This window comes from Streptomyces sp. AK08-02 (genome assembly GCF_033795085.1).
In the GTDB taxonomy this organism is placed as follows: Bacteria; Actinomycetota; Actinomycetes; order Streptomycetales; family Streptomycetaceae; genus Streptomyces; species Streptomyces echiniscabiei.
On the sequence record NZ_JARAZV010000028.1, the window covers coordinates 1 to 57,671 of the forward strand.

Here is a 57,671-nt window from a genome sequence, read left to right on the forward strand (position 1 = left end):
AGTGGCCCGACGAACTCCCACTCGGCATCGGACAGTTCATGGCGACGTATCACCCCACCATGATCCACTACTCAAGATCTTTTGAAGACACCGCCTAGGGGCGCGAGGAACTGCGCGACAAGCCCCCACGGACCGGCAGCCGAAGAACCCGCCGGGGCCTGCTGGGGGCGCGAGGAACTGCGCGACAAGCCCCCACGGACCGGCAGCCGAGGAACCCGCCGGGGCCTGCTGGGGGCGCGAGGAACTGCGCGACAAGCCCCCACGGACCGGCAGCCGAAGAACCCGCCCAACCAGCGGAGCTCACCGCACGGGATGCCCCACCAGCATCGCCGGCGCCCCCGCCACCCGAGTGAGAAAAACCGTCGCGGAGTTGGCCCCCCGAGGCTTCACCATCCTGCGGAGCTCCTCGGGCTCGACCGCCGACCCCCGCTTCTTCACGGTCAGCGCCCCGACCTCCCGCTCCCGCAGCAGAGCCTTCAACTTCTTCACTCCGAAAGGCAGTTGATCGGTGATCTCATAGGCGGAGGCGTACGGAGTGTCCCGCAGCTCATCCGCCGTCACATAGGCGATCGTCTCGTCGACGAGCCCTCCGCCGACCTCCTCGGCCACCTCCGCCACCAGATGCGACCGGATGACGGCACCGTCGGGTTCGTACAAGTACCGCCCCACCGGGCGTACTTGAGGATCCGGCAGCCCCCGCCCGACCAGAACGCGCGGCCCGGGCAGCAGAGTTGCCCGGACGGCCCCGGGCTCGGTCCCGAACCACAGCACCGCTTCCTTCACATCACCGCCGTCCGAGATCCACTCGGCCCCGGCGTCGGCGGGAATCGCCTCGTGCGGCACACCGGGAGCGATCTTCAGCGCGGCCAGCGGAGCCTTCCTGGCCGCTCCCACGGCCCACGAGAGCGGCGGTGAGTACGCCTCGGGGTCGAAGATCCTCCCGCGCCCCCCGCGCCGAGCGGGATCGACGAACACCGCGTCGTACGCCGTCGTGTCGACATCGGTGACATCCGCCTCCCGTACCTCCACGAGATCCCCGATGCCCAGCGCGTCGACGTTCGCGCGCGCGACGGCGGCCGTGAGCGGATCCCGGTCCACGGCGAGGACCCGGATGCCGGCCCGGGCGAGCGCGAGCGCGTCGCCGCCGATCCCGCAGCACAGGTCGGCGACCGAGGTCATGCCCAACTCCGCGAACCGCCCCGCCCGGTAGGCGGCCACGCTCGCCCGGGTCGACTGCTCGACCCCGTTGGGCGTGAAGAACATCCGCCCGGCGTCCTCGGCGCCGAACTTCGCCACCGCCCGCTGCCGCAGGCGCTCCTGTCCGAGCGCCGCCGAGACCAGCTCGGCGGGGTGCTCGCGGCGCAGCCGGGTGGCGACGGCCAGCTCACGGGCCGGCTCGGTACCGCGCACCTCGTCGAGGAGGGCGCGGCCCACCGGGGTGAGCAGGGCGGCGAAGGCGGAGAGGGGTGCGGCGAGGTCGTTCACCGGGTCATTGTGGGCCAGCCGGTGGACGACGTGCCTCCGGCGGCGGTGTCGGCCGCGATCCGGGGTCCCGCGCTGGGAAGATCCGGCACCATGCGAACGGTAGGACAAAATGACAAAAAGCGGTCAGTGGCCCGTGCCGGGATCGTCGCGCTCGCCATGGCCGCACTCGCCTCGGGCTGCGCGGAAGGAGCCGCCCCGCCGAAGAGCAGCCGCCCCGCCCCGGGCCAGGAACTGCGCCTGAACGCACCCCCGGCGCGCGCCCTCGACGCGTATGCCCGGAACCTGGGCCGCTCCCACGCGGCCCGGGTCGCCGCAGCGAAGCGGTGGGGCCTGAGCGCGCCCCCGCTGACCGCCCCCGCGCCCCCCACCCGCAGGGCGAGGCCCACGACCCGCAAGGGCTTCGAGGTCGACGACCACGAGAAGCGCGGCCTGCCGCCTGTCTTCACCACGATCCCCACCCGCGACAAGGTCGTCTTCCTCACCATCGACGACGGCGCCGAGAAGGACCCGGCGTTCCTGCGGATGATGAGCGAACTGAAGATCCCGTACACCGCCTTCCTCAGCGACTACCTGGTCAAGGAGGACTACGGCTACTTCAGGAAGATGCGCGACCGGGGTGTCGTACTCAACAACCACACCCTCCGTCACCGCTATCTGCCCGCTCTCTCCTACGAGAGCCAGAAGGCCGAGATCTGCGGCATGCAGGACGTGATCACCAAGCGCTACGGCACCCGCCCCGCCCTCTTCCGCCCGCCGTACGGCAACTACGACGAGGACAGTCTGCGCGCGGCGAAGTCGTGCGGCGTGAAGTACGTCCCGCTGTGGAACGAGGAGGTCTTCGCCGACCACTGGGAGTACCGGGAAGGGGACCGGGACCTCCACCCCGGGGACATCGTCCTCAGCCACTTCCGCGGCGAGGACGACGGGAAGGGCACGATGCCCGACATGGTCCGCCGCTTCATGAAGCTCGTCACCGCCAAGGGATACGCGGTGGCCCGTCTGGAGGACTACCTGTGACCGCGCGCCCACTGGCCGCCGCACTCGCCGCCGCGCTCCTGGCGGCGACGGCCACCGGCTGCGCCCAGTCCGTGGACCCCATCGAACGCCTGGGCAGAAGAGCGGCCCAGGCGGCCCACCACAGCCGCACACACTCCTCCTCGACCACCGACGCGCAGGCATACCGCCGCTGGGGCCTGTCGTCCCCCGTGCGCCTGGCCCCGCCCCCGTCCACGCACCCTCGCAGGATCCGCGCGGCCGGCCCCGGCCTCCCCCCGGTCGTCGACCGGGTCCCGACCCACGACAAGGTCGTCTTCCTCACCTACGACGACGGCGCCGAACGCGACCCCCGCTTCGTCGACCTGGTCCGCGAACTGCGCCTCCCGGTCAGCATGTTCCTCACGGCGCGTGTCGTGGGCCCGGGCTACGCCCACTTCGCCCGCCTGCGAGAGGTCGGCGCGAGCGTCCAGAACCACACCGTGGACCACCAGTCCCTACGGGGCCTGCCGTACGCCGGCCAGCGCGCCGAGATCTGCGGCCAGCAGGACAGACTCCGCGAACGGTTCGGCCTCCGCCCCCGCCTCTTCCGCCCGCCCTACGGCACCTACGACACGACCACTCTGAGAGCGGCCTCGGACTGCGGGGCCTCGGCGGTGGTGCGGTGGACCCCGGGGGAGGAGCCGCTCGGCCCGGGCACCATCGCCCTGGTGGGCCCGGACGACGACCTGAACGGCCCGCCCCTGGTCGAACGGACGGTGCGACTCCTCCAGGAGATGGAGCGGAAAGGCCTGAGCGTGGGCCGCCTGGAGGACTATCTCTGACCAGACTCCTCAGCCCGTCCGGCGTCTGAGGACGAGCGCGTCCGGCGCGACCACGGGGGCCTGGGGCCGGAGCCCCCGGAAACCGGCGCCCACACCCACCAACAGCACCTCACCGGAACCCACGATCACCGACCCCCCGCCCGCCGAACCGTCGGCGACATTGGCACTCCGCTTGACCGAGTGCTAATCGCAGTCATAGTCTCAGTTCTGGCACTCCCCCCTGGAGAGTGCCAACAGCGACGGGCAGGTCCGGCACCCGCGACGACGGATCGACCTGGTCGCCACCTCAGACAGTTAACCCCGTGAGATCTCCGAAGGGGGAGGTCGGATCGTGACGACCACCAGCTCCAAGGTTGCCATCAAGCCGCTCGAGGACCGCATTGTGGTCCAGCCGCTCGAAGCCGAGCAGACCACGGCCTCTGGCCTGGTCATCCCGGACACCGCCAAGGAGAAGCCCCAGGAGGGCGTCGTCCTGGCAGTGGGCCCGGGCCGCTTCGAGAACGGCGAGCGCCTGCCGCTCGACGTGAAGACCGGCGACATCGTGCTGTACAGCAAGTACGGCGGCACCGAAGTGAAGTACAACGGCGAGGAGTACCTCGTCCTCTCGGCTCGCGACGTGCTCGCGATCGTCGAGAAGTAATTCACCCGGATTCATCAGCATTACCAGCACTGCAGTGAACTGCGCCCCTGGCCCCCGCGACTCTCAACAAGCCGGGTGCTGGGGGCGCAGTTCGTTTCACCCACATTTCCGAGAGGGCTGAACCGCTCCCATGGCGAAGATCCTGAAGTTCGACGAGGACGCCCGTCGCGCCCTTGAGCGCGGCGTCAACAAGCTTGCCGACACGGTGAAGGTGACGATCGGCCCCAAGGGCCGCAACGTCGTCATCGACAAGAAGTTCGGCGCTCCCACCATCACCAACGACGGCGTCACCATCGCCCGCGAGGTCGAGCTCGACGACCCGTTCGAGAACCTCGGCGCCCAGCTGGTGAAGGAGGTGGCGACCAAGACCAACGACATCGCGGGTGACGGTACGACCACCGCCACCGTGCTGGCCCAGGCGCTCGTCCGCGAGGGCCTGAAGAACGTCGCCGCCGGCGCCTCCCCGGCCGCCCTGAAGAAGGGCATCGACGCGGCGGTCAAGGCTGTGTCCGAGGAACTCCTCGCGACCGCCCGCCCGATCGAGGAGAAGTCCGACATCGCCGCCGTGGCCGCGCTCTCCGCGCAGGACACGCAGGTCGGCGAGCTCATCGCCGAGGCGATGGACAAGGTCGGCAAGGACGGTGTCATCACCGTCGAGGAGTCCAACACCTTCGGTCTGGAGCTCGACTTCACCGAGGGCATGGCCTTCGACAAGGGCTACCTGTCCCCGTACATGGTGTCCGACCAGGAGCGTATGGAGGCCGTCCTCGACGACCCGTACATCCTGATCCACCAGGGCAAGATCGCCTCCATCCAGGACCTGCTGCCGCTGCTGGAGAAGGTCATCCAGACCAACTCCTCCAAGCCGCTGCTGATCATCGCCGAGGACGTCGAGGGCGAGGCCCTGTCGACCCTGGTCGTGAACAAGATCCGCGGCACCTTCAACGCGGTCGCGGTCAAGGCCCCCGGCTTCGGTGACCGTCGCAAGGCGATGCTCGGCGACATGGCCGCGCTCACCGGCGCCGAGGTCATCGCCGAGGAGGTCGGCCTCAAGCTCGACCAGGTCGGCCTCGACGTGCTGGGCACCGCCCGCCGCGTCACCATCTCGAAGGACGACACGGTCATCGTCGACGGTGGCGGCGACAAGGGCGCTGTGGCCGGTCGCGTCAACCAGATCAAGGCCGAGATCGAGAACACGGACTCCGACTGGGACCGCGAGAAGCTCCAGGAGCGCCTCGCGAAGCTGGCCGGCGGCGTGTGCGTGATCAAGGTCGGCGCCGCCACCGAGGTGGAGCTGAAGGAGAAGAAGCACCGTCTCGAGGACGCGATCTCCGCGACCCGCGCCGCGGTCGAGGAGGGCATCGTCTCCGGCGGTGGCTCCGCGCTCGTCCACGCCGTGAAGATCCTCGAAGGCAACCTCGGCAAGACCGGCGACGAGGCGACGGGTGTCGCGGTAGTCCGCAAGGCCGCCGTCGAGCCGCTGCGCTGGATCGCCGAGAACGCCGGCCTGGAGGGTTACGTCATCACCTCCAAGGTCGCCGAGCTCGACAAGGGCCAGGGCTTCAACGCCGCCACCGGCGAGTACGGCGACCTGGTCAAGTCCGGTGTCATCGACCCGGTCAAGGTCACCCGCTCCGCCCTGGAGAACGCGGCCTCGATCGCCTCCCTCCTCCTCACGACCGAGACCCTGGTCGTCGAGAAGAAGGAAGAGGAAGAGGCCGCCGCGGCCGGCGGCCACGGCCACTCCCACTGAGCCAACAGCTCACGCGGCACGAAGAAACCCCCCGTTCCTGGCTGGAACGGGGGGTTTCTCCCTTCGCGGGCGGTCCGATGCCCCCTACTGCTCCATGGAGTCCAGCACTCCGAGCTGCCCCATCAGCCCCAGCCGGTCGTACTCCCACCAGCCCTCGACGATCTTCCCGTCAGTGTCGAACCGGTGAATGGTCGTGCCGGTCATCGAGACATGTCTGCCACTGCTGGGAATCCCGAGGAAGTCGCCGCGCTGGGTCCCGTTCCACGTCCAGCGGGTGCAGACCCGGTCGCCCTGGGCGATCTGGTCGTGCACGGTGAACGCGAAGTCGAATCCCTCACGCCACATCTGCATCTCGCGCCGGGCCGCGTCCAGCCCGATGACATCCTGCTCGTTGGACGGGTCGTGGTCGTGGTAGCTCTCCACGAACAGGTCGTTGAGCGAAGGCAGTTCACCCCTGGTGGCGATCACCTCGAAGAACCGCCGCGAGGAGTCCGCGCACAACTGCTCGTCCCGCACCACGTCCAGATCCGTGAACGTCGGCATCTCGTCGCACAGGGCGACCATCTCCCGGAAGATCCGGTCCGTCTCCGGAAGATTCGAGTTCCGCATCGCCTCCTCGTACGACGGGAACTCCACGATCTCGACGAAGTGCGACGAGTCCGAGAGATCCTTGCCGAGCATCGTGTGCGTCGCGGACCTCTTCCCCTTGGTCTGCTCGACCCAGGTGTCCATCAGCCGGTTCATCTCGTCGAACCGACTGGTCTTGCAGTCAATCAGCTGTACGAACGTCATGGCGCCGCCTCCGGCCCCCCTGGGTCCGGTACCTCACTCCATACTCCCACCGGAGCCGCGGCGCCACCTCTCGCACCAGGACCCGTAAAGAGATCACTGAGATCACTGAGGCCCGTACTTCCGTCCCGTCTTCGACGAGATCCCGCCGAGCAGTGCCCGCGGCGTCACCTTCACCACGCCCATCAGCGCCTTGTAGCGCGGGTCCGGGATCGACAGCGACTTACCCCGGGCCAGATCGGCGAGCGCCGCCGCGACCAGCTTGTCCGCGTCCAGCCACATCCAGTTCGGGATGTTGTCCGTCCCCATCCCGGCCCGCTCGTGGAACTCCGTACGCACGAAACCGGGAGCCAGCGCCATCAGCCGCACCCCGCTCCCCGCCAGATCCTTCGCCGCCCCCTGCGTGAACTGCACGACCCACGCCTTCGACGCCCCGTACGTACCGCGCGGCACGAACGCGGCGACGGACGCCACATTGACGACACCCCCGCGCCTCCGCTCCCGCATGGCCTCGGCCGCGGCACTGGTCAGCCGCAGCACCGCCTCGCAGTGCACCTTGAGCATCCGCAGCTCGTCCGCCATCGAGACGTCGAGATAGCGGCCCTTGTTGCCGAAGCCGGCGTTGTTGACCAACAGGTCGACGGGGTTCTTGCGGTCCCCGAGACGTGCGGCCACCGCCTCGATGCCGGCGTCCGTCGCGAGGTCGGCGCTCAGCACCTCCGCCTCGATGCCGTGCCGGTCGTGCAGTTCGGTCGCCTGCTCGCCGAGCCGCTTGGCGTCGCGCGCCACCAGGACGAGGTTGTGGCCGTCGGCCGCCAGTCGTCGCGCGAACGCGGCGCCGATACCCGCGGTGGATCCCGTAATCAAAGCCGTTGTCATGGCGCAAGATTAGTGACCCGGGCTGTGCCCGTCCGCCCCCTGCACGCTCCCTCCCGATCGTGAAGTCCCCGCCAGGACACTCCGGGTAATCCCTTGTCAGCGGCCGTGCCCCACCTGCGAGTCAGCCGTACTTCCTCACATACGAGGCGGCTGCCGTCGCCGCCTCCGAATGCAGCGCCGCACCGGCCGTGAGCAGCCGTGGCAGCAGAGTCCGCTCGGTCGTCAGGGCCCGGAAGTACAGGGCGACCGTCACCTCGTGATCCGGCCGGTGCACGATGTCGACCGGGTCGCCCGCCCGTATCTCGCCCGGCTCGATCACCCGTAGATAGGCGCCCGGCGCACCCCGCTCCGTGAACCGCCGCACCCACCTTTTCTCACCCAGATGGCCCTGAAAGGTCGCACAGGGGATGCGTCCGCTGGTGACCTCCAGGACCAGCTCGGACCCGATCCGCCAGCGCTCGCCGATCAGCGCGCCGGACACGTCCAGGCCCCGCGTGGTGAGGTTCTCGCCGAACATCCCGTCGCGCAGCGGGCGGCCCAGCTCGCGTTCCCATGCGTCGAGATCCTCGCGCGCGACCGCGTACACCGCCTGTTCGTCGCCGCCGTGGTGCTGCTTCGAGCACACCGCGTCTCCGGCCAGACCGCTGCCGCCGATCCCCTTGGGCCCGGGCGCCGCCACCCGCACCGGCCCGTCCACCGGCCGTTTGTCGATGCCGGTGCCCTGCGGATGGTCCGTGTACGGCACGGACTGCGCACGACCCACGTTCACGGACAACACCTTCATCACCACTCTCGCCCCCGCACTCGCCGTTTCACCCATCGCATTCATGACCACGACCACACGCTAAGTCACTCATCCCCAAAGTGTCGACGCATTATTCTCCACAGAATCAAAGGATCACTTATGATCGAGAAATGATCGAAGCCCGTCATCTCCGTGTCCTGCGCGCCGTGGCCGCCACCGGCTCCTTCTCGGCGGCGGGCCGCGAACTGGGCTGCACCCAGCCCGCCGTGAGCCAGCAGATGAAGGCACTGGAAGCCTCGGTCGGTACCCCACTGCTCATCCGCAGCGGGCGCGAGATGCGCCTGACCCAGGCGGGCGAGGCCCTCGTGCGACACGCGGCGGGCATCCTCTCGGGCCTCACGGCGGCGGAGGAGGAGGTCGCGGCGATCGCCGGACTGCGGGCGGGCCGGGTCCGGCTGGTCTCCTTCCCCAGCGGCAGCTCCACCCTCGTCCCGACGGCCCTCGCCGCCCTGCGCGCCGCTCACCCCGGCACCCGGGTCTCCCTGGAGGAGGCCGAACCCCCGCACTCGGTCGAACTGCTGCGCGAGGGCGACTGCGACGTGGCGCTCGCTTTCCGTTACGAGGGAGCGGCCGGCGCCGGTGAGTGGGACGACCTGGTGGTCCGCCCCCTTCTCACCGACCGGCTCGTCGGCCTCGTACCCGAAGGGCACCGGTTGTCCCGCGCCGAGTCCGTCGCCCTGACCGAACTCGCCGCCGAGTCCTGGATCGCCGGCTGCCCGCGCTGCCGGGGCCAGCTGGTCGAGGCATGCGAGGGCGCGGGTTTCACCCCGCGCATCGACTTCGCGACCGACGACTACCCCGCGGTGGTCGGTCTGGTGGGCGCGGGTCTGGGCGTGGCGGTCCTGCCCCGGCTCGCCGTCGAGTCCGTACGGCCGCGGGGTGCGCGCATCGTGACGCTGGAACCGGCGGTCCGGCGGGAGATCGTCGCGCTGACCCTGCCCGATCTGGCACAGGTGCCGGCGGTCGCGGCGACGCTGGACCAACTCGCGCGGGCGGCGGACCGGGTCTGAGCGGGTGGGCACGCGTGCGCGTGCTCATGCGGGCCGCACCGAGAGAAACGTTCCTTCAGTTGTTCGAGTCGAGGTCCCCGCCACCGGCCGACGCCGACACCAGCCGGTTGCGGGCCCGTCCCATCAGCTCTTCGCGCTCGTCCTCGGTCAAACCGCCCCACACGCCGTACGGCTCGCGCACCGCCAGCGCGTGTGCCGCGCACTGCGCGCGGACCGGGCATCGCATGCAGACCTCCTTGGCCGAGTTCTCGCGAGCGCTCCGTGCCGCACCGCGCTCTCCCTCCGGGTGGAAGAAGAGCGAGCTGTCGACCCCACGGCAGGCCGCGAGGAGCTGCCAGTCCCAGAGGTCCGCGTTCGGACCGGGAAGGCGGGAGAAATCTGCCATTGTTTGTCCCCTTGTTGCCGTTCTGGGCTGAGTTGGTGCCCCTGACCGTACAACTACGATCTAAGGAGATGAAAATATGACTCATTGCGAATCTAGCCTCAGACACCAATAAAAGGGAAGAAAAACGGCTGAATGGGGCATAGGTTGTGATGAAACGTTGAGGGTCTGCTGTGCATGTCTGCACCGTGTCCACGCCCTCACGTAGAGTGCCGAAGACGACACACAGCCCCGTAACTCTTTCGAGTGACCGTCGTTGAGAGTGCGGAGGCGGTTGGAGGAACAAGCGCTCGGACGGGCGGCAGTACCCACTGCCGAGAAAATCGGTCGAGTGTCAACCGCACAGGTGACAATTCTGTACCAGCCTGGAGGCTCAAGGTGACGCGCATCAGCTGCGGAGGGCGGCCATGACATCCGTCCTCGTCTGCGACGACTCCCCGCTTGCCCGAGAGGCGCTCCGCCGCGCGGTCGCGACCGTGCCCGGTGTCGAGCGCGTGACCACGGCGGCCAACGGCGAGGAAGTCCTCCGCCGCTGGGGTGCCGACCGTTCGGACCTGATTTTGATGGACGTACGCATGCCCGGTCTGGGCGGCGTCGAGACGGTCCGGCGGCTGCTGTCCGCCGACCCCGGAGCGCGCATCATCATGCTCACCGTCGCCGAGGACCTGGACGGCGTGGCGCTCGCCGTCGCCGCCGGTGCCCGCGGCTATCTGCACAAGGACGCCTCGCGCGCCGAACTGCGGGCCACGGTGACGCAGGCGCTGGCCGACCCGACCTGGCGGCTCGCGCCGCGCCGACTGCGCTCGGCCGAGATGGGCGCCGCGCCCACCCTCACCGCGCGTGAGATCCAGGTCCTGGAAGGCATGAGCCACGGCCGGTCGAACGCGGAGATCGGACGCGAACTGTTCCTCTCCGAAGACACGGTGAAGACGCACGCCAGGCGCCTTTTCAAGAAGCTCGGCGCCTCCGACCGTGCGCACGCGGTGGCGCTCGGTTTCCGCTGGGGTCTGGTCCGTTAGATGGACCTCGCCGGGGGTGAGGAAGTCCCCGTCTACCGCATGGTGGGCGGGGGTCGCAAAACAGCCCGCCGGACAACCGCTGCTCGTTTCGCCGCGGATGCCGCATCCTTGAGGTGTGGAGTTCCTCGGGGACGAGTCGGTCGAGCGGAAGGGGAGGGCGCAGGATATGAGTTCCGGCGCACCTGCTCATAACGCTTCGGTGCACAACAACGGACGCGGTGCCACGGAGAGAGCGGCGCCAAGGCACCATGGTCCGATGCGTGACGACGAGGCGGCTTATGCCCATGGGGTGATTGGTTCCCTCGTCCATCGCGCCGTCGACGGGGACGAGCAGGCCACGCACGACCTGCTCGCCCATGTCCACCCCCTCGCCCTGCGCTACTGCCGTACCCGGCTGTCCCGACTGCCGGGCGACGCGCGGCATTTCGTGGAGGACCTGGCGCAGGAGGTCTGCGTCGCCGTACTCCTCGCCCTGCCGCGCTACCGCGACACCGGACGCCCGTTCGAGGCGTTCGTCTTCGCGATCGCAGCGCACAAGGTCGCCGATCTCCAGCGTGCCGCGATGCGCCACCCGGGTTCGACCGCGGTCCCCTCGGACGAGATGCCGGAACGCCCCGACGACTCCCTGGGTCCGGAGGAACGGGCCCTCCTCAGCAGCGACGCCGAATGGGCCAAGAAACTCATGGCCAACCTCCCCGAGAACCAGCGTGAACTGCTCCTGCTGCGCATCGCGGTGGGCCTCACGGCGGAGGAGACGGGCCAGATGTTGGGAATGTCACCCGGCGCGGTGCGCGTGGCCCAGCATCGCGCGTTGAGCCGGCTGCGAGCACTGGCGGAGCAGTAGGGGCCGCAGTACGGGCCCCGTTTCCCCTGCCCCGTATGAACGGCCGGGGCGCCGACTCCGTACGAACAGTCGATTCCGTACGAACATACGAAGCCTCGGGGCACCCCGCACCGTGGAATTCGGGACCCGTGCTTCCCGTTAGCATGGACATCCGCACCGAGCAAGGCCATTTGGGGAAGGTGTCATGACTGCAAACGTCGACGGAGTGCCCGCCAAGTTCGCGACACTCGGGCTTACCTACGACGACGTGCTGCTGCTGCCGGGCGCATCGGAAGTGCTGCCCAACGCGGTCGACACCTCGTCCCGCATCTCCCGCAACGTCCGCGTCAACATCCCGCTGCTGTCCGCGGCGATGGACAAGGTGACCGAGTCGCGCATGGCGATCGCCATGGCCCGCCAGGGTGGCGTCGGCGTGTTGCACCGCAACCTCTCCATCGAGGACCAGGTCAACCAGGTCGACCTCGTGAAGCGCTCCGAGTCCGGCATGGTCACCGACCCGATCACGGTGAACCCGGACGCGACGCTGGGCGAGGCCGACGCGCTGTGTGCCAAGTTCCGTATCAGCGGCGTGCCGGTGACCGACGGCAACGGCAAGCTGCTCGGCATCGTCACCAACCGCGACATGGCCTTCGAGACCGACCGCTCGCGTCAGGTCCGTGAGGTCATGACGCCGATGCCACTGGTCACGGGTAAGGTCGGCATCTCCGGCACCGAGGCCATGGAGCTGCTGCGCCGCCACAAGATCGAGAAGCTTCCCCTGGTCGACGACTCCGGTCTCCTCAAGGGCCTGATCACGGTCAAGGACTTCGTCAAGGCCGAGAAGTACCCGAGTGCCGCCAAGGACTCCGAGGGCCGGCTGCTCGTCGGCGCGGCCGTCGGTGCCAGCCCCGAGGCGCTGGAGCGCGCCCAGGCGCTCGCCGAGGCGGGCGTGGACTTCCTGGTCGTCGACACCTCGCACGGGCACAACAGCAACGCCCTGAGCTGGATGTCGAAGATCAAGTCGAGCGTCCACGTAGACGTGATCGGCGGCAACGTGGCCACGCGCGACGGCGCGCAGGCCCTGATCGACGCCGGCGTCGACGGCATCAAGGTGGGTGTGGGCCCCGGCTCCATCTGCACCACCCGCGTGGTCGCCGGCATCGGCGTACCCCAGGTGACGGCCATCTACGAAGCGGCCCTCGCGGCCCGCGTCGCCGGTATCCCGGTGATCGGTGACGGCGGCCTGCAGTACTCCGGCGACATCGGCAAGGCGCTGGCCGCCGGTGCCGACTCCGTCATGCTGGGCAGCCTGCTGGCGGGCTGCGAGGAGTCCCCGGGCGAGCTGCAGTTCATCAACGGCAAGCAGTTCAAGTCGTACCGCGGCATGGGCTCGCTGGGCGCCATGCAGTCGCGCGGTCAGGGGAAGTCGTACTCCAAGGACCGCTACTTCCAGGCCGACGTCGGCTCGGACGACAAGCTGGTCCCCGAGGGCATCGAGGGTCAGGTGCCCTACCGCGGTCCCCTGGCGAACGTGCTGCACCAGCTGGTCGGCGGCCTGCGCCAGACCATGGGATACGTCGGTGCGGCCACTGTCGGCGAGATGGAGACCAAGGGCCGTTTCGTCCGCATCACGTCGGCGGGTCTCAAGGAGAGCCACCCGCACGACATCCAGATGACGGTCGAGGCGCCCAACTACAGCCGTAAGTAGGCGCGAGCGGTAACCGGACGTGCGAGAGGCGGTCCCGGAGGCACTCCGGGGCCGCCTTTGTCGTACCCGTCGGGGATACTGGGAGGCGCAGAACCAAGGATGGAAAGGCCACACACGTGACTGAGATCGAGATCGGGCGCGGCAAGCGCGGCCGCAGGGCATATGCCTTCGACGACATCGCCGTCGTACCGAGCCGTCGTACGCGCGACCCGAAGGAGGTCTCGATCGCCTGGCAGATCGACGCCTACCGCTTCGAGCTGCCCTTCCTGGCGGCCCCCATGGACTCGGTCGTCTCCCCGGCCACCGCGATCCGCATCGGCGAGCTGGGCGGCCTCGGCGTCCTCAACCTCGAAGGTCTCTGGACCCGGTACGAGGACCCGCAGCCGCTGCTCGACGAGATCGCCGAGCTGGACGTGGACACCGCGACCCGCCGCCTCCAGGAGATCTACGCGGCTCCCATCAAGGAGGAGCTGATCGGCGCGCGCATCAAGGAGGTGCGCGACTCGGGTGTGGTCACCGCCGCCGCGCTCTCCCCGCAGCGCACGGCCCAGTTCTCCAAGGCCGTCGTCGACGCGGGCGTGGACATCTTCGTCATCCGCGGTACGACCGTCTCCGCGGAGCACGTCTCCGGAGCGGCCGAACCGCTGAACCTGAAGCAGTTCATCTACGAGCTGGACGTCCCGGTGATCGTCGGTGGCTGCGCCACCTACACCGCGGCCCTGCACCTGATGCGCACCGGCGCGGCCGGCGTCCTGGTCGGCTTCGGCGGCGGCGCCGCGCACACCACGCGCAACGTGCTGGGCATCCGTGTCCCGATGGCCACCTCGGTCGCCGATGTGGCCGCCGCCCGCCGCGACTACATGGACGAGTCCGGCGGCCGGTACGTGCACGTGATCGCGGACGGCGGCGTCGGCTGGTCCGGCGACCTCCCCAAGGCGATCGCCTGTGGCGCCGACGCGGTCATGATGGGCTCCCCGCTGGCCCGCGCCACGGACGCGCCCGGCAAGGGCCACCACTGGGGCATGGAGGCCGTCAACGAGGAGCTGCCGCGCGGCAAGAAGGTCGACCTCGGCACGGTCGGCACGATCGAGGAGGTCCTCATGGGCCCCTCGCACACGCCCGACGGCTCGATGAACTTCTTCGGCGCCCTGCGCCGCGCCATGTCCACCACGGGCTACAGCGACCTCAAGGAGTTCCAGCGCGTCGAGGTGACGGTGGCGGACTCGCAGCACATGCGATGAGGTGCCGCCGCGCTTGGCTTGGGCGGCGTGAGTGAGTAAGTGAGCAGACGAAGGGGGCCCGGTTACCCGTGAGGGTGGCCGGGCCCCCTTTTGTGTGTCCAAGTGGCGCTGGTGGGGCGCGTTTCGCGGGTGGGGGCGCACGGTTGCGTTCGGGGTGAATACGCGCCGGTCAAGGGTGGCGAGGCCGCTAGCGTGTGTATCGGCGCCCCAGTTCTCTGGAGCGCCCCCTTCCAGGGACATGGTTCCGGACCCCCGCCCATCGGGGCCCGGCCCGAGTTCCAGCAAGCTGCCTACCGGGTCTATGGGCGGTGTCGCGGAAGGGGGCGCCCATGGGTCGCCACCGCAAGCCCACCCGCTGGGATCGGATCCGTCTTCGGGCGGTCAAGTTCCGGAGGAGGTGCATCTTGTGGACATACGGATGGTGAGCGGCCGCCCCCATGAGAAGTAGGGGCGGACACCCGTGAACCATCCCGGAGCCTGCCGCAGTCAGACCCTGCGGTGGGCTCCACCTGCCTTGTACGGTACCGACGCGAGAGCCCACGCGCCACTGACCCCCGAGGCTCAGCTGCCCCCACGCGCCCCCCTTCACAACCGATGCGCCGCCCCCGTAGGAGTCGCACCCCGCGTGTCCAGCAGCAGCTGAGCCTTCACCGACAGGCCCTGGAGGTCGTACGTGCGGTGCTGCTGGAGGAGGATCGTCAGGTCGGCGTCGGCCGCCGCCTCGTAGAGGGAGTCCGCGCGCGGGAGGGGGCGGTCCAGGACGCTCCAGGACGGGATGTGGGGGTCGTGGTAGCTGACCGAGGCGCCCAGTTCCATCAGGCGGATCGCGATCTCCTGGGCGGGGGAGCCCTGTTGGTCGGCGAGGTCGGGCTTGTAGGTGACGCCCAGCAGCAGCACGCGTGCGCCCCGGGCCGATTTGCCGTGCTCGTTCAGGAGTGTGGCCGCGCGTTGGATGACGTACTGGGGCATGTGGTTGTTGACCTGCTGGGCCAGTTCCACCATGCGCAGGGCGCGGCCCGTGCGTCCGGTGTGGCCCGTGTGGTTGTGCAGGTCCTGGGGTACGGCATGGCCGCCTACGCCCGGGCCCGGGCGGAATGCCTGGAAGCCGAACGGCTTGGTCTCCGCGCAGCGGATGACGTCCCACAGGTCGACGCCGAGGTCGTGGCAGAGGACGGCCATCTCGTTGACGAGGGCGATGTTGACGTGCCGGAAGTTGGTCTCCAGGAGCTGCACCGTTTCCGCTTCCCGGGGTCCACGCGCGCGTACGACCTTGTCGGTGAGCCTGCTGTAGAAGGCGGCGGCCGACTCGGTGCAGGCGGGGGTGAGGCCGCCGATGACCTTCGGGATGTTGGCGGGGGTGAAGTCGCGGTTGCCCGGGTCGACGCGGCTGGGGGAGTAGGCGAGGTGGAAGTCGCGGCCCGCCTTCAGCCCGGAGCCCTCTTCGAGGAGCGGGCGCAGGAACTCCTCCGTCGTTCCCGGGTGAACGGGCGACTCCAGGATCACCGTGGTGTGCGGGCGCAGGCGCGCGGCGAGGGTGCGGGCGGCGGCCTCCACCTGGCTCAGGTCGAGCGCTCCGTCAGCGCCTCGTGGGGTGGGCGCGCAGATGACGGCGGTGCGTACACGGCCGAGTTCGGCGGGGCCGGCGGCGGTCCGGAAGCCTCTGGAGAGCATCCGGCGCAGTTCGGCGGCGGTGAGGGAACCGGCCTCGGGGCCGGTCTTGTAGCCGAGTGTGGGGATGCCGGCGGCGACCGCCGCCTGGGCCAGTGGCAGGCCGAGATGTCCGAGTCCGATGACGGCGAGGTCTGCGGGCATGCGTGGGCCGTCCTTCCCAGTAGCCGAAGCGGGACAGGTGCGCAAGCCCTGTGGACAGAACGAGCGAGCGCAATGTCAGACTAGGAGTAAATATGACCGATATGCGTGATTGGGTGGGCGAGTTTCCACAGGTGTTTCTGTGTGGGTTGTCCACAGGCTGAGGGCGGGTGGTGGCCGAAGTCGGGCGACCCGGTCAGAATTCGGGCAGAGGGATTCGGGCAGGCGCAGTCGTACGGCGTGAACCACAGTCGGCCGGTCGTGCGGAGACGGCCGGTGCGACCGACAGCGGGAGGCAGCGATGAGGACAGCGGCACTGGGACCGGCACAGCGTGCCGAGTCACTGGCAGCAATGGCCGAGCGTGAGCTGGATGTGCTGGTCGTGGGCGCCGGCGTGGTCGGAGCGGGCACCGCGCTCGACTCCGTGACCCGCGGTCTGTCCACGGGACTGGTGGAGGCCCGTGACTGGGCGTCGGGCACGTCGAGCAGGTCCAGCAAGCTCATCCACGGCGGCCTGCGCTATCTGGAGATGCTCGACTTCGCCCTCGTCCGGGAGGCGCTGAAGGAACGCGGGCTTTTGCTGGAGCGGCTCGCTCCGCACCTGGTCAAGCCGGTGGCGTTCCTGTATCCGCTGCAGCATCAGGGCTGGGAGCGGCTGTACGCCGGGGCGGGCGTCGCGCTCTACGATGCGATGTCGATGGCCCGCGGACACGGGCGGGGTCTGCCGGCACACCGTCACCTGAGCCGCCGTCACGCCCTGCGTGTCGCACCCGCCTTGAAGAAGGACGCGCTGGTCGGAGCGTTGCAGTACTACGACGCACAGATGGACGACGCCCGCTTCGTGGCCACTCTGGTGCGCACGGCGGCGGCGTACGGCGCGAAGGTCGCCAACGGCGCTCGGGTGACCGGCTTCCTGCGGGAGGGGGAGCGGGTCGTCGGTGCCCGGGTGCGGGATGTCGAGGGCGGCGGGGAGTACGAGATCCGCGCCCGGCAGATCGTCAACGCCACCGGGGTGTGGACCGATGACACCCAGGCGATGGTCGGCGAGCGCGGACAGTTCCATGTCCGGGCGTCCAAGGGCATCCATCTGGTCGTACCCAAGGACCGGATCCACTCGACGACCGGGCTGATCCTGCGCACCGAGAAGTCCGTGCTGTTCGTCATCCCGTGGGGCCGGCACTGGATCGTCGGGACGACGGACACCGACTGGGACCTGGACAAGGCCCACCCGGCGGCCTCCAGCGCCGACATCGACTATCTGCTGGAGCACGTGAACTCGGTACTCGCGGTGCCGCTGACGAGGGACGACGTCCAGGGCGTGTACGCGGGCCTACGACCCCTGCTCGCCGGGGAGTCCGACGCCACCAGCAAACTGTCGCGCGAGCACACCGTGGCGCACCCGGTGCCGGGCCTGGTGGTCGTGGCGGGCGGCAAGTACACGACGTACCGGGTGATGGCGAAGGACGCGGTCGACGCGGCCGTGCACGGTCTCGACCAGCGGGTCGCCGAGTGCGTGACGGAGGACGTGCCGCTGCTGGGTGCCGAGGGCTACCGCGCGCTGTGGAACGCCAGGGCACGCACGGCCGCGCGCACCGGTCTCCATGTGGTGCGTGTGGAGCACCTGCTGAACCGGTACGGCTCGCTGGCGCAGGAGGTCCTCGATCTGATCGCCGCGGACTCCTCGCTCGGCGAGCCGCTGCAGGCCGCCGAGGACTATCTGCGGGCGGAGATCGTGTACGCGGCCTCGCACGAGGGCGCGCGGCATCTGGACGACGTGCTGACCCGGCGGACCCGGATCTCGATCGAGACGTTCGACCGGGGGACGCGCAGTTCGCGTGAGGCGGCGGAGTTGATGGCGCCCGTCCTCGGCTGGGACAAGGACCAGATCGAGCGTGAGGTCGAGCACTACGACAAGCGCGTGGAGGCGGAGCGCGAGTCGCAGCGGCAGCCCGACGACCTGACGGCGGACGCGGCGCGGCTGGGTGCGCCGGACATCGTGCCGCGCTGACGTCTCCGCGACTTCCGGTCCCGAACCGCGGGTTTCGGCCTTTCGGTAACCTCCCGGCCGCCCTTCTCGAACTCCTGACCGTCACTCGAACGAGCATCGTGAGCTGGGATCTTTGCCCGGCACCCGTCCGTTCTACGGGGTGCGGGGGCAGAAGTCGGCGGCGAGCGGGGCCGGTTCGGGACCGGGGCCCGCGCTCGCGACGGGGTCCATTCGAGAGGGGGGATGGCAGTGACAGCAGGTGGGGCGGGGGGTGTGTTGCTCCACGCGGCCTTCCTTCCCACGGGCCGCCGTCCGTCCCGAGGGGCACCCGGGGCATCGGCCGGTTGTCGGGTGAGGGACAATGGAGGCTCTGTCAGGGCGGGTTGGTTGAGGGGACGCATGTCGGAGGCGGAGCGGGCGGGAGCATCCCGTCAGGACAGGAGTGAGCGTCTCCTCGCCGGGCGGTACCGGCTGGGAGGAGTCCTCGGCCGCGGCGGCATGGGCACCGTCTGGCGTGCGGAGGACGAGACCCTCGGCCGGACGGTCGCCGTCAAGGAGCTGAGATTCCCGGGGAGTATCGACGAGGACGAGAAGCGGCGGCTGATCACGCGGACGCTGCGCGAGGCCAAGGCGATCGCGCGGATCCGCAACAACAGCGCGGTGACCGTCTTCGACGTGGTCGAGGAGGACGACCGGCCGTGGATCGTGATGGAGCTCGTCGAGGGCAAGTCGCTCGCCGAGGTCATCCGTGAGGACGGGCTGCTGGAGCCCCGGCGCGCGGCCGAGGTGGGCCTCGCGATCCTCGACGTCCTCAGGTCCGCGCACCGTGAGGGCATCCTGCACCGCGATGTGAAACCGTCGAACGTGCTGATGTCCGAGGACGGCCGGGTCGTCCTCACCGACTTCGGTATCGCGCAGGTCGAGGGCGACCCGTCGATCACCTCGACCGGCATGCTCGTCGGCGCGCCCTCCTACATCTCGCCGGAGCGGGCCCGAGGCCACAAGCCCGGCCCCGCTGCCGACCTCTGGTCGCTCGGCGGCCTGCTGTACGCGTCGGTCGAGGGTGTGCCGCCGTACGACAAGGGGTCCGCGATCGCGACGCTGACCGCGGTGATGACGGAGCAACTGGAGGAGCCGAAGAACGCGGGCCCGCTGAAGGACGTGATCTACGGGCTGCTCAACAAGGATCCCGCCAAGCGGCTCGACGACGCCGGTGCGCGCAGGATGCTCAACGCGGTGATCCACGCTCCCGAGCCCAAGCCGGCCGCGCCGGAACCGATGGACGCCACGAAGGTCGTGCCGTTGCCGGTTCTGCCGGGCAAGGGCAAGGGAGCCGGTAGGAGCGCGGAGAGCGGGAGCCAGGCCGAGTCGGGTTCCGGGAGCAAGCGGGTCGAAGAGGCCGGCGAGCGGTTCCGGGGGGCGTTCCGGTCCGTGAAGAAGGCGGCCGTCGCGGCGAGCGCCGGGGCGGGAGCCGCGGTCCGTACGAAGTCCGCGGGCTCCGCCGGCACGGCCGCCGCTTCCGAGCCCGCAGGAGCGGCCGGGGCCGTCGCGGCCTCGGGGAGTGTGCCTTCCGCCGGTGTGGCGGACGAGGCCGCGAAGACCGACGACGCGCCGGAGACCGGGACGCGGACCGACGGTACGGCGCGGGGGACTGTCGTTCCCGGTGCTCGGGACGGCCAGGCTCGGGACCGGGGAGCGCAGGGCGGCAACGCCGCTACCGGGGGGCGTAGTTCGGGGTGGCCCGTGGTGCCGCCGCCGGATCTGCCGCCGCGGTCCGTGCCCAGGGCGCCGCTCACCGACGTGGTGCCGAAGCGCACGCTGGTGCTCATCGCGGTGGTCGTCGCCGTCATCGTGCTCGGCGTGGTGCTGGCCCTCGTGCTCGGGGGCGACGACTCCACCGACAGTTCCGCCGGCGGGGCGAAGAACGGCGGGGACAAGGTGACTTCCACGTCCTCCGACTCCGCCGAGACCAAGGAGGACAAGGACGACGGCACCCGTACGGACGGTGGGCAGAGCGCCGACCCCACGACCGGCAAGGAGACGGGAACCGGGACGGGTACGGGAGCGGGGAGTTCGCCCAGTGCGTCCGTGAGCGCGTCCGGTGAGTCCGGCCGCCCCGCGGGAGTGTCCACGTACACCGCTGGACAGGGGTTCTCCATCGGACTGCCCGCCGGGTGGAAGTACCAGTCCACGGGAGCCGCGGGGGCCCGCTTCGCAGGGCCCGACGGACAGAGGCTGCTCGTGGGATGGACCACCACGCCCAAGAGCGACCCCGTGGCGGACTGGAAGAACCAAGAGCAGTACATGACGCGTTCCCAGTACGACCGGATCCGAATAGCGAAGGTGAGCTACCGCGGCTGGAACACGGCCGACTGGGAGTTCACCTACGCGGAGGGCGGGACGAAGTACCGGTCGGTGGACCGGGGGTTCGTCGTCGACGGCCAACTCGGGTATGGGCTCATGTTCACGGCGAAAGCGTCGAATTGGGACAGTGAGCTGCGCAAGGAGACATGGCGGACCTTCACGGAGACGTTCGAGCCGAAATCGTGATGCCCGCGCTTCCGAGTTGAGGCCGTGAGATCTCGAATCCCCTCTTTGTGAGTTGCCTCCGGCACGTATCGTGAGTGGTTGCGGACCGTACGCATGCAGAACGGGACGTATGGCGAACGGAATTGAGCAGCCGGACGGTCGGGGGAGGCATCGTGGAGGAATATGCGGGGCGGGTACTCGCCGACCGCTACCGCCTGCCGGTGCCGCCGTCCGATGAGTTCGAACAGCGCGAGACCCGAGCCTTTGACACCTACAGCGGGCAGGAAGTCCTGGTCAGGCAGGTGCCGTTGCCCGAAGTCGTCGAGGCTGAAGTGCTTGACGCGGACGGGTTGCCGGACGGGTTCGTGGCGCGGGACGGGCGTCGGGTGCGAGGCGCTGCCGTGCGGTCCACGGCCACCCGCCGACCCAGCGACCCGACCGTACTGCGCGCCATAGAGGCCGCGCAGGCCGCCGCGTCCATCCCCGATCATCCACGGCTCGACCAGGTCTTCGACGTGTTCGCGCAGGGCGGTTCACTGTGGATAGTGAGTGAACTGGTGCCGGCCAGGCCCCTGGAGTCGCTGCTCGCGGAGAAGCCGCTGACGCCGTATCGCGCGGCCGAGGTCGCCGCCGACGTCCTCATGGCCCTGCGGGTGCTGCACGCCCACGGCTGGGTGCACCGCAACATCACCGAGCGCACGGTGCTCGTCTGCGACGACGGACGCGTGATGCTCACGGGGCTGGCGGCCGGCGCGGCGGAAGAGGCGCTGTGCGGCTACGACCCGGTACCAGGCCGGGACGGGCCGGGGGCGACCGGTGTGCCGGAGGGCGCGACCGCGGCGGTCGGCGCTCCCGGGACGGTTGGCGGCGCGGGCCGTCCGGCTGGAGGCGGCGGGGGTTACGGGGTTGCCGGGGGGACGTTCGCCGGCGATTCCGGTGGGGACCCCGAGTCTGCCCGGCGTGCCGCGATAGAAGCGCGCTCCGCCGGCCGAGCGGGTTCGTCGGCGAGCGGTGGCGGCGGGGGCGGTGGGTACGGGCAGTCACCGGCTTCGTCGGCGGGAGGACAGGCCGTAGCGAGGCCGCAGGGCCTGACCGGCGGTGGGGTCGGTGGTCCCGGACACTCCGGCGGGGGTTACGGGGTCGCCGGGGGGACGTTCGCCGGGGATTCCGGCGCGGACCCCGAGGCCGCCCGGCGTGCCGCCATCGAGGCACGGACGGGTGGAGGGATGCCCGGGACGGGCGTCGAGGGGAGTACCGGAGGCTCCGGTGAGCGTCGGGCGTCGGAGACCGAGGGGGACATCCGGGCGGCGCGGGCCGGGGCCATCGCCGCGTATCGGGCGGGGGCCCGGGCAGCGGCCCGGGTTCAGGAGGCCGAGCAGAGCGGGCGCATGGCGCTGCCCGGAGCCCGGCCTTCGATCGAGGCGGCCGGTGACACGGCTGCCGGTGTGCACGGCGCCGGTGAGCGGGCTCCGGCCACTCCGCCTCCGGGGCAGATCGCCGACCCCTACGGCGTGCGCAACACTCCTGCCTGGAACGGCGTGGCCCTCCCCGCGACCGGAGTCCCCGGGCACGCCGCACACGCGCGTACCGCCCTCCCCGCCGGAGGGACCGGCGCTGCGGCGCACGGAGCGGCCGACGGCATTCCGCACCAGCAGCAGCACCGCCCGCTCACCCACGCCGCGCCCCAGGACCAGCCACACACCCAGCCGCAGGACCAGCGCCCGCCCGCCGATCGTGTCCCCGGGCGGTCCCCGGGCCACTGGGACGGCGCGGCCGTCGCCGACGCGCCCAGGCGTGGGCCCGCCACCGCACTGGCCGCCGAGCGGGCACGGCAGGCGCGGATGGCTGTCGTCGGCGCGGTGACCGAGCGTTGGGCGCCCGAGCAGGCCGGGCCCGTCCACGAGAACTGGCAGCTGGCCGCGCCCATCGGTCCCGCGACGGACCTGTGGGCGCTCGGCGCGCTGCTCTTCAGGGCCGTCCAGGGTCACGCGCCCTATCCCGAGGAGTCGACGGCCGAGCTGGTGCAACTGGTGTGCGCCGAGCCGCCCGCCTTCGCGGAGGAGTGCGGGCCGCTGCGGCCCGTCGTGGAGTCGCTGCTGCGTCAGGACCCCACCGAGCGGCTCGACTTCGAGGAGCTGAACGGCTGGCTGCGCTCCCTCGTCAGGTCGGCGCCCGAACCGGAGGCCGGTGCGCACGTCGTCGCCGCGCCCCCCACCGATCCGCGCCGGCTGCCGATCGTGCGACGCCGGGGCGAACTGGTGCGCAGGCGGAAGGCGGGCCTGCCCGCGGCCGGTCCGCACGGTCGGCACAAGCGGGCCAGGCAGGAGCAGCGGGCGCCCCGCAAACTGGGCCGCAACCTGCTCCTCCTGATACTGCTGGTGCTGGCCGCGGCGATCGCCTACGCCATGTTCTTCATGCCGAAGGCGAACAGCGACGGATCGCGGGACGGGGAACGGACCGGTTCCGCCGGGAAGGTCAGTGCGGCGCCGGAGCAGTCGTCCGACACTCCGGACGCGAGCAGCGAACCGAGGCCCGAGCAGACCTCGCCCGGCGGCGGAAAGGGCAACAGCGCCTCCCCGTCGGCGGGTTCGTCCGAGACGACGCCGACCGACGGGCCCGATGCCGCCGCCGGTTTCACCGTGCGCACCGACCCGGCCGGATTCCGCGTCGCCGTGGCCGACGGCTGGGACCACACGGGCAAGAACGGGCGCGGCCAAGTCGTCTACTCACACGGCTCGTTCCAGCTGATCGTCGTACCGGGCCGGGACACCACCAAGTCGTCCGGCGCCGATCCGATGGCGTACCAGCGGGAGCGGGAGTACGAGTTGCAGCCGTTCCGCGACTCGACGTGGGCCACGTCCAGCGGGATGCGGACCATCGAGGTGGGCGGACGGACCATGGTCGAGGGGCAGTTCACCTGGCAGAACAGCTCCGGCAGCGAGGTGTTCGTACGCAATCTCGCGATACTCGTCGACGGCCGGTACCACGTGGTCCAGGTGCGCGGACCGGAGGCCGAACGGGACGAGGTGACCCGCCTCTACGAGCAGGCGGCGGCGACCTATCAGCCCACCGGCTGACCGTGCGGTCGTGCCCGGCGGGCAGAACCGTCACAGTGCTGTCCCCGTAGGGCCCCCTGCGGTTCCCTCCGGCGTGGGCGCTCCTTAGTCTTGCCCCTGTCAAGACCATTGCGGGGAAACGTGAATCAGATGCAGGGCCAACTCCTCGCGGGCCGCTACCGGCTCGTCGACGTCATCGGCAGCGGTGGCATGGGCCGGGTGTGGCGTGCGCACGACGAGCTGCTGCACCGTGCCGTCGCCATCAAGGAGTTGACGGCCGCGCTGTACGTGTCCGAGAGCGAGCAGGCCGTCCTGCTCGCCCGGACCCGGGCCGAGGCGCGCGCGGCGGCGCGGATCAACCACTCCGCCGTCGTCACCCTGCACGATGTGCTCGACCACGACGGCCGGCCGTGGATCGTGATGGAACTCGTCGAGGGCAACTCCCTGGCCGACGAGGTGAAGGAGTCCGGGCGCGTCGAGCCGCGTGAGGCCGCCAGGATCGGCCTGTGGGTGCTGCGCGCGCTGACCGCCGCACACGCCGCCGGTGTACTGCACCGCGACATCAAGCCCGGCAACGTCCTCCTCTCCCACGACGGCCGCGTCCTGCTGACCGACTTCGGCATAGCCCAGGTCGAGGGGGACACGACCATCACCCGTACCGGAGAGATCGTCGGGTCGGTCGACTACCTCGCCCCGGAACGGCTGCGCGGCGACGACCCGGGACCGTCCTCCGACCTCTGGGCGCTCGGCGCCACGCTGTACACGGCCGTCGAGGGCCGGTCCCCGTTCCGCCGCACGTCCCCGCTGACCACCATGCAGGCGGTCGTCGAGGACGAGCCCGCCGAGGCGCGGTACGCCGGTCCGCTCGGGCCCGTCATCACGGCCCTGCTGCTCAAGGATCCGGCCGTACGGCCCGGAGCCGCCGAGGCCGAGCAGATGCTCGCGGAGGCGGCGGAGGGCCGACAGCCCCGCGCGGCCGAGCAGTATGTGCCCACGTTGAACAACCGGTCGGTGCGGGTGCCGGCGGAAGGGGAGGTCGGGACCTTCCGTATAGGGGGCGCGACAGCCGGTTCCACCACGGCTCAGCAGGGAACCGTCGTCGGCCCCGCCGCCCCGGGACGTTCGCGCCGCCGGTGGCGGACGATCGCCCTCGTGGCCGCGTTGGTGGTGCTCGTGGGCGGGGGCGGAGCGCTCGCACTCCATCAGTGGAACGCGCGTTCACAGACGGCCGGTTCCGACGTCTCGGACACTCCGCCCACCTCCGCGTCCGACGCCGCCTCTGCCACTCCTTCGACCACCCCGTCAGCCACTCCTTCCGCCACTTCCGCCGCCACCGACGTGCCGAAGGGCTGGACACGGGTCGACGATCCGGCCGGTTTCAGCCTCCCGTTGCCCCAGGGATGGACGCGGACGGTGACGAACGCGCAGATCGACTACTCGCCCGACGGCGGGAAGCACTTCCTGCGCATCGCCATCGACAAGGACCCGGACTTCGACGACCCCTACCTCCACCAGCTCGACCTGGAAACGCAGCTCAAGCGTCTCAGCGAGTACAGCAGGGTGAGCCTGGAGTCGAACGTCTACCGGGACCGCAAGGGCGCGCTCTGGGACTTCACCTGGACAGCCCTGGCCAAGGACTCGGAGTTCCCGGGACCGCGGCGGGCCATCGAGCAGGCGTATCTCGGCCGGGACGGAGCCGAGTACGTGATCTACATGTCCGCGCCGGCGGCCGACTGGGCGACCGCGCGCGAGCAGTTCACGACGGTACTGCGAGGGTGGCGGCCGAACTCCGGCTGACCGCGCCCCCACCCGCCGGGCCGGGTAGGCGGTTGTCGGTCATCCGCCGCTCACCGTCCCAAAGGCGCGTCCTCCGTTGGGGCATGATGAGGCTCATGGGGACCGAGGGGGAGAGCTTCCGAGTGATCGCCGGGCGGTACCGCCTGGAGGCGAGAGTCGGCCGGGGCGGTATGGGCGTCGTCTGGCGGGCGACCGACCAGCTGCTCGAACGGCGGGTCGCGGTCAAGGAGCTGACGCAGGACACCTCCCTCGCGACCGACGAGGCCCGGCTGCGGCGCGACCGCAGCCTGCGCGAGGCGCGCGCGGTCGCCCAGTTGCACCATCCGCACATCATCGTCGTGCACGACGTCGTCGAGGACGACGAACGCCCCTACATCGTCATGGAGTTGATCGAGGGCAGCTCGCTCGCCGACCAGATCTCCCGGCACGGCCCCGTCGACGCGGACGAGGCCGCCCGGATCGGTATCGCCCTGCTCGGCGCCCTGGGGACCGCCCATGCCGCCGGTGTTCTGCACCGGGACGTCAAGCCCGCGAACGTCCTCCTTGAGGACGGAACCGACCGGATCGTCCTCACCGACTTCGGTATCGCCCAGGTCGCGGGCGCGACCACACTCACCGAGAGCGGCTCCTTCGTCGGCTCGCCCGAGTACACCGCGCCCGAGCGGATGTCCGGCGTCCGGACCGGGCCGGAGTCCGACCTGTGGTCGCTCGGCGCGCTGCTGTGCACGGCCCTGAGCGGCGAATCACCTTTCCGGCGCGACTCGCTGGGCGGCATTCTGCACGCCGTCGTGATCGACGAGGTACGGCCACCGGCACAGGCCGCGCCGCTGCTGCCCGTCGTACGGGGCCTCCTGGAACGCGATCCCGAGCGGCGCCTCGACGCGGCGGAGGCGGAGCGGATGCTGCGGGCGTTCCGCGCGACAGGGCGGACGCCGAAGCTGTCGGCCGGGTACACCCCGGGCGGGCCGCAGACCCAGCGGCGCGAGGAATCCGGAGGCCGGGAGTCGACGCCGACGGTCTCCCTCCGCAAGGCGTCCTCCCGTACGCCGGACCGGCCACCGAGACCCTCGGGGCGGGCCGTACTCATCGCCGCGGTGCTGGTCGCCGCGCTGGCCGGGGCGGGGGTGTCCGCGGCGGCGCTGCTGATGCGGTCGGGGGACGGCGGGGGCGACTCGCCGAGGAACACGGCGTCGGCGACCGCGACGCCGACGGTGTCGGGGGCGTCGCAGGTGTCACCCGGTACGACGGGGGCCGTGCCCGGTACGTCGACCAGGTCGCCCGGTACGACGGGGGCGTCGCCGAGTACGTCGACGGTGTCGCCCGGTGTGGGGGCGACGGCCGGGGCCACCCCCTCCGCCGCGACCGCTCCCTCCGGCTACCGTCTGGCCCGCGACCCGCGCGGTTTCTCGCTCGCCGTTCCGGACGGGTTCACGCGGACGGAGCAGAAGGAGAGGGTCTTCTATCTGTCGCCGGGGGAGGTCTTCCGGCTCGGGATCAAGGTCGTCGACCCTCAACCGGGCGGCCCCCTCGCCGTGATGGAGCGGGCTGACGCCGACGGGGCGTCCACGAACCCGGGTTACCGCGACGGGCGGGTCACCGAGACCGTGCACGCGCGACACGCCGCCGCACTCTGGGAGTTCACCTGGGACGGCTTCAGCGCGGCCGAGGGGCCACGGCACACATACGACCTGTGCTGGGAGGAGGGCGGGCGGATGTACGACGTGTGGGTGTCGGCGCCCGTCGGCAAGGTGCGGGAGGCGAAGGAGTATTTCGATGTCGCCCTCGACACCTTCGCCACGAGTGGCTGACCGGAAAGCAAGGTAAAGCGGGGGATAGGGAGAGAAAGCGAGGGAAAGCGAGGGAAAGCGGGAGAGGCGGCAATTCTCAGAATCGGAGAGCCGCCCGGAGAATCGCCCGAAGTAGTCCCTTTCTGCCGGTCCGGCCCACCCGGAGAGTGAATCCGCCGCCGGGACGGGAAACCGGCTTCGCGTACCAAAGCCCCGTCCGACGCCACCACTTGGCAGCCGCCAACCGCTTCGGCAGCGGCGGCAGAGGCAACACCCGTTCCCCGAGCCGGAGTTCGCCGCTCCACACGCCCTGCCCCAGCTCGGCGACGGGCACATGGACGGTGAACTGCTCGCCGTGCGGGGGCCGTACGGCGGTGAGGACCACCGTCGCGCCCGGCTCCCGCTCGTTGCGCAGGTGCACGGTCAGCGCCCCGCGCGGGCACGCGCCGAGTGTGCAACGGCCGGTGATCAGCAGCTCGGTGGGTCGGCCGGCGTGCCAGCGGACGTCCCCGAACGTGATCCGCTTCAGCACCGGGTGCTTCCGCTCGCCGAGGTCGATCGTGTAGTTGCCGTAAGGGACGGTGGTGTAGAGCGTCACGGCACGTCGACCGCGTACGGTCTCCGTGATCCGCACGTCGGGACGGCCGGGCAGCCGGTCGGCCCGGCTGCTGCCTATGCGCACCTCACGCGTGTTCCCCCGGGTGCCGACGGCGAGGGAGATGTCCCACAGTCCGTCGTCGAGGGACGATCCGTCGGCGACGGTGTCGATGTCGAAGGTGGCCTCGAATCCGGCCCGTTCGTACGAGTACCGCCCCTCGTCCTCCTCGGCGCCCAGGCACGGGGACGGGACGCTCGTGACGGGCAGCCGGTACTCCGTGCCCGACTCCCGCTCTCGCAGGACGAGTTGAGTGGTGACGTCGGGTGTCTCCACCCGGCGCGGATACGCGTACCCGGCCAGCCGCACCCGGGTGCCTCGCAGTTCGGCCCGCGAGACGTGATGCCGTATCTCTGTCTTCGCCTCGGCCTCGGTCACTGTCCCTGTTTCGTGCTGTCTCAGGGAATTCGTCTCGGGCACGGCCATCGTCACGTTCTCCAGAAGGTGGGAAATGGGAAGTGCGAATACGCGCGCCGATACCGGGTCCGCGTGGCGACTGGCTCGTGAAGATACCGTGACCCGATCGTGTCTTCAAGGTAAGAGCACCGTGATCATCCCGCTCAGTGGGGTGAGCCGGGTCACCCTTGAATACCGCTTTGTTCCACCTGTGAGCAGGCTGAATACGAACTCTGCTAGAACGTCGACATGGACATGGGTACCGGCGTGAGCAACGAGCTGTTCGGGCGAGCGCATGCCCGGCAGCGCTGGGCGGCGCGCGGTGCGCTCGGAGCGGCCGGAACGGCGGTACTGCTGCCGATCGGCTACGCGGGCATGGGCAGCCTGCTGCTCGCGGCGGTCGGCGTGGGCGGAGCCGTGCTCACCGCGTCCAGCCTCTGGTGGGCGCTCGCCCGGCGCGGCCTCGTGCGGGGTGTGGGGGTGGTGCTCGCTGTCGCCACCCCTGTCGCCGTCGTCGCGCTCTTCGCCGCCGCCAACCTGCTGTGGCCCGCGACCGCGTCCCTCGCCCTGTGGGGCGCCGCCGTGTGGGCCGGGAAATTCGCGCTGAGCAGCACCAGATCCCATGTGATTCCGGTCCGCGAGTACGAGTCGCCCGCACCCCTGCGCCCGTTCCTCCTCATGAACCCGCGCTCCGGCGACGGAAAGGTCGAGCGTTTCCGGCTGCGCGAGAAGGCGGAGCGGCTCGGCGCCCGCGTCCATCTGCTCGACCCCGACAAACCGGAGCCCGAGGACGTCGTCGCCCTGGCCCGCGAGGCCGTCGCGGCGGGCGCGGATCTGCTCGGCGTGGCCGGCGGCGACGGTACCCAGGCCCTCGTCGCGGGCGTCGCCGCCGAACACGACCTGCCCTTCCTGGTCGTGTCCGCCGGAACGCGCAACCACTTCGCCATGGACCTCGGCCTCGACCGCGACGACCCGGCGGCCTGCCTCGACGCCCTCACGGACGCGGGCGGGGTGGAGCTGAGGGTGGACCTGGGCTTCCTCGACAGCGGCATCGGCGGCATCGACGGCAACAGCGGAGACGGAGCCGGTACGGCCGACAGCCGCCCCTTCGTCAACAACGCCTCCTTCGGCGCCTACGCCTCGATCGTGCAGAGCCCCGCCTACCGCGACGACAAGGTCGGCACCACCCTGGGACTCCTGCCCGAGCTGCTCACCTTCGAGCGCGGCGCGACGCTGACCGCCCGCGCCTACCCCCAGGCGCAGAGCCGGCCGGGGGAGACGGTCATCCACGCGCCGCAGGCCGTCCTGGTCAGCAACAACCCGTACCGCATGGACGACTTCGCCGGTCTCGGCCGCCGTGAGCGCCTGGACGCCGGCGCCCTCGGGGTGCTCGGCATCAAGGTCGAGGACGCGGCCCAGGCCGCCGAACTGCTGCTCGGCCGGTACGCCACCGGCCTGACCGTCGTCACCGCCCACGAGGTCGTCATCGAGGCCGACCTGCCCGAGATCGAGGTCGGCCTCGACGGCGAGGCCCTGGTCCTGCCCACCCCCGTGCGCTGCCGTGTCGAAGCGGGCGCCCTGCGCGTCCGCGTCCCCCGCCACCGGCCCGGGGTGCCCGCCCCCACGCCCCCCATGGACTGGCGGCGACTGCGCAAACTGGCGGCGACGGTGGGCCGTACGGCGCTGCCCCGCCGTACGACGGACGCCCTGGACCGGCGTCGACAAGCGTCCGCCCCGCAGGGTAGGGATGGGGCATGAGCTACGGCGGGGAAGGCGGCGCGAACAGGGGCGGGGGGAACGGGGGCCGCGACGGGGGCAACAAGGGCGATGTGGGGCGGCTCGTCGGCGGCCGGTACCGGCTGACCGAGCGCATCGGATCCGGCGGTATGGGCACCGTGTGGCGGGCCCAGGACGAACTCGTCGAGCGTGAGGTCGCCGTCAAGCAGCCGAGGCTGCCCGGGGACCCGCAGGACGCCGCCCACCAGCGGACAGCGCACCGCCTCCACCGGGAGGCGCGGGCCGCCGCGCGCGTCGACCATCCCTCGGCCGTCTCCGTCCACGATGTCGTCGTCGAGGACGGACTCCCCTGGATCGTCATGGAGTTGGTGCGCGGCGAGTCGCTGCACGAGGTGCTCCAGCGGGGCCCCGTGAAGCCCGCCGAGTCCGCGCGCATCGGCCTCGCCGTGGTCGGCGCGCTCAGCGCCGCGCACTCCGTCGGGATCGTCCACCGGGACGTGAAACCCGCCAACGTCCTGCTCGGACCGCACGGTCGGGTCGTTCTCACCGACTTCGGTATCGCCCACATCATGGGCGAGGAATCCCTCACGATGAGCGGGGAGTTCGTCGGTTCCCTGGAGTTCATCGCGCCCGAGCGCATGTCCGGCCGGGGCGCCGGCCCCTCCTCCGACCTGTGGTCGCTCGGCGTACTCCTCTACGCGGCGGTCGAGGGCTGGTCCCCCTTCCGCCGTACGACGCTGGAGTCCACGCTCGCCGCGATTCTCGCCGCCGAGCCGGTCAAGCCCCAACAGGCGGGCCCGCTCGGCCCGTTGCTCGTACGACTGCTGGTGAAGGACCCCGCCGAGCGCCCCGACGCGGACGAGGTCACCGCGGCTCTGGAAGCGGTCGCCAAGGGCTGGCCGCTGCCGAAGGCGGCCGAGCGGGGCGAGTTGACGAAGGCTCAGGAGGCTTCCGGGATCAGGGAGTTGGCGGAAGACGCGGGGACGGTACGGCTGAAGGCGGAGGGCCGGGCGCCCGAGTCCGACCCCGAGCCCCCTCCTCCTGCTTCCCCTACCTCCACCCCTACCCCTTCCCCCTCTGCTTCCGGATCCGGGCCCGGGACGGTCGTACCCGGCGGTGCCGTGCCCGGGGCGCCCGGCACCGGGGCCTCACCCGAGACCCGTGCCGTCTCGCTGTCCGCGCCGAAGGCTTCGCGCCGCGGCCGTTCCCGGCGGGTGATCCTCGGGGTGCTGGGCGGCGCGGTCGCGCTCGTTGCCGTGGGCGCGGTCGTCGAGGGCGTGGTCGTGAGGACCGGCGGTGAGGACGCGGCCGTCGCGGTGGAGGAGCCGGGCGGCACGCCGGAAGCCGTACCCCCCGTCCCCGTACCGCCGACGGAGGCCGAGCCCACCCTCGACGGCTGGACGGCCCACGACGAGAAGGACCTCCGGGCGGTCCTCGCCCTTCCCCGCCAGTACGTCCGTTTCCACGAGCAGGGCGACGCCGGCGACCAGCCCCGGATGGCGATCTACGACAACGACGCGGTGATCCAGGTCCGCCTCACCCTGTGGGACAAGGCGCCCCGCTCGCCCCTGGGCCAGGCGAAGGAGGCCGCCGACACCTGGGCCGGATACGGCGAGTCGACCACCCGGTACACCGACACGACGGTCGGCGGCTACAAGTCCGTCCAGGCCGACACCACCTACGACACCGAGGGCAGGCTCGTCCGGGTCATGCAGGTGGAGATCCTGACCGACGACGGCAGGCTGTACGAGCTGCGAGTGGACATGCCCAAGGGGACGCCGGACGAGAAGCGGGGGACGGACGTCTTCAAGGAAGCGCGCGACCGGCTCCAGATCGACAGGGCGTGACTCCCGCCCGGGAAAAAGTGACGCATCCCGCTGTTCCTCGGGTGAGCGCGTGGCGCCCAACGCCCTGATCAGCAGATTTGTTGCCAGTACTCACTGGCGGCATGCCGCTGCGGGCCGACGCCGTGTGCGTACTCGGTGAATCCGGGTTACCCATGGGTACCCAAAGCCTCCGAGCCGTCATACCCTGCGGCTCATGACGGACTCGCAGGCCCCGGTAAAGCCCGGCACCGACGCCCCCACCGGTACGAACCCCCTGGCACCCGCGCCCACAGGCGCCCGCACCGCCGCCGACGTGGTCACCCCCGAGCTGGTCGCCCAGCTCACCAAGGGTGTCGTCGGCTCCGGTCGCACCGCCAACCACACCCCGTTCACCGGCGAGAAGCTGGCCGACCTGCCCGAGTCCACCCCCGAGGACGTGGAGAAGGCGTACGAACGGGCCCGCACCGCCCAGGCCGTGTGGGAGCAGACCCCGGTACGGCAGCGCGCGGCCGTGCTGCTCCGCTTCCACGACCTGGTGCTGGCACGCCAGGCCGAGGTCCTCGACCTCATCCAGCTGGAGACCGGCAAGGCCCGGCTGCACGCCCACGAGGAGGTCCAGGCCGTCGCCGTGGCCGCCCGCCACTACGGCCGCATGGCACCCCGGTACCTGAAGCCGAAGCGGCACGCGGGCGCGATGCCCACCCTCACCAAGGTCACCGAACTGCGCCACCCCCGTGGGGTGGTTGGCCAGATCGCCCCCTGGAACTACCCGCTGGAGCTGTCGGTCGGCGACGCGATCCCCGCGTTCGTCGCGGGCAACGCGGTCGTGATGAAGCCGGACACGGAGACCTGTCTGACGGCCCTGTGGGCCCGGGACCTCCTCATCGAGGCCGGTCTGCCCGCCGATGTCTTCCAGGTCGTTCTCGGTGAGGGCCCGGTCATCGGCCCCGAGGTCGTCAAGCACGCCGACTACGTCTCCTTCACCGGCTCCACCCGTACCGGCCGCGAGGTCGCGCAGGGCGCCGCCGCGCGTCTGGTCGGCGTGTCCCTCGAACTCGGCGGCAAGAACGCCATGTTGGTCCTGGACGACGCCGACATCGAGAAGGCGGCGGCGGGCGCGGTCCGGGCCTGCTTCTCCTCCGCCGGGCAACTCTGCATCTCCATCGAGCGGTTGTACGTCCACGAGTCGATCGCGGACGCTTTCGTCGAGCGCTTCGCGGCCCGCACGAAGGCGATGCGGCTCGGCAAGTCCCTCGCGTACGGCGCCGACATGGGCTCACTCGTCGGCGAACGCCAGCTGGAGACGGTGACGAAGCACGTCGACGAGGCGGTCGCGAAGGGCGCGAAGGTCATCGCGGGCGGCACGGCCCGTCCGGACATCGGCCCGTACTTCTACGAGCCGACCATCCTCGACGGCGTCGAGACCCCGATGGCCGTCTGCTCGGAGGAGACCTTCGGCCCGGTCGTCTCCATCTACCGTTTCAAGTCCGACGACGAGGCGGTGGCGCTGGCCAACTCCACGCCGTACGGCCTGAATTCCTCGGTCTGGACGAAGAACGGCGCCCGTGGCCGAGCCGTCGCCGCCCGGGTGCGCTGCGGCACGGTCAACGTCAACGAGGGCTACGCGGCCGCGTACGGCAGCGTCCAGTCACCCATGGGTGGCATGAAGGAGTCCGGCCTCGGCCGCCGCCACGGCTCCGAGGGCATCCTCAAGTACACCGAGGCGCAGACGGTCGCCCAGCAGCGACTGCTGCCACTGGCCCCGGCCCTGGGGATGGACGACGAGAAGTACGCGGAGTTCATGAGCAGGAGCCTGAAGGTCATGAAGGCCCTGCGGCTGCGGTAATTAGCGTTTTCTGTTCTCAACGAGGAGAGCAAGTGCCGTACGACCACGACGACGACCATCAGTACGACTACGACGTCATCGTCGTGGGCTCCGGCTTCGGCGGCTCCGTCACCGCCCTGCGGCTGACCGAGAAGGGGTACCGGGTCGGCGTACTGGAAGCGGGCCGCCGCTTCACGCGCGACACGCTCCCCAGGAACTCCTGGGACCTGAGGAACTACCTCTGGGCGCCCAGGCTCGGTCTGTACGGGATCCAGCGCATTCATCTGCTGGGCAACGTGATGGTGTTGGCGGGCGCGGGTGTCGGCGGCGGTTCGCTGAACTACGCCAACACCCTCTACGTACCGCCGAAGCCGTTCTTCGACGACCCCCAGTGGCGTGACATCACGGACTGGCAGGAGGAGCTCGGGCCGTACTACGACCAGGCCCGGCGCATGCTCGGCGTACGGCTCAACCCGACGATGACCCCCTCCGACGTCCATCTGAAGGCGGCGGCCGAGCGGATGGGCGTCGGGGACACCTTCCACATGGCGCCGGTCGGGGTCTTCTTCGGAGACGGGGCGGACGGAGAGGCAGGGGAGGGCGCGGTGCGGGCCGCGCCGGGGGAGCAGGCTCCCGATCCCTACTTCGGGGGCGCCGGGCCCGCGCGCAAGGCGTGCACCGAGTGCGGTGAGTGCATGACCGGGTGTCGGCACGGCGCGAAGAACACCCTCAACGAGAACTACCTCTACCTCGCCGAGAAGGCGGGCGCGGTCGTTCACCCCCTGACGACGGTCGTGTCCGTCACGGACGACTCGCGCGGCGGCTACGCGGTGACCACACTCCCGACGGACGCGAAGCGGAAGGGCGCGGGCCGCACCCTCACGGCCCGCCGTGTCGTCCTCGCGGCCGGTACGTACGGCACTCAGACCCTGCTGCACCGGATGAAAGCGGGCGGTCAACTCCCCTACATTTCAGACCGGTTGGGTGAGCTGACCCGTACCAACTCGGAGGCGCTGGTCGGCGCCCAGACCGACGATCGCCGCTACCGCAAGGTGACCGGGGAGGCGAAGGTCGACTTCACGCGCGGAGTCGCCATCACGTCCTCGATCCACCCCGACGGGAACACCCACATCGAACCGGTCCGCTACGGCAAGGGCTCGAACTCGATGGGAGGTCTGTCGATCCTCCAGGTCCCGTACGCGGAAGGGTCGTCCAGGGCCCTGGGCTGGCTGGCGAACGCGGCCCGTCACCCGCTGCTGGTCCTGCGCTCGGTCTCCAACCGGCACTGGTCGGAGCGGACCATCATCGGTCTGGTGATGCAGTCCCTGGACAACTCCCTGACGACCTACCTGAAGCCCAAGGGCGCGGGCAAGGGCCTTCTCACGGCCCGTCAGGGTCATGGCTCCCCCAACCCCAAGCAGATCAGGGCGGCGACGGAGGGTGCCTCGGCGATCGCCGCCGAGATCAACGGCTTCGCCGGCAGCAACGTGGGTGAACTGATGGGCATGCCGCTGACCGCGCACTTCCTCGGCGGCTGTCCGATCGGCGACTCACGGGAGACGGGCGTGATCGACCCGTACCACCGTCTGTACGGCCATCCCGGGATCTCGGTGGTCGACGGCGCCGCGGTCTCCGCGAACCTCGGCGTCAACCCGTCCCTCACGATCACCGCCCAGGCCGAACGCGCGGTGTCGTACTGGCCGAACAACGGCGAGGCGGACCCGCGTCCGGCCCAGGGCGCGGCGTACGAACGTCTGAGGCCGGTCGAACCGAAGTCACCGGCCGTCCCGGCGGAGGCGTTCGGCGCGCTGCGGCTGCCGTTCCTGGGGATTCCGTCGGTGCCGAAGAAGACGACCCGACCGGCATGACCGAGGTGTGGCCGCAGATCCGGAGGGACCGAATCCCGACGGCCGGACCCTGAAAAAACCAAAGAGAAGGACCCGCGCCCCCCTCCGAGCGCAGGTCCTTCTCTTGTCCTTGTGGAGGCTTACGCCTCCGTGCCCGCCTTCCGGCGACGCATCGCGAACACCGCACCCGCACCGGCGACGACGGCGACACCGCCGACCAGGCCGATCATCGGCAGGGCGGAACTGGAGCCGGTGTCGGCGAGGTTGCCGGTCGGCAGGTCGGAGACGTTGCCCTGGGGCTTGTGGACCGGGTCCTTGGAGCCGTTGTCGCTCGGCGTGGCCGAACCCGGGTCGGTGTTCGAGGAGCCGGCCTTCAGGACCTTGAAGTCGTACTGGGCCCAGCCCTCGGCGATGCAGTCCTGGCCGTCGACGTTGTCGATGTAGGCACCGGAGCCGAAGGAGTAGGCGTCGCCCGCGGGGGCCTGCTTGTCGATGCTGACGCGCAGGTCGACGGACTCGCTGGCCCCGGCCTTCAGCTTGTCGACGTAGAAGAAGTAGTCGCCGGCCCAGTCGTCGTCGCCGATCCGGTCCCACTTGCCGGTCTCGGGGTTCTTGAACTCCAGGTCGACGTACGGGCTGAGGAACTTCGCCTCGTCGAACTCGTAGTTCTCGATCTCGGCGTAGAAGGCGACACCCTTGATGTCGGTCTTCGAGTCGTTCGTGACGACCAGCTTGAAGCCGTGGAAGCCGTCACCCGCGACGATCTTGCCGGGCAGGCCCTTGATGTCGGCGGACACCTGGGCGTCGCTGTAGTCCTCGTCGAGGTCCTCGCAGAACGGGACGTCCGGGTCCGTCGGGTTCTCGCTCGGCTCGGCGGAGACCGAGGGGGAGGCGGAGACGGAGGGCGAGGCGGAGTCGCTGACGCCCGCGCTCGGCGAGGCGCTGTTGGACGGCACGTCGGACGGCAGACCGGTGTCGGACGGCGCGGGGTTCGAGGGGGTCGCCGACGTGCTGTCGCTCGGGGTCTGCGAGGGCGTCTCGGTGACGGCCGTCTCGCTCGGGGAGGCCGAGGGCGACTCGTCGGCGAACGCGACGGGCGCGGACAGCAGGGCCAGCGGGGTTATGACAGCCGTCGCCGCTGCGGCGACCATGGCACGGCGAAGCTTCATGAAGACCTCAAGATCTCGGAACATCCAGGTTCGGGGCACAGTCGTTGCCCCTGGTTCTGAACGTGTGACATGCGGCGGCTGTGAATGGTTGCTCTTCGCTCACAGAAAACTTATGTGTGCTGGGTCACATCTGGACTGCCCCCACGGGATTTGGGTAGTCGACGCAGGTTTTGAGTATGTGCTGGTTGTGGAGACGCTTTCGGATCACCTAGAAATATCCCTCGTGTCTGATAATCAGTCCGGCGGCAAGCCGTCCGAAGAGCCCGAGCCGTCGGTTCCCGACGACATATGGGAGAAGTTCACCCGCGACACCGAGCGGGACATCCGTGGCTCCGCACCGAAGGAACCGTCCGCACGGGCGCGGATGGTCACCGAACGGCTGCGCCAGCAGGACGCGCGGGGCGAACAGCCCGCGGGCTGGCGCACCGACCCCGCCCGGCGGACGGCCGAGGAGCGCGCGGCCAGGCGCCGGCGCTGGTGGGGGGTGATCGGCGTACCGCTGGCCATCGCTGTGGCGGTGGTGGCCATGAAGCCGTCCCTGCTCCCCGGCGACCCCTTCGGTTCCGGCGGGTCGGACGCGACCGCCGATGCCTCGCCGCTGCCCGAGGAGACGGCGGCACCGTCCGCGCCGCCTTCGGCGGTGGATCCGGATGTCCCGACTCTCGCCAGGCCGTTCGCCGGATCACCGGCCGAGCGGTACGCGAACGGCGCGGCCGGCATCGTCCTGCCGCGGGCCAGGGCGATCGGCTCGTTCTCGAAGGCCGAGGTGGAACGGGTGTTGCGGCAGAGCAAGCAGTTCCTGGTCGATGCGAACCTCGACCGAGGCACCCTGCGCGGCGGACGTCCCGAAGCCGCGCTCAAGGCGATCGACCCCGCCCAGAAGGACCTGCTCGGCGACCTGAACGACTCCCTGCGCAGACCGGACAAGAAGCGTGACCCGCTGTTGATGTTCAGCCGGTTCGACCCCGCCGAGGTGCGCCTGACGGGTGAGGTGATCAAGACCCGCGGCCGAATGACGTTCGAGGCGGGCAAACGCGACACCGTTGTCGTGCGTGCCGACTACACCTTCGTCTACCCACTGGTGCACGCGGGCGCCGGCGCCACCGAGGTGGCCCGCACCATCGTGCGCCGGGTGCTCGACATCACGCTCTACGACCCGGCCAAGTACCAGGTGACTCCGGGGAAGATCAGCGTCTCGCGCTACGACAGTACGTTCGGCAACTCGGACTGTGACGTGAACGACGGCTATTTCCACCCGCACTTCGACTCGGACACCGCTACGACGGGCGCCGACCCCACCGGTCCCACCATCGACCCCTACGATCGCCGGGACGAAGGGGTAGCCAAGCTGGGCGACGGTGAGTGCGGGACCGTCACGCGTTCCTGACACCCGGTTCCGGACGCGGCAAAGGGCCCCGCGGGGCGGAGCCGCGGGGCCCTTCTCCGTCAGCACCGGCGTCAGGGCAGCGCCGGTGCCTGGGGGAAGCGGCGCCGGGGGGTTGCGCCGCGTTGTTGGTCTGTACCCACGGTCGGCGCCCCGGCGTACAGGGGGCGCACGCCTGGTCTGGACCAATGGCGGTTGGGGATCGCAGGGCAATGCACTTGCCTGCCAAGGGACTTGGGCTGTTCCTGCATCGTGCTGGAAGGTCACCGAGTGCGCAACCTTTTGACCCGGACTCGTACTCTTTGGCCCTTGTGCTGCAGTCGACCGTGTTCCGCTGTGCCGGCCGGCTCCGGGCGTCCCCGGGGCCGACCGTTCTCCGGGGGGTGACCGGGCTGCTGTCCCCTGCCGTCCGGTCACAACCCTGGAGCCACGCGTGGTTTGTGCGGGCCGCCCCTGGCTGGCGCGGACACCGGTACCAACGAAGGCGGCGTACGGCGGTCACGCGCCGGACGGCGGAGAAGGCGCCCGAACTCAGATACGACCCCGGCACAGCTCCAGCAGCGTCATCGCGAGGGACGTGCCGGGCCTGCCCAGCGCGTCCCGGTAATGGCTGAGGACGTCCATCTCACGGGACAGGTTCACGCGCCGTCCGCCGGAGGCGATGCGCGTCTCCTGGACGACCGCGGACACGGCCATCCGTTCCTGCACGAGGCCGATGATCCGGTCGTCGAGGGCGTCGATACGGGCACGCGCGTCGGCGATCACATCGGCTGCGGCTGTGTCGGTGGTGGTCATACGGGGCTCCTTGTCACATGGGACGGAGTGCCCCGGACCGACAGACCCCGGAAACGACAGGTGCCCCGGGCCTTGTCGGCCCGGGGCGCCTGGGAAGTCGCTTGTCAGTTGCTCAAGCAGCACGACCATGGCAGCCGGTGGGCCGGTTGCCATGGGTAAAGAGGAAGGTCGGGTGCGTGAGCATGGGGGTCAGTGTGCATGGGGGAGGACACCTTTGCAAGGCGGTGTTTCTGTCTTTCGGGGCGGCGGGGCTGACGGCAACCCCTTCAGTGCCGCCCCGGGCACCTCCAGCCCGTCCGGCGTTTGAGGACAAGGCCCGTTCAGGGCCGGAGCGGGGGCCTGGGGGCGGCAGCCCCCAGAAGACGGCAAGGTGCCCAACCCCACCCCGGTAGAATCACCCGCACAGACCCCCGCCCAACCGCCGGAAGGCCCCCGTGTCAGCAGCGACCCCCGCCCCCGACACCGTCCTGGTCGTCGACTTCGGTGCGCAGTACGCCCAGCTCATCGCCCGCCGAGTCCGCGAGGCCCGGGTCTACAGCGAGATCGTGCCGAGCACCATGCCGGTCGAGGAGATGCTCGCCAAGAACCCCGCGGCGATCATCCTCTCCGGCGGCCCCTCGTCGGTGTACGCGGAGGGCGCCCCGCGCCTGGACCGCGCGATCTTCGAGGCCGGCGTCCCGGTCTTCGGCATGTGCTACGGCTTCCAGCTGATGGCGACCACCCTCGGCGGCACGGTCGACAACTCCGGAGCGCGCGAGTACGGCCGTACACAGCTGGCCGTCACCAAGCCGTCCTCCACCCTCTTCGAGGGCACCCCGGCGGACCAGTCGGTGTGGATGTCCCATGGCGACGCCTGCTCCGCCGCCCCCGAGGGCTTCGCGGTCACGGCGTCCACGGACGTCGTCCCGGTCGCCGCCTTCGAGAACGACGAGAAGAAGCTCTACGGCGTCCAGTACCACCCCGAGGTCATGCACTCCACGCACGGCCAGCAGGTCCTCGAACACTTCCTCTACCGGGGCGCGGGTCTGACCCCGTCCTGGACCACCGGCAACGTCATCGACGAGCAGGTGGCGCTGATCCGTGAGCAGGTCGGCGACAAGCGCGCCGTCTGCGGCCTCTCCGGCGGCGTGGACTCGGCGGTCGCCGCAGCCCTCGTCCAGAAGGCCATCGGCTCCCAGCTGACCTGCGTGTACGTCGACCACGGGCTGATGCGCAAGGGTGAGACCGAGCAGGTCGAGAAGGACTTCGTCGCCTCGACCGGCGTCACCCTGAAGGTCGTCGACGCCGAGGAGCGCTTCCTCAACGCGCTCGCCGGGGTCTCCGACCCCGAGGAGAAGCGGAAGATCATCGGGCGCGAGTTCATCCGCGTCTTCGAACAGGCGCAGGCCGAGATCATCGCCGACGAGGGTCCCGAGGTCGCCTTCCTGGTACAGGGCACCCTCTACCCCGATGTGGTCGAGTCCGGTGGCGGTACCGGCACGGCCAACATCAAGTCCCACCACAACGTGGGCGGGCTGCCCGAGGACCTCGAGTTCGAGCTGATCGAGCCGCTGCGCAAGCTCTTCAAGGACGAGGTCAGGATGGTCGGCCAGGAGCTGGGCCTGCCGGACGAGATCGTCCAGCGCCAGCCGTTCCCCGGCCCCGGCCTCGGCATCCGGATCGTCGGCGAGGTCACCAAGGACCGCCTCGACCTCCTCCGTGAGGCCGACGCGATCGCCCGCGAGGAACTGACCGCCGCCGGCCTCGACCGCGACATCTGGCAGTGCCCGGTGGTCCTCCTCGCGGACGTGCGCAGTGTCGGCGTCCAGGGCGACGGCCGTACGTACGGTCACCCGATCGTCCTGCGCCCGGTCTCCTCCGAGGACGCGATGACCGCCGACTGGTCCCGCCTCCCGTACGAGGTCCTGGCGAAGATCTCGACCCGCATCACCAACGAGGTCGCCGACGTCAACCGGGTCGTCCTCGACGTGACGAGCAAGCCGCCGGGCACCATCGAGTGGGAGTAGTCCCGCGGGCGGTCCGGCTCACGTCCGCCTGAGGGTGCGTGCCGGTGCTCCGGGCCGCCAGACCTGGACGACCAGATACTTCTCGTCCTCGACGTACGTCCGCACGACCTCCGTCAGCTCGGTGCGGAAGAGGTGGAACGGCTCCGGTGGTTCCACCTCTTCGGTGTACGCGGCCTTGGCGGTCGGATCCTCGACCTCGTACGCGCGCCCGCTGACGCGTACGTCGCCGCCCGCCGTGTCCGTCCCCGGGCCGGGGTTCGTCTGGAGGGCGAAGCGGGGGTCGCGGTACAGGTCCCGTGCCTTCAGCGAGTCCGGCATCATGGCGAGCCACAACTCGCCCTGCAGGAAGCGGACTTCGAGACCGGAAGTGCGAGGCGACCCGTCCTTGCGGAGGGTGGCGAGGGTGTGGTGGTCGAAGGCCCGGAAGCGTTTTTCGACGGTTTCGGCCAGGCCGGGTTCCGCGGTGGTGAATACTGCCCAGTTCATGGGGCCGAGTCTGACGCGGATACCCGACATCCTGTGACGTGTATTCGCCGGTGCCTTGTCGGTGTCGCGTCGGTGCCTCACGCCCCTGGTCCAGATATCTCTTTCATCTCGTCGCACATCTCTTCGCAAACATCCCTGTTCTCCTGCGCGGACCGACGGTAACTTCCGATCCGTAAAGGAACCCAGTGCTGGAGGACCTATGCACGGGCCCACTCCGCCCCTGCCGCTGCCCACCGACCAGCTGCAGTTCGCGATGCCCCCGATGTACGAGTCGCTCGACGACGAGCGCAGGCACCGCAAGGAACGGCTGGCCGGGGCGATCAGACTCTTCGGCCGCTTCGGTTTCGAGGACGGTGTCTCGGGGCACATCACGGCGCGCGACCCGGAGTACAGCAACTGCTTCTGGGTGAACCCCTTCGGGATCCCCTTCAAGCAGGTCACCGTGAGTGACCTCGTCATGGCCAACCAGGACGGCCAGGTCATCGAGGGCCGCTACCACGTCAACCAGGCGGCCTTCACCGTGCACGCCCAGGTGCACGCCGCCCGCCCGGACGTCGTCGCCGTGGCCCACTGCCACTCTGTGCACGGCCGCGCCCTCTCCGCCCTCGGTGACCTCCTCGACCCGATCACCCAGGAGAGCTGCGCCTTCTACGAGGACCACGCGCTGTACGACGCGTACACGGGCGTCGCCGTGGACGCCGACGAGGGCCGCCGGATCGCGTCCGCGCTGGGCTCCCGCAAGGCCCTCGTGCTGCGCAACCACGGGCTGCTCACCGTGGGTGACTCGGTGGACGCTGCGGCCTGGTGGTTCGTGTCGATGGAACGGTCGAGCCAGGTCCAGCTGACCGCGCGGGCGGCGGGCCGGCCCATCCTCATCGACCACAAGCAGGCGGTCTCGATGCGGGAGCAGCTCGGCGGTGACCTGGTCGGGTGGATCAACTACCAGCCCCTGTGGCGGGACATCAGCAGAAGCGAACCCGATCTGCTGGGTTAGCCGCAGCGCCCCGCACGAGCCGGCGGCACCGAGTGGGTCGAGATCCCCGGGCGGGCCAAAATGCCCGAAGGGTTGGCTCAGAAACCCCGCAGGACGGCCGCCTTGGTGGTCGCGAACTCCTCGTCCGTGAGCATGCCCTCGCGGTGCAGCTCGCCCAGCTCCCGGAGCCTGCGCAGGAGCACGTCGTGATGATCGGACGGTGGCGGGATCGTGGGGGCGGGCCGGGCCCGGTCCACGTGGTCGACCGCACGGGTGGAGGGGTGCGGCAGACGGGCGGTGACGGCGGTCGCGACGAGCGCCGTGAGCAGGTCGCGGCGGGTGCTGCCCCACAGGTCGAGGGCGTAGGGGTCCTTCTCGGGCGGCAGCTTGGAGAACACCGTCCCGTGGGTCACGAAGCGCATGAAGCCGTCCTCGTAACCGGAGTTGGGCAGCCAGTCGACCTGCACGAGATCGTGGCTGGAGATGATGCGGGGGCCGGTCGCCCGCTTGACCCGGTCCGAGGTGTCGGCCCAGTCGATACGAACCCGCGTACCGTCGAAGGACACCAAGCCGTCGCTGGACCGCACCGACACCGGCACGGGCGGCCCCGGGAGCAGATACGCCTTGACCGGTTCCGCGGGAACCTGGTCGAGTAGCAGGGCGTGCCGGATCTCCTCGGCGAGGTACTCGGCGACTCCGGACCTGTCGATGTCCACGGTCAGCTGGTACGGGTCGGCCGCGTCCGGCAGCCGTCCGCCGGTCGCCTGGAGCAGCGGGTCGGCGCCCTCGCGGAGCCTCAGCCGCAGCCGTCCGCGCTTGCGTTCGGGTTCGTAGACGATGCCCGAGACCGCTTCCAGGGGTACGGCGACCTCGCCGTACGTCTGCCGGAACAGTGGCACGGAGCGGTGGAGCCCCGGCGTGATCCTGACCGTGCTGCCGTCGAAGACCCAGGTCCCGTCGCGCTGGATGATCTCGGCCATACGCGAATTCTCGCAGCCGGGTCAACAAGCGGGTCACGGTTTCACTCGCCTTTTCCCCTGCCGGGGCCGACCTGCCGCACACAACGAGTGTTAGGTAGGGCACAATTCGCTCTCGTCGTAGGGGAGTTGCGTGAGCCACGTCTGAGGCTCCCAAAGTCCCGTTCTGCCCAGGTTTGTTCCGGTGGGTGGATGTCCTGGTTCGTGAAGTGTCGTGTCGGGTGTGGGGAAGGCAGGCTTCGGGCGTGGCGGTGCAGGAGGCGAGGCAAGGTGTGCTGCCCGGGGACCACGGGGGTGGCTGCGCCTGTGGGGACTGCCCGCACGGGGCGCGTACGGGGCACCGGCGCGCGGTCGCCGAGTTCCTGCTCATGCGGGAGGGGTTCGCGGCCGGGCAGGGGCTGCCGGCGGCGGTGGCGTATTCGGCCTCGGCCTCCCGCCAGTGGGTCTCCGACGAACTGACCCAGTCCGCGGCCGTCGTCGCCGAGCGCGGCCGGGCCGAGGGCGACGTATGGCTCGCGCGGCTGTGGCGCCGCACGGCGTTCACCGTGTGGGCGCTGATCGGCGTCCTGCTGCTCGTGCAGGCGCTCACCGCGATCGGAGCGGGCTGGACCGCCGCCCGGACGGCCGGACTGGTCGCCGCCGTACTCGTCGGAGGCGTGCTGACCGCCGCGTCCTGGTTCCACCGGGCGCGGGGCGGGGCGCTCGCGCCCCTGATCGGCGAGGACAACCGCCTGTCGACCTCCCGGGTGGTGGCCGCGAGCTGGGTGCTGTTCCTCGCGTACGCCGTACTCGTCCTGGTGGGCCGGCTCGCCGGGGCCTCCGGCCACGAGGAGCGCGACGCGCTGATCGCCGGCCTCGACCTCGCCCGGGGCGCGGGTGTCGTGACCGTCCTCGCGGTGGTGTGCGCCATCGCGGTGCTCGTCCGCAGGGTCGTCGGCCTGCGTGTCCTCGGCCAGCGCCTGCAGAAGGTACGCGCGGACCGCCCCCGCGCGGCCGACCTCCTGACGGACGACGCGGGCCGCGGCACCTTCGCGGACATCCAGTACGTGCTGATCGGCACGGTCGCTCTCCTCTTCGCGGTCGTACGACTGGCCAGGCGCCCGGATCAGCTGCCGGACCTGCCGTGGGGGCTGGCGGTGGTGGTGCTGGTGTCGGCGGCGACCTATGTGGCCGGCAAGTACGCGGAGGGCGGCCGACCGGTGATCCTCTCGGTCGTCCGGTCCCGCGAGGCGGGCGATCTGGACGCCCCGATCCGCACCGGCGACGACATCGAGATCCGCGGCGCCGGCTTCGTGCCCCCGGGCGCGGGCACCGCCGACCGACTGTCCCGCATGGTCGTCCGCATCGGCCCGGTCCATGTCCACGTCCCCCTGGTCCCGGTACCCGGCGGCTTCAGCAACCCCCGCGACGACGTACTGACGGTGCCTGTCCCGGCGGATGTGGAGCCCGGCCGGGTCGAGGTGCAGGTGGTGACCGCGGCGGGCGTGGAGACGAACCGGTGCGTGATCGACGTGACGGACTGAACGGACCCGGCGGACCTGGCCGACCGAACAGTCTGAACAGACCGAAAAGGCTGCTGGACTGACGGGCTGACAAGCCGACGGACTCGCCGGGCGAACGAACTGGGTGGACGTCCTCGGCCGGTCGGGCGGGCGGTCGGGAGAACGGTCGGTCACCGATGGCAAAAATCCTGTGCCAGGGGTGAGCGAGGTCACGTTGTCGTACGTATGGTCTGTTGAGGGGTCAACGTACGGCAGGCGAGAGGCGGCTCAGGGCGATGACTCACAGCACTCGATCGGATACGCGCTCCCCTTATCTCGACGGCGACCGGGACTGGCGGGACACCGCGACCCGCTACGCCCTGCTGCCCCTGCGTGTCTTCCTCGGCATCACCTTCATCTACGCCGGCCTGGACAAACTCACCAACAGCTCCTTCTTCGCCGACTCCGGATCAGGCTCTGTCGGTGACCTGATGCGCAGCGTCCGGGACTCCTCCGCGATCCCGGCCCTGGTGGACCTCGCCCTCAAGAGCCCCGCCGGCTTCGGCTACGCCATCGCCTTCGGCGAGCTGGCGGTCGGTATCGGCACGCTGCTGGGGCTGCTCGCCCGCCTGGCGGCGGTCGGCGGAGCGCTGATCTCGCTCAGCCTCTGGCTGACCGTGAGCTGGGCCTCCACCCCGTACTACTACGGAAATGATCTTCCGTACCTGATGGCCTGGCTTCCCCTGGTCCTCGCCGGCGCGTCCGTCTTCTCCGTCGACGCCGCTCTGCGGTCCCGACGGCGGCAGCGGTCCGGCGGCTATCGGTAGCGGAGGGGGTGGTTCGAGAGCCGGTGCGCGAGGTCGGGTGCCCACCGCTGGTGCGGTGGGCGGCGGTCAGCCGGCTGTCTCCGGCAGCTCTCACCCAGGTTCTGTCGTCTCTGTTCTGTTGTCGGTGGGTGTTGCCGCGTGGCGGGATGTCCTGCGGCGGCGTATCGCCCCGGTCAGCAGGGCCACCGCGCCTGCCAGGGCAAGGCCGAACACCAGGAGCGGGATCACCGCGAACCAGGGTGTCTCCCAGGCATCGCCCGCGTCGCCCAGGTAGGTGATGCCCGCGACGGTGACGAAGAGACCGGCGATCAGCTTTCCGGGCTGGAACTCATGACGCGGCACGGGTCACCTCCGCTTGTCCCACGCCGACGCCGAGGTCCAGGTCGACCGTGCCGGCGCTGCCCTCGTCGGCCGGTGGCAGCGTGACCTGCTTGTGCTTGCCGGGTGCCACGTCCACGTCCTGCTTCCCTTCGCCGGGCAACTGGATGTCACCTATGCCGACCTCGATATCCGCCTCCACCGTCACATCCTTCGGCACGATCACCTCGATCCTGCCCACGCCCACCTCGACCGCGGTCGTCACCGTCTGCCCCTTGGCGAGGCGCAGCCCGGTCAGGTCCAGCGTGGCGACGCCCGTACCGAGGTCGTACCTCGGCAGTACGTCTGCCACCGCGGTCGGTGTCCACTCCGTGCGCACCCAGTGGGTACTGACGTCCTTGGGCAGTGCGGCCGAGCCCGCCAACAGGGCTGCGGTGATGATCGCCAGGAAGATCGAGCCGGCTCCCGTGCGGCCGAGGAACGCGCTGACCGCGATGCCGACACCGAAGACGATCAGCGCGCAGGCCAAGCCGGTCTGCAAGCTGGTGGCGAGTGCCGCGTCGTCCCATCTCGCGGCCGTGCCGAGGAAACCGGCGAGGAGGGCGAGCAGAAAGACCCAGCCGCCGATCCAGCGTGCGCCGCGCGGCTTCGGCCGGCTGGGCCAGGGGGTCCGTATGCCCGGATGCGGTCCGCCGTAGTTGCCGTAGGTGATGTTGACCGCTGCCGCGATGTCCCGGTCGCGGGTGTCGGAAGGGCCCCACAGATAGCCCGTACCGCCGACGTGGGTGCCGTCCTTGACGATGGGGTCGCGCCACCAGGAGGGGTAGGCGGAGGGAACCGGGGGCGCCTTGGCCTCCGGTGGGGCGTCGGCGACGGCCTGGGCGGCCAGCGGGTCGGGGTCGGGAGCGCCGCGGTTGCGCGACCAGTAGCCGGCGCCCGCGAGAAGGATGGACAGTATGACGGCGAAGGAGAGCACCCCGCCGTTCTTCAGCATCGTCAGGAACACACCGCAGCCGACCAGGGCGAAGAGCACTGCTGTCAGCGCCTGGCCGTCCACGCGGCCGGTGAGCAGCTTGCGGACCTCGTTCTCCTCCTCGTCGTCGTACGGCACGAACAGCCAGGCGAAGCCGTAGAAGATGAGGCCGATGCCGCCGGTCGCGGAGAGCACCGCGAGAGTGATCCGGAAGATCACCGGGTCCATGTCGCACGCCCGCCCGAGCCCCGCGCACACTCCGCCCAGCATCTTCTGCCGTCGGTCGCGCCGGAACCTGATCGGCAGCTGGTCGTCTGTCGCCGCGTGCTCGGGCGCGCGCGGTTCCCCTTTCTCCGTGGGCGGGGTCGCCGCGGCGGGCGCGGCATCCTGCGGCCCGACGCCCGGGGTGGGGCGTGGGCCGGAGCCGGGTCCCGGACCCGTCGCGGCGTGTGCGTGATCTGTCATGAGTCCATGGTGGCGCTTGGGGCGGCTCGGCGGCAGTCGGTATGACCCTGGACGAACCCTGATATCGGCCCTGAGACAGGGCGGGGGAAGCGTTCGACGGCAGCTGGGCCGGAAGATCAGGGGAGTCTCGGGGGCCGACCCTGATGCCCGGGCCCGCCGGGCGTGTGAACATCGATGGCATGCCCGAAGCCGCAGCGTTGCCACTCGTCGAACCGCGGCCCCCGCGCAAGCTCTACCGCAGCAGTGACGGACGCTGGCTCGGAGGCGTGGCGCGGGGGCTCGCCGGGCATCTCGGGCTGCCCGTGATCTGGCTGCGTCTCATGTTCGTCGGCCTGTTCATGGCGGACGGGCTCGGTGCGCTGCTGTATGCGGCCTTCTGGTTCTTCGTCCCGCTCGGGGTCGGCGGCGTCGAGGCCCAGCGGCCCCCGTCCCTCGTCAGCACCGAGACCTCGCCCGACGGGCGCCGCAGGCTCGTCGCCCGCAAGCCGGACAAGGGGCAGATCGTCGCTCTGCTCCTCATGGTGGTCGTGGCCATGGTCTTCGTCGGCAATGTGAATCTCGGCGGCGGCGCCAAGGTCTACCTTTTCCCGGCCGTGCTCGTCGCCGCCGGCGTCGCGCTGGTCTGGCGCCAGGCGGACAACGCACGGCGGGCCCGCTGGATGGAGGTCGGCGGCCGTCGGCGGACCCTCACCCTCGTCCGGGCGGCGGCCGGCGTCATGCTGGTCACGGCGGGCGTGTCCGGCGTCTTCGTCCTGCAGGGCTCCGCCGCCCACCTCGGCTCGGTTCTGCAGGCGGCGCTCGCGGTGCTGGTCGGGATAGCGCTGCTGGCCGGTCCGTACCTCGTGCGGATGACCCAGGATCTCTCCGAGGAGCGTCTGATGCGCATTCGCGCGCAGGAGCGCGCGGAGGTCGCGGCCCATGTGCACGACTCGGTGCTGCACACCCTGACCCTGATCCAGCGCAACGCGGAGAGTCCGAACGAGGTGCGTCGCCTCGCCCGTGCCCAGGAACGCGAACTGCGCAACTGGCTCTACAAACCGGAGGGCACCGGAAAGGACGAGGACGACGAGCCGGGCACCCTCGCGGAGGCGGTGCGGCGCAGTGCGGCCGAGGTGGAGGACAAGCACGGCGTCCCCATAGAGGTCGTGGTCGTCGGCGACTGCCCGCTCGACGACAGAACCGGCGCACAGATGCAGGCCGCGCGGGAAGCGATGGTGAACGCTGCCAAGTACGGTGGCGAGGGCGGCGCGGTGCAGGTCTACGCCGAGGTCGAGGGCAGGACGGTCTTCGTGTCCGTCCGGGACCGCGGACCCGGCTTCGACCTGGACTCCATACCCGCCGACCGCATGGGCGTCAGAGAATCGATCATCGGCCGTATGGAGCGCCACGGCGGTACGGCGCGGCTGCGCGCGGTACCGAGCGGCGGCACGGAGGTCGAGCTGGAGATGGAGAGGGCGGAGAACACGTCATGAGCGAGGCGCACGGGGACAACGGGCTGACCGGGGCGGCCGGTTCGGCGGAGTCGGCCGAACCGACAGGGACAGCCGAACCGGCCGAACCGACGGCATCTGCCCCAGCCGCACAGGCAGGCCGGTCCGCCGGCAGCGGCAGCGGTGACACGAGCGGGCGACGGGTGCGTGTGGTTCTCGTCGACGACCACCGTATGTTCCGTACGGGCGTCCAGGCCGAGATCGGGGAGACCGAGCGGACCGGCGTCGAGGTGGTCGGCGAGGCCGCCGATGTCGACCAGGCGGTCACCGTCATCACCGCCACCCGGCCCGAGGTGGTTCTCCTCGACGTCCATCTGCCGGGCGGTGGCGGTGTCGAAGTCCTGCGCCGCTGTGCGCCGTTGATGGGCGACGCCACCCAGCCGGTGCGTTTTCTGGCCTTGTCCGTGTCGGATGCCGCCGAGGACGTCATCGGTGTGATCCGGGGCGGCGCGCGCGGATACGTGACGAAGACGATCACCGGCACGGACCTCGTCGACTCCGTCTTCCGTGTCCAGGACGGCGACGCGGTGTTCTCGCCGCGCCTCGCCGGGTTCGTCCTGGACGCGTTCGCGTCCACGGACGCCCCACCGGTGGACGAGGATCTCGACCGCCTCACCCAGCGCGAGCGAGAGGTACTGCGGCTGATCGCCCGGGGCTATGCGTACAAGGAGATCGCCAAGCAGCTTTTCATCTCCGTGAAGACGGTGGAGTCGCATGTGTCGGCGGTACTCAGGAAGCTCCAGTTGTCGAACCGGCACGAGCTGACGAGGTGGGCCACGGCACGGCGTCTGGTCTAGGGGGAGAAGGGGGAGAGGGGCCGCCTGGTCGGCGTTGTCTCACACCACCCTTGTGGCGCCCGCGAGCGGCATCTCGTCCAGAGGTGCCACCCGTACCGGCGCCGACGGGTTCGGGGCGTGGATCATCTGGCCGTGGCCCACGTAGATGCCCACGTGGCTGATGCCCGAGTAGAAGAACACCAGGTCGCCGGGGAGGAGTTCGGACGGTGAGACCCGCTGGCCGGCGTTGATCTGGGCGTAGGTGGTGCGGGGAAGGGAGATCCCTGCGGAGCGGTACGCGGCCTGGACGAGGCCGGAGCAGTCGAAGGCGTCCGGCCCGGTGGCGCCCCACACATAGGGGCTGCCGAGCTTCTGGTACGCGTAGGCGACAGCCGCCGCCGCACGTGAGTTGGGCGCCTCGGCCACTCCGGAGGTCCCGGCCGCACCGGGGGCCCCAGCGACTCCGGTCGCTCCTGATGACCCGAGGCCCTCCCGCGCACTCCCCGACGACCGTGAAGCGTGCCCCCCACCCCAGCCGCCGCCCCAACTGCCACTGCCGCCTTCCGTCGCCAGCCGGGCGCGTTCCTCCGTGGTGAGGCGGGACAGTAGTTGGCGGGCCTCGCCCAGCTTTCCGGTCACGGTCTTCTTGTGGCGGCTCAGCTCGGCCTGACGGGATCTGAGGGTGGCCAGCTCTACGTGGGCGGCCCCGCGCAGCTGCTCGATCTCCCGCAGCTGCTTGCGTACGCGGGCCACGTCCGACGCCTGCCTGGTGCCCGCCCGTTCGGCGAACGCGGCGCCGTCCAGATACCTGTCCGGGTCGTCGGAGAGGGCGAGTTGCAGCGCGGGGTCGAGACCGCCGGAGCGGTACTGCGCCGCGGCCATCGAACCCAGCGCTTCCCGCGCCGAGTTGAGCCGCTCCTCCTTGCGTGCCGCCTCGTCCCGCAGGGTGCCCAGCCGCCGTTCCGCCCGCTCGGCCTTCTCCTTCGCGCCGTTGTACTTCTCGGTGGCGACCTCCGCCTCCTCGTACAGTTTGGTCACCTTGGCCTCCACCTGCGCCGTTGTCAGCTGTGGCTCGGCGTACCCGATGCCGTCGAAGCCGGTCGCCGTCGCCGCGCCCGCGAGGGCGATCGTCGCGGCGGTGCGGGCCGTATTGCCGTTGAGTGAGCGCTGTCGGGGCTTGCGGTGCGCGGCCACGGGGGCGTCACGTCCTTTCGTACGACCGCCACCACGACGACCGCCGGAAGACTGCCTGGGAAGCGGCCCAGGAGGGCGGTGGCGCGTCCGGCGACGGCTCGCACAGGGGGAGCGGTCCGCCGCCGGACTTTCTCGGCGGTGGTGTCCGACTGCCGCCCCTGGCCCGGGCGGCGGTGGGGAGCCGGTCACCTGGTGCAGGACGCTAAACCTGGGGGTGTGGTGAGGTAACGCCATGTACGGAACTGGCCTCAGCCGACCGCCGGGTGACCGCATGCGACCGTGATCCCCTTTCGGCGTCGCCGACTCGCGCAGAGGGCTGACCGATGCGGCGGTTCACGGGGCGCGTGAGGGTTACAGGGTGCTATGGGGTGCATATATGCGAGGTGCCTTCAACCGTAGGGTGCCGGGCGGACACCTCGCTAAGGCCGTACGCCCGGCCCGGTGTCGTACGACGCGGGAGCCGCTGACTAGGCTCCGGCTCATGGACGTACTCATCCATTTCTGCGTCGGTCTGCACATCATCGGCATCGCCTGCCTTTTGGGCGGGTTCCTCACCCAGCTGAAGGCGATGGGACAGGGCACGGCCCGCTTCGTGCCGGCGATGCTGCACGGTGCTTTCACCATGCTGGTCACCGGGGTCGCCCTGGTGGGCCTCAATCAGGCCGACGACCAGCCGGTCAACAACGTCAAGATCGGCCTCAAGCTGGCCCTGCTGATCGTGATCCTCGGCCTCGTCTATGTGAAGCGGGATGACGAGACCGTGGACAAGCGCCTGTTCGGACTGGTGGGACTGTTCACCACCGCGAACATCTTCATCGCAGTGCTCTGGACCTGACCAGCCGAGCTCCCCCGTCGGCTGGTCAGGCCGGGCGCACCACGCTGTGGATCGCGGACTCGCCGTCGTAGAAGATCGACTCCTCGCGGACGTAGGCACCCGGCTTCGGTGCGTGGATCATCATGCCGTTGCCGATGTACAGGCCGACATGGCTGATGCCTTCGTAGAAGAAGACCAGGTCACCGGGTTGGATATCGGAGAGCGAGACGGTTGTCCCAGCGTTCACCTGGTCGTAGGTGGTGCGCGGAAGGCTGACTCCGGCGGCCCACCAGGCGGCCTGGGTGAGACTCGAACAGTCGTATGAATCTGGTCCCGCCGCACCCCAGACATACGGCTTGCCGACCTGTGCGCGTGCGAAGGCGAGGGCCTTCTCGGCCTTGCCGGCATACGAGGAGTCGGGGACCGCGGGGGTGGCGGTGTCCGAAGTGGTGGTGCTCGGTGACCGCTGAGCCGCCGCCGCGTCCTGCCGGCGTCGCTGCTCGGCGGCCTGCTGCTGCCGGGCGAGTTCCTGCGCCTGGCGGCGCGCCTCCGCCTGCTTCGCGCGCTCGATGGCCGCGAGCCGCAGCTTCTCTTCGGCGGTGAGGCGGGTAAGCAGCCGGCGGGCCTGTGCGAGCTTCGTCTGGACGGCGGTCTTCGTCGTCTGCAGGTCGTTCTGGGACTCCGTGAGCGACTCCAGGCTCGCGGTGGCCTCCTGGCGCTTCCGCGTCGTCTCGGCCTGCTGGTTGACGTACTCGTCGACCGTGTCCTTCTGGCGGGCGGTCAGGCGGTCCGTCAGCTGGTTCTGGTCGAAGTAGTCCTGCGGGGTGTCCGCCAGTAGGAACGTCGCCGTGTCGGGGGCGGCCGACCCGGTGCGGTACTGGGCCGCGGCGAAGGAACCCAGCTCCTCGCGCGCGTCGTTGAGCTTCTCGGTGCGCCGGGCCACGTCGTCCATCAGGGCGTCGACACGGCCCTGCTGCCTGACGGCCTTCTCCTTGGCGGCGTTGTACACGTCGGCGGCCGACTCGGCCTGGTGGAAGAGGTCGTCGACCTCCGCCTCGACCTCCTCCATGTTCGGCCGGCCGTCGGCCGAGGGTGCCAGTGGCGTGCCGGGCTCCGCCGACGCGGCGTTGGCGGTCTGGGTCAGCAGGGCTACGGAGGCGGTCAGGGCCGCCGTGGCGAAGGCGGGGGGCCGTATGCCTGCTACGCGCGTTCCCGTAGGACGCGACTTGCGGTGCGACGACGCCAAGGGAGGCGACTCCTTCCACGTTCCGCCTACCGGGTTAGCTGTCGGGTTCGGGCGGGTAATTCGGAAGGGTTGCCCTACGGTCCTTGCCCTGGACGGCAGTCGGACCGATTCACCCCAAGTTCTCGGTGGGTCCCCGGCTCCTGCCGCACGGGGCGGCACGATCGGACTCGGCGGAGGCCGCGCGGCCCGGCGATGTTCGCCGGTGGAGGTCGAGCGGCCTTACGGCACGCTAACCAACGGGTGTGGCTTCTGTGAAGGTTGATGACCGCTATGCCCGATACGTTTTTGTGACCTCGACCCTAAACATGGCTCTTTGAATTCAATTCAGGGTGTTATGGAAGTAATTATCAGGTTGTGTGTAGTGAGGTCTGATCCAGGGCTCGCATCCCGGCTGCGTTGTTTTCGGGGTGGCGGCGGGTTGTCAGTGGGGGCGCCTAGACTCGGAGAGCGATGAGCAGCCTCTTTGACGACAGCTTCCTGGCGGACCTCCAGAGCCCTCGGGCCCACGCGGAGGAGCCCCCGCCACCGCCCGAGGACGAGCATGTGCCGGAGACCGTTCCGGACGATCTGTTCGGCGGGAAGTTCGACGCGCCGCCGGACCGGGACGCGTACTACCGCGACGGCGCCCCGCGCCCCGTGGTGGACCCGGCCGCGCTCCTGGACGGGCTCAACGAGAACCAGCGCGCGGCCGTCGTGCACGCCGACACCCCTCTGCTCATCGTGGCGGGAGCCGGCTCCGGCAAGACGCGTGTGCTCACGCACCGCATCGCGTATCTGCTCGGTGAGCGAGGCGTCCATCCCGGCCAGATCCTCGCGATCACCTTCACCAACAAGGCCGCCGGTGAGATGAAGGAACGCGTCGAGCAGCTCGTCGGCCCGCGCGCGAACGCGATGTGGGTGATGACCTTCCACAGCGCGTGCGTACGGATTCTGCGGCGGGAGAGCAAGAGGCTCGGCTTCACCTCCTCCTTCTCCATCTACGACGCCGCCGACAGCAAGCGACTGATGGCGCTCGTCTGCCGCGACCTGGACCTGGACCCCAAACGCTTCCCGCCCAAGTCGTTCAGCGCCAAGATCTCCAACCTGAAGAACGAGCTGATCGACGAGGAGGACTTCGCCGCCCAGGCGAGCGACGGTTTCGAGAAGACCCTCGCCCAGGCGTACGCGATGTACCAGTCGCGGCTGCGTGAGGCCAACGCGCTCGACTTCGACGACCTGATCATGACGACGGTCAACCTGCTGCGCGCCTTCCCGGATGTCGCCGAGCACTACCGCCGTCGCTTCCGGCACGTCCTCGTCGACGAGTACCAGGACACCAACCACGCCCAGTACGCGCTCGTACGGGAACTCGTCGGAACCTCCGAACACCCGGTGGACGTACCGCCCGGCGAGCACGATCTGCCTCCCGCCGAGCTGTGCGTCGTGGGAGACGCCGACCAGTCGATCTACGCCTTCCGGGGCGCGACGATCCGCAACATCCTCCAGTTCGAGGAGGACTACGCGGACGCGACGACGATCATGCTCGAACAGAACTACCGTTCCACGCAGACGATCCTGAGCGCAGCCAACGCGGTCATCGAGCGCAACGAGTCGCGGCGCCCCAAGAACCTGTGGACCAACGCGGGCGCGGGCGCGCGCATCACCGGCTATGTCGCCGACACCGAGCACGACGAGGCGCAGTTCGTCGCCGAGGAGATAGACCGGCTGACGGACGCGGGCGACGCGAAGGCGGGTGACGTCGCCGTCTTCTACCGGACGAACGCCCAGTCGCGTGTCTTCGAGGAGATCTTCATCCGCGTCGGCCTGCCCTACAAGGTCGTCGGCGGTGTCCGCTTCTACGAGCGCAAGGAGGTCCGGGACGTACTGGCCTACCTGCGTGTCCTCGCCAACCCGGAGGACTCGGTGCCGCTGCGCCGCATCCTCAACGTGCCCAAGCGCGGTATCGGCGACCGCGCGGAGGCGATGATCGACGCGCTGTCCCAGCGCGAGAAGATCAGCTTCCCGCAGGCGCTGAAGCGGGTGGACGAGGCGTACGGCATGGCCTCCCGGTCGACCAACGCCGTCAAGCGGTTCAACACGCTGATGGAGGACCTGAGGACGATCGTGGAGTCGGGCGCGGGCCCGGCGACCGTCCTCGAAGCGGTGCTCGAACGCACTGGCTACCTCGCCGAGTTGCAGGCGTCGACCGACCCGCAGGACGAGACCCGGATCGAGAACCTCCAGGAACTCGCCGCGGTGGCCCTGGAGTTCGAGCAGGAGTCGGTAGCGGCCGCCGAGGCGGGGGAGGCCGATCAGCCCGCCGCCGAAGGTGAGGCGCCGGCTCCGGCAGGGCTCGCCGCGTTCCTGGAGCGGGTGGCCCTGGTCGCCGACTCTGACCAGATCCCCGACGAGGACGACGACGGCTCGGGCGTCATCACCCTGATGACCCTGCACACCGCCAAGGGCCTTGAGTTTCCCGTGGTGTTCCTTACCGGCATGGAGGACGGCGTCTTCCCGCACATGCGTGCTCTCGGCCAGGCCAAGGAACTGGAGGAGGAGCGACGGCTCGCCTACGTCGGCATCACGCGCGCGCGTGAGCGCCTGTATCTGACGCGGTCGTCGTTGCGCAGTGCGTGGGGTCAGCCCTCGTACAACCCGCCCTCGCGTTTCCTTGAGGAGATCCCGGCGGCCCATCTGGAGTGGAAGCGCACGGGCGCGATGGCTCCGGCGACATCCTCGGGCCCGGCCTCCGGGGTGGCGTCGTCGCTGTCGTCCTCCCGCTCGCGCACCGCGGCCTCGGGCGCGTCGGGCTTCGCCACGCGCCGGGGCGGTGTCGAGAAGCCGGTGGTCGCGCTGGCGGTGGGGGACAGGGTCACGCACGACCAGTTCGGTCTGGGAACCGTGGTGGGTGTAAAGGGCACCGGCTCGAACGCCGAGGCGACCGTGGACTTCGGCGAGGACAAGCCGAAGCGGCTGTTGCTGCGGTACGCGCCGGTGGAGAAGCTCTGACCGGACACCCGGGCATCGTCGAGATGCCCGGGTCACGCCGGCGACGCAGGTAAAGGGAGACGGGTTCCGGGAACCGAACGGGATCTACGTCGGGTCGAGGCCGTGGCTGCGGAGCCACGGGAGCGGGTCGATCGCCGAGCCGCCGGCGGGCCGAACCTCGAAGTGCAGGTGCGGTCCGGTCGAGTTGCCGGAGTTCCCGGAGTACGCGATGGGCTCGCCGGCCTTGACCGTCGTACCGGACGCGACCTGGTAGCTGGAGAGGTGGCAGTACCACGTCTCCGTGCCGTCCTTGTCGGTCAGGATCAGCATGTTGCCGTAGGCGCTGTTCCACTGGGTCCGGACGGTGCCGTCGGTCGCGGCCATCACCGTCGTGCCGTACGAGACCGGGAAGTCGATGCCGGTGTGCACGGACATCCAGTTGATGCCGGCCTGGCCGAAGTAGGCGCTGAGGCCGCGCTGTGCGACCGGGAGCGCGTACTTGGGGCGCAGTCGCTCCTTGCGGGCCGCCTCCGCCGCCGCTGCCTTCTTGTCGGCGAGCTGCTGGGCCTTGAGGTCGATTCGTTCCTGCGTCCGGCTCGCCCGGTCGGCGAAGTCGTCGGCGCCCGCGGAGAGGCTCTCCAGCTGGGAGTCCAGCTTGTTGTTCGCGGTGGACGGCTTCACGGCGACACCGTCGGGCGCCGACGCCGTCGTGTTCTGCGCCTCGTCACCGTTCAGCCCTCCCACGGAGGCGGCGGCGATACCCGCGACCCCCATCACACAGGCGGACGGGACGGCGATGGTCAGCAGAGCGGAACGTTTGGCCGGGGGGCGACGCCGGGACCGGCCCGCGTTGCGCACCGCCGTACGGGACGCCGCGCGCCCGGCTCCGGGTACCAGGCCGGGGGCGAGCTCTTCCTGCCCGTCGAGCAGCGGGACCTCGGCGGGGAGTTCGCCGTCGGTGACGAGGTCCGACTCGTCGTGGGCGAGAGCGTGAAGGTCGTACTCCGGTACGTCCGCCACGTCCGTGATCTGCTCGAACATCGCGGTGGCCTGCTGGTCGTACTCGTGCTCGCGGTCGTACTCGGCGGACGGCGCGGGCGTGCTGCCCGGGTCACTGTCCGAGTTCCACTGCGTGGCGTCGTACACGCCGGTGTCGGAGACCTGGGTGCCCCAGTCCCATTGCTGGGTCTGGTCGGCGGCGCCGCTCTGCTCGGGCTGGATCCAGGTGCCGGAGTCCTGCTCCCAGAGGGGGGACCCCCAGCCGTTGGTCTCGCTGCCCGGGGGCGGTGACTGCGCGGGGATGTCGGCGAGTTGCTGGTAGCCGGGCGCCCAGGTGGTGGTGTCGTACGCCCCGGTGTCGTAGGCGGCGTGATGCTGGGCCGCGTACGCGTCGTAGTTCAGGGTGTGGTGACTGCCGGTGGACCACTGGGAGTTGTCGTACGAACCGGTGGTGTCGCCGCCCGGCATATTGCCGAAGAGCGGGTCGGTATCGAAATTTCCCGTGGTGGTACCCGTGCCCAAGTCCGCGTCCAAACCGTTGGCGAAGGTGGGGTCGTACGTGGTGAAGTCACCAAAAGGAACTTCCTCTGTGCCGTACGACGCGTACTGAGCCGTCGCGGCATTGGAAGCCGGAGTCGGGGCGGTCATCGCTCCCGACGGGTGACGTTCGTTCACCAACTTCTCTTTCGCCTCGACAACAGGGGCTGGCAGAGCAGTGCGGCGACTGTA

Annotated in this window: 43 protein-coding genes and 1 riboswitch; of the genes, 27 read left to right on the forward strand and 16 right to left on the reverse strand. The window is 70.3% G+C overall.

What is annotated here, in order from left to right:
* Positions 1-300: 300 nt before the first annotated feature.
* Positions 301-1,485, reverse strand: a complete 1,185-nt coding sequence (locus tag PV734_RS41625; protein WP_319092514.1) for a THUMP-like domain-containing protein — start codon at positions 1,483-1,485, stop codon at positions 301-303.
* A 90-nt stretch (positions 1,486-1,575) separates the two neighbouring features.
* Here PV734_RS41625 and PV734_RS41630 point away from each other — a divergent pair, with 90 nt between their 5' ends.
* From PV734_RS41630 to groL, 4 genes are all read left to right on the forward strand, one after another.
* Positions 1,576-2,502, forward strand: coding sequence for a polysaccharide deacetylase family protein (locus PV734_RS41630; RefSeq protein ID WP_319294615.1), 927 nt, complete (start codon positions 1,576-1,578; stop codon positions 2,500-2,502).
* On the forward strand, positions 2,499-3,302 hold the full coding sequence (locus PV734_RS41635; RefSeq protein ID WP_319294617.1) for a polysaccharide deacetylase family protein: 804 nt from the start codon (positions 2,499-2,501) through the stop codon (positions 3,300-3,302). Before PV734_RS41630 ends, PV734_RS41635 begins: the two co-directional genes overlap by 4 nt.
* A 331-nt stretch (positions 3,303-3,633) precedes the next feature.
* Complete coding sequence (gene groES, locus PV734_RS41640) at positions 3,634-3,942, forward strand: co-chaperone GroES (protein ID WP_006377800.1); 309 nt, start codon at positions 3,634-3,636, stop codon at positions 3,940-3,942.
* Positions 3,943-4,072: 130 nt separating this feature from the next.
* Positions 4,073-5,695 (forward strand): chaperonin GroEL, encoded by a 1,623-nt coding sequence (gene groL, locus PV734_RS41645; RefSeq protein WP_319092511.1) that lies wholly within the window; start codon positions 4,073-4,075, stop codon positions 5,693-5,695.
* A gap of 84 nt (positions 5,696-5,779) precedes the next feature.
* Here the strand turns inward: groL and PV734_RS41650 are convergent, their stop codons facing one another.
* From PV734_RS41650 to PV734_RS41660, 3 genes are all read right to left on the reverse strand, one after another.
* Positions 5,780-6,487: an ester cyclase gene (locus PV734_RS41650; RefSeq protein WP_319092510.1), complete on the reverse strand. Its 708-nt coding sequence runs from the start codon at positions 6,485-6,487 to the stop codon at positions 5,780-5,782.
* A gap of 102 nt (positions 6,488-6,589) precedes the next feature.
* The gene (locus PV734_RS41655) at positions 6,590-7,363 is read right to left on the reverse strand and encodes an SDR family oxidoreductase (protein ID WP_319092509.1); all 774 of its coding nucleotides are present in this window, start codon (positions 7,361-7,363) and stop codon (positions 6,590-6,592) included.
* A 121-nt stretch (positions 7,364-7,484) separates the two neighbouring features.
* On the reverse strand, positions 7,485-8,147 hold the full coding sequence (locus PV734_RS41660) for an MOSC domain-containing protein (protein ID WP_319294681.1): 663 nt from the start codon (positions 8,145-8,147) through the stop codon (positions 7,485-7,487).
* 131 nt (positions 8,148-8,278) lie between these two features.
* On the opposite strand from PV734_RS41660, the gene PV734_RS41665 reads away from it, so the two are divergent.
* The gene (locus PV734_RS41665) at positions 8,279-9,178 is read left to right on the forward strand and encodes a LysR family transcriptional regulator (RefSeq protein WP_319092508.1); all 900 of its coding nucleotides are present in this window, start codon (positions 8,279-8,281) and stop codon (positions 9,176-9,178) included.
* 55 nt (positions 9,179-9,233) lie between these two features.
* On the opposite strand, the gene PV734_RS41670 is transcribed toward PV734_RS41665, so the two are convergent.
* A complete protein-coding gene (locus PV734_RS41670) occupies positions 9,234-9,563 on the reverse strand; it encodes a WhiB family transcriptional regulator (protein WP_319092507.1) in 330 nt (109 codons plus the stop codon).
* A gap of 404 nt (positions 9,564-9,967) precedes the next feature.
* On the opposite strand from PV734_RS41670, the gene PV734_RS41675 reads away from it, so the two are divergent.
* From PV734_RS41675 to PV734_RS41690, 4 genes are all read left to right on the forward strand, one after another.
* Positions 9,968-10,579 carry a response regulator transcription factor gene (locus PV734_RS41675; RefSeq protein WP_003948568.1) on the forward strand — a complete coding sequence of 204 codons (612 nt, stop codon included), beginning with the start codon at positions 9,968-9,970 and terminating at the stop codon, positions 10,577-10,579.
* Positions 10,580-10,835: 256 nt separating this feature from the next.
* Positions 10,836-11,423 (forward strand): sigma-70 family RNA polymerase sigma factor, encoded by a 588-nt coding sequence (locus PV734_RS41680; protein WP_006377792.1) that lies wholly within the window; start codon positions 10,836-10,838, stop codon positions 11,421-11,423.
* A gap of 184 nt (positions 11,424-11,607) precedes the next feature.
* Positions 11,608-13,110 (forward strand): IMP dehydrogenase, encoded by a 1,503-nt coding sequence (gene guaB, locus PV734_RS41685; RefSeq protein WP_319092506.1) that lies wholly within the window; start codon positions 11,608-11,610, stop codon positions 13,108-13,110.
* Positions 13,111-13,226: 116 nt separating this feature from the next.
* Positions 13,227-14,351 carry a GuaB3 family IMP dehydrogenase-related protein gene (locus PV734_RS41690; RefSeq protein ID WP_006377796.1) on the forward strand — a complete coding sequence of 375 codons (1,125 nt, stop codon included), beginning with the start codon at positions 13,227-13,229 and terminating at the stop codon, positions 14,349-14,351.
* A gap of 585 nt (positions 14,352-14,936) precedes the next feature.
* On the opposite strand, the gene PV734_RS41695 is transcribed toward PV734_RS41690, so the two are convergent.
* On the reverse strand, positions 14,937-16,163 hold the full coding sequence (locus PV734_RS41695) for a nucleotide sugar dehydrogenase (protein ID WP_319092505.1): 1,227 nt from the start codon (positions 16,161-16,163) through the stop codon (positions 14,937-14,939).
* 298 nt (positions 16,164-16,461) lie between these two features.
* Here PV734_RS41695 and PV734_RS41700 point away from each other — a divergent pair, with 298 nt between their 5' ends.
* The 5 genes from PV734_RS41700 to PV734_RS41720 all read left to right on the forward strand — a co-directional run bounded on the left by PV734_RS41700 (position 16,462) and on the right by PV734_RS41720 (position 27,337).
* Entirely contained in the window at positions 16,462-18,168 is a 1,707-nt protein-coding gene (locus PV734_RS41700; RefSeq protein ID WP_319092504.1) for a glycerol-3-phosphate dehydrogenase/oxidase, read from the forward strand.
* 378 nt (positions 18,169-18,546) lie between these two features.
* Positions 18,547-20,697, forward strand: a complete 2,151-nt coding sequence (locus PV734_RS41705) for a serine/threonine-protein kinase (protein ID WP_319092503.1) — start codon at positions 18,547-18,549, stop codon at positions 20,695-20,697.
* A 152-nt stretch (positions 20,698-20,849) separates the two neighbouring features.
* On the forward strand, positions 20,850-23,753 hold the full coding sequence (locus PV734_RS41710; RefSeq protein WP_319294619.1) for a protein kinase: 2,904 nt from the start codon (positions 20,850-20,852) through the stop codon (positions 23,751-23,753).
* A 129-nt stretch (positions 23,754-23,882) separates the two neighbouring features.
* Positions 23,883-25,529 (forward strand): serine/threonine-protein kinase, encoded by a 1,647-nt coding sequence (locus tag PV734_RS41715; RefSeq protein ID WP_319092614.1) that lies wholly within the window; start codon positions 23,883-23,885, stop codon positions 25,527-25,529.
* Positions 25,530-25,624: 95 nt separating this feature from the next.
* Positions 25,625-27,337 (forward strand): serine/threonine-protein kinase, encoded by a 1,713-nt coding sequence (locus PV734_RS41720; RefSeq protein ID WP_319294621.1) that lies wholly within the window; start codon positions 25,625-25,627, stop codon positions 27,335-27,337.
* 76 nt (positions 27,338-27,413) lie between these two features.
* Here PV734_RS41720 and PV734_RS41725 read toward each other — a convergent pair whose 3' ends face one another.
* Positions 27,414-28,349, reverse strand: a complete 936-nt coding sequence (locus tag PV734_RS41725; RefSeq protein ID WP_319294623.1) for a hypothetical protein — start codon at positions 28,347-28,349, stop codon at positions 27,414-27,416.
* 273 nt (positions 28,350-28,622) lie between these two features.
* Here PV734_RS41725 and PV734_RS41730 point away from each other — a divergent pair, with 273 nt between their 5' ends.
* From PV734_RS41730 to PV734_RS41745, 4 genes are all read left to right on the forward strand, one after another.
* A complete protein-coding gene (locus PV734_RS41730; protein WP_319294682.1) occupies positions 28,623-30,125 on the forward strand; it encodes a diacylglycerol/lipid kinase family protein in 1,503 nt (500 codons plus the stop codon).
* The gene (locus PV734_RS41735; RefSeq protein ID WP_319294625.1) at positions 30,122-31,951 is read left to right on the forward strand and encodes a serine/threonine-protein kinase; all 1,830 of its coding nucleotides are present in this window, start codon (positions 30,122-30,124) and stop codon (positions 31,949-31,951) included. The genes PV734_RS41730 and PV734_RS41735 overlap by 4 nt, the downstream gene beginning before the upstream one ends.
* A 193-nt stretch (positions 31,952-32,144) precedes the next feature.
* Entirely contained in the window at positions 32,145-33,776 is a 1,632-nt protein-coding gene (locus tag PV734_RS41740; protein ID WP_319092496.1) for a succinic semialdehyde dehydrogenase, read from the forward strand.
* 32 nt (positions 33,777-33,808) lie between these two features.
* A complete protein-coding gene (locus tag PV734_RS41745) occupies positions 33,809-35,623 on the forward strand; it encodes a GMC family oxidoreductase (RefSeq protein WP_319294627.1) in 1,815 nt (604 codons plus the stop codon).
* 119 nt (positions 35,624-35,742) lie between these two features.
* On the opposite strand, the gene PV734_RS41750 is transcribed toward PV734_RS41745, so the two are convergent.
* A complete protein-coding gene (locus PV734_RS41750) occupies positions 35,743-36,771 on the reverse strand; it encodes an LAETG motif-containing sortase-dependent surface protein (protein ID WP_319092493.1) in 1,029 nt (342 codons plus the stop codon).
* A gap of 223 nt (positions 36,772-36,994) precedes the next feature.
* On the opposite strand from PV734_RS41750, the gene PV734_RS41755 reads away from it, so the two are divergent.
* Complete coding sequence (locus PV734_RS41755) at positions 36,995-38,158, forward strand: hypothetical protein (RefSeq protein WP_319092492.1); 1,164 nt, start codon at positions 36,995-36,997, stop codon at positions 38,156-38,158.
* 528 nt (positions 38,159-38,686) lie between these two features.
* Here the strand turns inward: PV734_RS41755 and PV734_RS41760 are convergent.
* The gene (locus PV734_RS41760) at positions 38,687-38,950 is read right to left on the reverse strand and encodes a chorismate mutase (protein ID WP_319092491.1); all 264 of its coding nucleotides are present in this window, start codon (positions 38,948-38,950) and stop codon (positions 38,687-38,689) included.
* 434 nt (positions 38,951-39,384) lie between these two features.
* On the opposite strand from PV734_RS41760, the gene guaA reads away from it, so the two are divergent.
* On the forward strand, positions 39,385-40,956 hold the full coding sequence (gene guaA, locus PV734_RS41765; RefSeq protein ID WP_319092490.1) for a glutamine-hydrolyzing GMP synthase: 1,572 nt from the start codon (positions 39,385-39,387) through the stop codon (positions 40,954-40,956).
* 18 nt (positions 40,957-40,974) lie between these two features.
* Here the strand turns inward: guaA and PV734_RS41770 are convergent, their stop codons facing one another.
* Positions 40,975-41,442: a pyridoxamine 5'-phosphate oxidase family protein gene (locus PV734_RS41770; RefSeq protein ID WP_319294629.1), complete on the reverse strand. Its 468-nt coding sequence runs from the start codon at positions 41,440-41,442 to the stop codon at positions 40,975-40,977.
* Between the two features lie 199 nt (positions 41,443-41,641).
* Between PV734_RS41770 and PV734_RS41775 the strand changes: the two genes are divergently transcribed.
* Positions 41,642-42,436 (forward strand): class II aldolase/adducin family protein, encoded by a 795-nt coding sequence (locus PV734_RS41775; protein ID WP_319092488.1) that lies wholly within the window; start codon positions 41,642-41,644, stop codon positions 42,434-42,436.
* A 77-nt stretch (positions 42,437-42,513) separates the two neighbouring features.
* Here PV734_RS41775 and PV734_RS41780 read toward each other — a convergent pair whose 3' ends face one another.
* Positions 42,514-43,395 (reverse strand): DUF4429 domain-containing protein, encoded by an 882-nt coding sequence (locus PV734_RS41780; RefSeq protein ID WP_319294631.1) that lies wholly within the window; start codon positions 43,393-43,395, stop codon positions 42,514-42,516.
* A 242-nt stretch (positions 43,396-43,637) separates the two neighbouring features.
* Between PV734_RS41780 and PV734_RS41785 the strand changes: the two genes are divergently transcribed.
* Both PV734_RS41785 and PV734_RS41790 read left to right on the forward strand, forming a co-directional pair.
* Complete coding sequence (locus PV734_RS41785) at positions 43,638-44,915, forward strand: hypothetical protein (RefSeq protein ID WP_319092486.1); 1,278 nt, start codon at positions 43,638-43,640, stop codon at positions 44,913-44,915.
* A gap of 254 nt (positions 44,916-45,169) precedes the next feature.
* Entirely contained in the window at positions 45,170-45,700 is a 531-nt protein-coding gene (locus PV734_RS41790) for a DoxX family membrane protein (RefSeq protein WP_319092484.1), read from the forward strand.
* A gap of 90 nt (positions 45,701-45,790) precedes the next feature.
* Here the strand turns inward: PV734_RS41790 and PV734_RS41795 are convergent, their stop codons facing one another.
* Both PV734_RS41795 and PV734_RS41800 read right to left on the reverse strand, forming a co-directional pair.
* A complete protein-coding gene (locus tag PV734_RS41795; protein WP_319092483.1) occupies positions 45,791-46,042 on the reverse strand; it encodes a hypothetical protein in 252 nt (83 codons plus the stop codon).
* Positions 46,029-47,456, reverse strand: a complete 1,428-nt coding sequence (locus PV734_RS41800) for a PspC domain-containing protein (RefSeq protein WP_319092482.1) — start codon at positions 47,454-47,456, stop codon at positions 46,029-46,031. The genes PV734_RS41795 and PV734_RS41800 overlap by 14 nt, the downstream gene beginning before the upstream one ends.
* A gap of 143 nt (positions 47,457-47,599) precedes the next feature.
* On the opposite strand from PV734_RS41800, the gene PV734_RS41805 reads away from it, so the two are divergent.
* Positions 47,600-48,928 (forward strand): PspC domain-containing protein, encoded by a 1,329-nt coding sequence (locus PV734_RS41805; protein WP_415924358.1) that lies wholly within the window; start codon positions 47,600-47,602, stop codon positions 48,926-48,928.
* Entirely contained in the window at positions 48,925-49,743 is an 819-nt protein-coding gene (locus PV734_RS41810) for a response regulator transcription factor (RefSeq protein WP_319092480.1), read from the forward strand. Before PV734_RS41805 ends, PV734_RS41810 begins: the two co-directional genes overlap by 4 nt.
* Positions 49,744-49,782: 39 nt before the next feature.
* Here the strand turns inward: PV734_RS41810 and PV734_RS41815 are convergent, their stop codons facing one another.
* A complete protein-coding gene (locus tag PV734_RS41815; RefSeq protein WP_319092479.1) occupies positions 49,783-50,916 on the reverse strand; it encodes an NlpC/P60 family protein in 1,134 nt (377 codons plus the stop codon).
* 481 nt (positions 50,917-51,397) lie between these two features.
* On the opposite strand from PV734_RS41815, the gene PV734_RS41820 reads away from it, so the two are divergent.
* Positions 51,398-51,751: a hypothetical protein gene (locus PV734_RS41820; RefSeq protein ID WP_319092478.1), complete on the forward strand. Its 354-nt coding sequence runs from the start codon at positions 51,398-51,400 to the stop codon at positions 51,749-51,751.
* A 25-nt stretch (positions 51,752-51,776) separates the two neighbouring features.
* Here PV734_RS41820 and PV734_RS41825 read toward each other — a convergent pair whose 3' ends face one another.
* Positions 51,777-52,976, reverse strand: coding sequence for an NlpC/P60 family protein (locus tag PV734_RS41825; RefSeq protein WP_319294633.1), 1,200 nt, complete (start codon positions 52,974-52,976; stop codon positions 51,777-51,779).
* 7 nt (positions 52,977-52,983) lie between these two features.
* Positions 52,984-53,159: riboswitch (cyclic di-AMP (ydaO/yuaA leader) on the reverse strand.
* A 267-nt stretch (positions 53,160-53,426) separates the two neighbouring features.
* Here PV734_RS41825 and pcrA point away from each other — a divergent pair.
* Positions 53,427-55,964 carry a DNA helicase PcrA gene (pcrA, locus tag PV734_RS41830; RefSeq protein WP_319092476.1) on the forward strand — a complete coding sequence of 846 codons (2,538 nt, stop codon included), beginning with the start codon at positions 53,427-53,429 and terminating at the stop codon, positions 55,962-55,964.
* A gap of 84 nt (positions 55,965-56,048) precedes the next feature.
* Here the strand turns inward: pcrA and PV734_RS41835 are convergent, their stop codons facing one another.
* Positions 56,049-57,590 carry a M23 family metallopeptidase gene (locus PV734_RS41835; protein ID WP_319294635.1) on the reverse strand — a complete coding sequence of 514 codons (1,542 nt, stop codon included), beginning with the start codon at positions 57,588-57,590 and terminating at the stop codon, positions 56,049-56,051.
* Positions 57,591-57,671 lie beyond the last annotated feature (81 nt).

Excerpts from the sequence above, each read along its gene's own strand:
- PV734_RS41780 (WP_319294631.1), bottom strand. The coding sequence starts at position 43,395 with ATGGCCGAGATCATCCAGCGCGACGGGACCTGGGTCTTCGACGGCAGC.
- PV734_RS41720 (WP_319294621.1), top strand. The coding sequence starts at position 25,625 with ATGGGGACCGAGGGGGAGAGCTTCCGAGTGATCGCCGGGCGGTACCGC.
- PV734_RS41705 (WP_319092503.1), top strand. The coding sequence starts at position 18,547 with ATGTCGGAGGCGGAGCGGGCGGGAGCATCCCGTCAGGACAGGAGTGAG.
- PV734_RS41735 (WP_319294625.1), top strand. The coding sequence starts at position 30,122 with ATGAGCTACGGCGGGGAAGGCGGCGCGAACAGGGGCGGGGGGAACGGG.
- PV734_RS41630 (WP_319294615.1), top strand. The coding sequence starts at position 1,576 with ATGCGAACGGTAGGACAAAATGACAAAAAGCGGTCAGTGGCCCGTGCC.
- PV734_RS41750 (WP_319092493.1), bottom strand. The coding sequence starts at position 36,771 with ATGAAGCTTCGCCGTGCCATGGTCGCCGCAGCGGCGACGGCTGTCATA.
- PV734_RS41715 (WP_319092614.1), top strand. The coding sequence starts at position 23,883 with ATGCAGGGCCAACTCCTCGCGGGCCGCTACCGGCTCGTCGACGTCATC.
- PV734_RS41675 (WP_003948568.1), top strand. The coding sequence starts at position 9,968 with ATGACATCCGTCCTCGTCTGCGACGACTCCCCGCTTGCCCGAGAGGCG.
- PV734_RS41650 (WP_319092510.1), bottom strand. The coding sequence starts at position 6,487 with ATGACGTTCGTACAGCTGATTGACTGCAAGACCAGTCGGTTCGACGAG.
- PV734_RS41790 (WP_319092484.1), top strand. The coding sequence starts at position 45,170 with ATGACTCACAGCACTCGATCGGATACGCGCTCCCCTTATCTCGACGGC.
- PV734_RS41835 (WP_319294635.1), bottom strand. The coding sequence starts at position 57,590 with ATGACCGCCCCGACTCCGGCTTCCAATGCCGCGACGGCTCAGTACGCG.
- PV734_RS41665 (WP_319092508.1), top strand. The coding sequence starts at position 8,279 with ATGATCGAAGCCCGTCATCTCCGTGTCCTGCGCGCCGTGGCCGCCACC.
- PV734_RS41655 (WP_319092509.1), bottom strand. The coding sequence starts at position 7,363 with ATGACAACGGCTTTGATTACGGGATCCACCGCGGGTATCGGCGCCGCG.
- PV734_RS41800 (WP_319092482.1), bottom strand. The coding sequence starts at position 47,456 with ATGACAGATCACGCACACGCCGCGACGGGTCCGGGACCCGGCTCCGGC.
- PV734_RS41810 (WP_319092480.1), top strand. The coding sequence starts at position 48,925 with ATGAGCGAGGCGCACGGGGACAACGGGCTGACCGGGGCGGCCGGTTCG.
- PV734_RS41730 (WP_319294682.1), top strand. The coding sequence starts at position 28,623 with ATGGGTACCGGCGTGAGCAACGAGCTGTTCGGGCGAGCGCATGCCCGG.
- PV734_RS41680 (WP_006377792.1), top strand. The coding sequence starts at position 10,836 with ATGCGTGACGACGAGGCGGCTTATGCCCATGGGGTGATTGGTTCCCTC.
- PV734_RS41770 (WP_319294629.1), bottom strand. The coding sequence starts at position 41,442 with ATGAACTGGGCAGTATTCACCACCGCGGAACCCGGCCTGGCCGAAACC.
- PV734_RS41700 (WP_319092504.1), top strand. The coding sequence starts at position 16,462 with ATGAGGACAGCGGCACTGGGACCGGCACAGCGTGCCGAGTCACTGGCA.
- PV734_RS41805 (WP_415924358.1), top strand. The coding sequence starts at position 47,600 with ATGCCCGGGCCCGCCGGGCGTGTGAACATCGATGGCATGCCCGAAGCC.
- guaB (WP_319092506.1), top strand. The coding sequence starts at position 11,608 with ATGACTGCAAACGTCGACGGAGTGCCCGCCAAGTTCGCGACACTCGGG.
- PV734_RS41820 (WP_319092478.1), top strand. The coding sequence starts at position 51,398 with ATGGACGTACTCATCCATTTCTGCGTCGGTCTGCACATCATCGGCATC.
- pcrA (WP_319092476.1), top strand. The coding sequence starts at position 53,427 with ATGAGCAGCCTCTTTGACGACAGCTTCCTGGCGGACCTCCAGAGCCCT.
- groL (WP_319092511.1), top strand. The coding sequence starts at position 4,073 with ATGGCGAAGATCCTGAAGTTCGACGAGGACGCCCGTCGCGCCCTTGAG.
- PV734_RS41695 (WP_319092505.1), bottom strand. The coding sequence starts at position 16,163 with ATGCCCGCAGACCTCGCCGTCATCGGACTCGGACATCTCGGCCTGCCA.
- PV734_RS41670 (WP_319092507.1), bottom strand. The coding sequence starts at position 9,563 with ATGGCAGATTTCTCCCGCCTTCCCGGTCCGAACGCGGACCTCTGGGAC.
- PV734_RS41740 (WP_319092496.1), top strand. The coding sequence starts at position 32,145 with ATGACGGACTCGCAGGCCCCGGTAAAGCCCGGCACCGACGCCCCCACC.
- PV734_RS41760 (WP_319092491.1), bottom strand. The coding sequence starts at position 38,950 with ATGACCACCACCGACACAGCCGCAGCCGATGTGATCGCCGACGCGCGT.
- PV734_RS41660 (WP_319294681.1), bottom strand. The coding sequence starts at position 8,147 with ATGAAGGTGTTGTCCGTGAACGTGGGTCGTGCGCAGTCCGTGCCGTAC.
- PV734_RS41775 (WP_319092488.1), top strand. The coding sequence starts at position 41,642 with ATGCACGGGCCCACTCCGCCCCTGCCGCTGCCCACCGACCAGCTGCAG.